This is a genomic window from Hymenobacter artigasi (assembly GCF_012275535.1).
Taxonomy (GTDB): domain Bacteria; phylum Bacteroidota; class Bacteroidia; order Cytophagales; family Hymenobacteraceae; genus Hymenobacter; species Hymenobacter artigasi.
In genome coordinates, this window is record NZ_JAAVTK010000007.1 from 1 (window position 1) to 56382 (window position 56382).

Consider the following 56382-nt stretch of genomic DNA (forward strand, 5'->3'; position numbering starts at 1 on the left):
TTCACCTCTTCCCATTCCGAACAGAGTCGTTAAGCCCCGGTGCGCCTATGGTACTGCCTTCACCGGTGGGAGAGTCGGTCGCCGCCAACCTTACAACAGGAAATCCTCTTGGATGCTTTCACCAGCAGCCAAGAGGATTTTTGCTGTCCGCACGGATGCTAAGTTTATACCAGCGTATTTTTGTCAACTTATCCTTATTTACATTATTTGTGCAAGTTTCTCCCGCACGTTATAGCAGAAGTATTGATTGGGTAACGGTGTTGCTTTATGTGATACTGGTTGGAATCGGTTGGGTTTGTATTTATGCATCGAGTTACTCGCCGGACGCGCCAGCAAATCCTTTAAGCAACATGAGCTTTGATAAGCTGATGGCGTTTAACTGGTTTAAACAACTATTATGGATTGCAACTGGGGTTGTATTGATTGTTGTGCTGCTGGTGGTTGACTATAAGGCGTATGATACTCTGGCGTATGCGTTGTACGCGGGCATGATTGTGCTGCTGCTGGTAACGATGGTGGTAGCTCGGCCGATTGCCGGGTCCCGTTCCTGGTTGGAATTGGGACCGGTAAGATTGCAACCAGCTGAGTTTGCAAAATTTACGACTGCGTTGGCTGCTTCACGCTTTATGGCGAGTATTAACCTGAGGTATCAGGACTGGCGTGACCAGTTAATACTGGCTGGGATTACGCTGTTGCCGCCGTTGCTGATTGTGGCATCGAATGAATCGGGGCAGGCGTTGGTTTTTGGGGCGTTGCTGCTGGCTTATTTCAGGGAGGGGATGTCACCGCTGATATTGCTGTTGCTGGCAGTGGCCGGCGTTGTGTTGATATTGGCTTTAATAGTGCCTAAAGTATGGCTCGTGGCAGCTTTTACGGTGATTTTGCTGGCTGTGCTGGGGATTAACCGGCGAGTGTTGCGGCATCATATGCCGTTGGCGATTGGGGTATGGGTGGCGGTGATTGGAATGGTTGTTGGGGTAGATTTCTTCTATAACCACGTATTGCAGCCCCACCAGCGGCAGCGGATTGAGATATTAATAAACCCTTCTTCGGACCCGTTGGGTAAGGGATGGAATGTGACTCAAAGCAAGATTGCCATTGGGTCGGGGGGATTGTTGGGGAAGGGTTTTCTGCAAGGGACGCAGACTAAATTTGATTTCGTGCCTGAGCAGAGTACTGACTTTATTTTTTGTACGGTAGGAGAGGAATTTGGCTGGATGGGCAGCTTAGTGGTAATTGGACTTTACCTAACGCTGCTGTGGCGCATTATTTATGTGGCGGAGCGGCAAAAATCTGTTTTTGGACGAACGTATGGGTATTGTGTGGCGAGTATTTTGTTTTTCCACATCACTGTGAACATGGGCATGACAATAGGCCTGGCTCCGGTGGTAGGTATTCCGCTACCTTTCTTCAGCTACGGCGGCTCTTCATTATGGTCTTTTACTATTCTGCTATTTAGCCTGCTGGCGTTGGACGCTTACCGAAAGCAGGATTTGGTACGCTAATGGGGAAAGCACAGGTGCCGGGCTGGGTGTGGGCGGTACTAGTGGGCGCACACGTATTGACGTTGGGCTGGGTGCTTCGCCAAGGGAATTGGTCTTTTGCGGATACGGGGCGCTACATTCAGGCGGCTGAGAATCTGTGGCGGTATGGGGAGCTTTATGCCCGGCCCTGGCCTGCGATAGTACCCAGTGGTCAGGCGGTGCAGGAGTTCACGATTCGGCCAGTTGGTTATCCGCTGGCCATACTGGGCTTGGGAGGCGCTACCGGGCACCCGGCAATGCTGCTCGTGGTCCAGAATATGCTTAGTCTGCTGAGCTTGGGAGTTGTATTGAAGTGGTGGGGGCGATGGGCAGACCCTGGTACTTGGGATTGGGCGCTGGCAGTGGGAGCGGTGCTGACCTTTCCAGCTCAGCTAATCTATGCGAGCTCTGTAATGAGTGAAATGCTGCTGCAAACGGCAGTGCTCGGTATCGCTATTTCAGCTTTTGCGTTTATTCATTCTTGCCGACTGCGGTATTTTGCGGCCGGGGTGGCGGCGGTGGTGGCGGCTTTGCTGCTAAAACCAGTTTTTTATCCGTTGGCGTTTGTGGTTGCGGTGCTGGCGGTAGGGGTGGGCTGGCGCTACCGCCGTTTGGCTGTGGCGGCCATTGGCCTGGTGCCTGTGTTGGTGGTGGGGCTGTACATGCAGTGGAACCAGCAGCGGACAGGGTATTTTCATTTTTCGAGTATTGCAGAAATTAATTTGCTGCAGTACAATGCAGCGGGGGTGGTGCGGCAGATTGACGGACCGGAAGTAGAGGAAAAATGGGTGACGCAGGTAATCGAGCGAGCTAATGCGGCGCCGGATTTTGCGACGCGGCAGCATTTTATTCAGGCCCAGGCGGGGGCAATGCTGACGGCTCATCTCGGCTTGTATGCGCGGCAACATGCGCAAGGGATGGTTGCGTTGTTCCTGGACCCTGGCCGTTTCGATTTGAGTCAGCTGCTGGGCTGGCCACCGCCTGCCGGAGGAGGCCTGCTGAATCAGGCGCGGCAGGGCCGGCTTTGGCAGGCTGCTACAAGCCTGCCTTGGGGGCAACTGGCGCTATTGGGGGTAATATTGCTGGCGAACGTAGCCCGATTGGGGTTTGCCGTGCGCGGTTTTTACCGGCTGCAACACGATAGCGATGCGATGCGCTACGGAAGCTGGATGGCAGTGGGGCTGTTGCTGTACGTGGCGGCCCTGACCGGTCCCTTGGGGGCGGCTCGATTTTTGGTGCCGGTGTGGCCACTGCTGCTAGCGTTGGCATTGGTGGGGCTCCGAGGGCCACAGCCGGTGATGCAAAAGCAAGAAGGCTAACCGGGGTACGGTTAGCCTTCTTGCAGAAGAAAATGACTCAAGTAGAAAAAATACCTGCGTGTTGCTAGGCGAATTTGCGCTCAATGAGCTTCAGGAGCTTGTTGACATGCTCTTCCTTGCGGCTCCAATCGTAGCGCTGCGAGAGGTCGGTATTGACGTAGGCACGGGCCTGGTCGATGGCGGGCAGGGAATCGAGGTGCTGAATGGCTGCGTGGTAGTCCATGTTTTCACCGTTGAACAGCTCGTTGATGAAGCTAAAGCGCTGGTTGATGGAAATAGCTTCGCGCAGGGTATCTACTTTGGGGCCGGAGCGCTCGGCCAGCGTAGCGGGAGCCGACGTGGCGCGGAGGGTTTCGGCTAAAGGGGAGGCAGCTTGCTGGCCGGCTTTCAGCTTTTCGTGCAGGGGAACGATGGCGGAATCGACCGTTGGAAGCGGCCGCGTGGGCGGCTCGGCGATTGGCGCAGGCTTAGGCACAATTGGCGGGGGTGGTTCCGGCAACTCTTCCTTGGGGGCCGCAACGAACGTGGGGGGAGCTACAGGAGCCGAAACCGGGGCCGGCTCCTCGACCCGTGGGGGCGTGGGGGCAACGGATACCGGGCCATCCTCGAGCAGGTCGGCGGTGGTGAGGGGCAAAAGCGCGCTGAGCTCGGTGACGAGCCGCTGGATGGGCTGATGGGCCTTGTAGTTAGCGGTGTGGTAAAGCTCGAACCGATGCGCGAGGAAATCGCGGCTGAGGTCGTCGCTAACCGGCAGGCTATCGATAAAGCCCTGGTAAAAAGCTTTGTCGATGTCGATGTAGCGCAGGTTATCGCGCACCAAAGCCAGGGTAGGCTTTTCGGTATTGCCGAGAAGCAGACGTTGGAAGCTGTCCGTAGGGTCGGCCACCATGCCCAGGGCATCGGCGGCGGCCTGGGCCAACAGGGGCTCAAAAGTGGCGCGGTTCAGGCTGATGTGCCGCGAAAGCACATTCATAAACTGGGCCAGCGCGGCCTGCACCGGGGCAGCCTCAAAGTCAAAATAGGTGCTGCGCAGGCGGGCGGTTTCGGCCTGCCATTGGCCCAATAGCTGGCGGATAACCAATAAGTTGAGCTGGCGAACGGGCGTGAACTTGAGCACGGCCGGGCCGTCGAGGGTGGCGGTGGGCTGGGTACCAAAATGCTGGTCGCAGAGCCGGGCGGCCAAGCGGCGGCCATACTGTGCACACTTGGCGAGGCTATATTTGTCGTTCATAAAAAGGCCGGGTTTCGGTGGCCGAAGTTAGGCACAAATGGCCCTGTTGACGATTGAAAACTTGCCCGGCGCGGCCGTGAACGTGCCCGCCGGGGCCACATTGCTGGCAGCTTTGCAAGCTGCGGGCCACGACTGGATGCACGCCTGCGGGGCCAAAGGGCGCTGCACTACCTGCCGCGTCTGGCTGCGGGCGGGCCAGGAAAACCTGAGCCCGCTCACGGCAGCCGAGCTGCGCTACCAGGCGGCCGGCCGCCTCCGGCCCGATGAGCGGCTGACCTGCCAGGCCCAGCTGCCCGCGGGTGATGCCATCGGCCGGGTGCCCGAGGCCACGCAATTGCCCCACGTGCGGTACGGCGAAGGGCCGGCGGCCGATTAACCGAAATATTGGTTGGCCCACGCTGGCAGGGAAAGGCAGGTGGTCAGGGCGTTTGCTGGTTTGGGGGTAGGGGCGGTGCATGTGGCGGGCGTCGCCCTTGGTGGTTCGTCCCTAACTTTAGGATTCAAAACCACCCAAGCCCGTCCGTATTTTGTTTATTGAACCTCGCGTCGGAAACCGCCACAATGCCCCCCGCCGGGGCTGGATTGAAGTGGTGTGTGGCTCCATGTTTTCGGGCAAGACCGAAGAACTGATTCGCCGCCTCACCCGTGCCCGCATTGCCCGGCAGCGGGTCGAAATTTTTAAGCCTGCGATTGATACGCGCTACCACGCCGAAGATGTGGTGAGCCACAACGCTGCCCGCATTCGCTCGACGCCGGTGGCCATTGCCTCGGAAATCCTGCTGCTCGCGGCCGGGTCCGACGTGGTGGGCATCGACGAAGGGCAGTTTTTCGACAGCTCGCTGGTAGACGTGTGCGAGCAGCTGGCTAATAATGGTATCCGCGTTATTGTAGCCGGGCTCGACATGGACTACCTGGGGCGGCCCTTTGGGCCCATGCCGGCCCTGCTGGCCACGGCCGAATACGTGACCAAGGTGCACGCCGTGTGCGTGTGCTGCGGCGAAATTGCTTCGTATTCCTATCGCATCGCGGCCAGTGCCAGCCAGGTGCTATTGGGCGAATCCGACTCGTACGAAGCGCGCTGTCGGCCGTGTTTTCTGGAGGGTATGCAGGCCAAGGAACCCACACCGGAAGCCCGCCCAGCCGCCGCGCACTAAATTTCGGGGTGTAGCGTTGGCAACGGCGGCCCTGCTGCTTTCTATCCTTACTTTGAGCTTTTGCTGAGCGTATGTCCCATTTTTTCCGTTGTTTGCTGGGGTTAACCGGCTTTTTTCTGTGTGCGAGCACCGCTTCTGCCCAAGGCCCGGTTGGCTACGGCGACTGGCAACTGCACCTTCCCACCAACCACCCCCTGGTGCTGGCCGATGCGGGCAACCGGCTGTATGTGGCCACGGAAAACGCTTTTTATTTTCTGGATAAGACCCAGAATACCACTCAGGTTCTTTCGCGCCGCGATGGACTGAATGACGTAGCAGTGACGGCCCTGGCCTACGATTCGGTGACGAAGCAAACTGTGCTGGGGTATCGCAACGCTAATATCGACGTGCTGCGGCCCGATGGTAGCGTGCGCAACATCAACGATGTGCTGCGCAAACTGGGGCAGGGCGGGATTCAGGCCGGCAACAGCCCAATCAACCGGATATCAATCAGCAATGGCAAAGCATACGTTTCGGCTTCTTTCGGCGTGGTGGTCATTGATTTAGTAAAGCTTGAAATAACGGATACGTACAGCAGCATTGGCCCCGGAGGGACAACCGTGAGCGTGTACGATGCCGCTTCGACGGGCACCTACCTGTACCTGGCCACCTCGGCAGGCCTGCTACGCGGGGCGCTAACCACCAACCTACTGGACTACCGCAACTGGACCCTCTCGCTGCCCGTGCCGTTGAACCCCGGCGCGGCGATATACCGGCTATTAGCGGTTTATGACGGGCAGGTGTATGCGGCAATCGACGGCGCGGGCGTCTACAAAGTCGTGGCAAATGCCTGGCAATCGGTGCCTAATACCTACGCGGGGTCGTTTCGCAGCTTACGCACCAGTGGCATTGGCGTGCTGGCTACGGATGACAATGCCGGAGTGCGCCGCATTGACCGCAACGGCGTGGTAACTACCGTGGTGCCCGCCATAACGGGGTATGCGCAAGACGTAGTGCGTGCCCGCGATGGCAGCTACTACGTGGCGAACTACGAAAAAGGCCTGCAACGGGTGCAGGCCGGCACTGGCAGGGTGACCGACTCGTTTGTGGCCAACGGGCCGGCAAGCAGCCTGGCGTTTAGTTTGCTGGCCGATGCCCATGTGAATACGGTCGACGTGTTCACCGGGGGCTACAGTGAGCGTTATACGCCTAACTACTATCAGTCAGGATTTTACGAATACAATGCGGGGCAATGGAGTAATTTTAATCCGCCGAAACTGCCCGGCAATTCAAGTGCAATTCCGTATTTGCTGAGCCCCGTGCGCGGGACCCGCACGCCCGATGGCACCTTATACGTGGGGGCCTATGGCGGGGGGCTGCTGGAATGGAAAGGGCCCGACCAGGTGCGGCATTTTGGGGAAGGCCTCCCGACTGGTAGTCCCCTCATCGGCACTTTTGGGCTGGGCAATAATCGGGTTGAGGTAACGGATGTAGCGGCAACCCCGGAAGGCAAAGTGTGGGTAGTGAACCGGCATTTGCTTCCCGGTAGCTCGGGCTTGTTTATTCTGGACCCTGCTACGACCACCTGGCAAGTTATTCCGTGGGTGCCTCATCTGCAGGAGCTTGAGCGGATTGCCCTCGATGACAACGGCTACGCCTGGGTAACGGTATCACGCAAAACAGACCCCTCCGGCACCGGGCCCGCCATTGGCATTTACGCGGTAGACCCCGCCATTACCCAACCAAATCCACCGCGCCTGTTTACGTCCGCGACCGGCCTGCCCGACAATCAGATTTACGAGCTGGCGAAAGACCGACGCGGGTACATGTGGGCGGCTACCATCAAAGGCGTGGCCGTATTTAATGACCCGAGCGGACCGTTCCTGTCCCCGGCCGGGTTCACGCTGCCGGTGGTGCGGCGCGGGGAAGGCACGGGCTTTCCGGCGCTGTTTAGCGAGGCCGTGCGGACGCTGGCCGTGGACGGTGCCGACCGCAAGTGGTTTGGGACCGATAACGGCCTGTGGCTGTTCAGCCCTGATGCCGACGAGGCCCTGCTGCACTTCACTACGGCCAACAGCCCGCTGCCTTCCAACCGCATTGTGGATGTGAAGGTGAACAACAAGACCGGCGAAGTATGGGTGGCCACCGATGCCGGCGTGGTTGCCTACCGGGGTTCAGCTACCGTGACCGAAGGTGAACCGCACTGCACGGCCGTATTTCCCAATCCCGTACGGCCTGATTTTCAGGGCGTGGTCGGTATCAGCGGTTTGGCCAATAATGCACTGGTGAAAATCACCGACGTGGCGGGCCACCTTGTGTATGCCACTACGGCTACCGGCGGGACCGTTACCTGGAACCTGACCATGCCCGATGGCCAGCGTGTGCGGTCGGGCATCTACCTGGTGCTGTCGTCGGATGCCGATGGCAAAAACGGCTGCGTGAGCAAAGTGGCCGTCCTTAGCAAATGAGTTGAGCGTGTGGGAAATGGGGGAATCTGGAGAACGTGGAAATGTGCCAGTTGCAAGCCAGTTGAAAATCTCCACATTTCCACATTTTCCATGTTTTCACATTGATATAGCATGCTGATTAAAACGCGGGGCATTGTCCTCAGCTACCTCAAATACCGCGAAACGAGCATTATCGCCCGGGTGTATACCGAGCGGCTGGGCGTGCAGACCTACGTGGTGAATGGCGTGCGAAAGGCCAAGCCGCCGGGGCGCATTGCCCTGTTTCAGCCCTTCACGCTGCTGGAGCTGGTGGCCTACGTGGCCCGGGGCAGCAGCGGCCTCACACGGCTCTCGGAGTTCCGGTGTGCCGAGCCCTTCCAGACGCTGCCCTACGACGTGCACAAGAGCAGCGTGGTGCTGTTTCTGTCGGAAGTGCTGGGCCGGGCCGTACGTGAGGAAGAGCAAAACGAAGCCCTGTTTCAGTTCCTGCACGACTCCATCCTGGACTTCGACCGGCAAGCTGCGGGCAGCGAGAATTTTGCGCTGGGGTTTCTGCTGCAGCTGGCGGCTTATTTGGGCTTCGGCATCAGCTCTGGCAATGAGTTGACCGACCAGGTGATTATGGCGGGCCACGCGGCTACCGCTAGGGGCGCAACCGGCCCGGCCACGCTGCGGCTGCACGAGTTCGATGGCTATTTCGACGAGCTGCTGCGCAACCCCGCCACCAGCACCATCCCCAACGGCCGCGTGCGCCACGAACTGCTGAACGTGCTCATCCGCTATTACCAACTGCACGTGGAGCAGCTGGGTGAAATCCGCTCCCTCGAAATTCTATCGCAGGTTCTCAACTAAAAAGGTTGTCCTGTGCTTATCGGGAACCACACGCCTACCGGCATACTGGTTTCTGACAAGCACAGGACAGCTTTTTTTAAGCTTACCGGCTTAATCCGGTTATTTGAAGTCCACCAGCTCCACCTCGAAGCGGAGCACGGCGTTGGCGGGAATGTCGGCGCCGGCACCGCGGGGGCCGTAGGCCAGCGGCGAAGGGATGAGCAATACGGCCTTGCTGCCCTTGTTGAGCATGGCAATGCCCTGGTCCCAGCCCGGAATCACCTGGCCTTGGCCCAGCACGAAGGAAATGGGCTCGTTGCCGTGCTTGGCCGAGGAGTCGAATTCCTGGCCCGTGGCTAGTACCGTGCCCCGGTAGAGCACGCGCACGGTTTGGCCGGTTTTGGGAGGCAGGCCGGTGCCGAGCTTCTTGAGGATGTAATAGGTGCCGCCTACGGTTTTTTTGGCCGTGGCCTTGTTCTTTTTCAGGTAGGCCTGAATGGTGGCTACGTCCTTGGTCATTTGGGCGGCGGCCAGCGCTTTGCCCTGCCGGACGCTTTCTTCCTGCAGTTTCTGCTGGCGGGCCGTCATTTCGGCCATCGTCACCAGCTCGCGGGCGCTGGCCAGCACCACTAGCATGTTGCCGCTCCGGCGCAGAAACGGTGGCACGGGCTGGCGGAAGGTTTTCGCAAACACGGTATCGGCCGGGAAGCGGAAGATGGCGCTGTCGCCGGGCAGCAGCAGGCCCAGGGCTTCCTCCAGGCTGCCGGAGGTGACCTGCGCGGGCAGGGCCACCGGCTGGGGCAGCGGCTGCAGCTGGCGCGAGTTCATGAGCACCGAGTCGCGGCCCGTGCGGAATTCCATGAATACCGTCAGGACCTGGCCGGCCCGGCTGGCATAGGGCGCATCGGTGGGCGCGAGGGCGCGGGGCTGGTAGCGCCCGGCGGCATCTTTGCGGAAGAGGCGGTACTCCGTGCCTGCGGGCAGGCGGGAGAAATCAGTGGCCGGAGCCTGCGCCTGCGCCACCTGGGTTAAGCTAAAAAGGGCCCCTAACGCGGCAAAAAATAGATTTCGCATTGTTCTAAGTAAGGTTCTGGAAGGATGAGCGGCGGCATGATGCCTTACCGGACGCTCATCACCTGCAACTCGAATACCAGGTCAGTATCGGGAGGAATTAGGTAACGGGATTCATCATCGGGGTCGCGCACGCCGGCTGCGCCGTAGGCCAGCGCGGCCGGTATCCAGGCGCGCACCCGGGAGCCCACGGGCAGTAGGGGCAGCAATTCGTCCCAGCCCGCAATAACTTCCTTACGGCCCACTCGAAACCGTACCGGCCCACCCGAGGCGGCCGTGGCGTCAAAAATATGGCCGTCGGGCAGGAAACCGGTGTAGCGCACGGCTACGCGCTGGCCGGGCCGGGCCAGCGCTCCCGTGCCGCGCTCCCGAAACACAAAACGCACCCCGCCCGGCGTAAGCTGCGGAGCGAGGTGCGCGGTATCGGGACTAGCCCCAGTGGCGGAGACAATGGGCGTAGTGGGCACGGCCGGCTTGGGGGCATCCTGGGCCAGGGCTGCCGGGCCACTAAGCAGCAGCAAGGCCAGCAGGCTGCCTATTCCCCGTGTGATGCCCGTGGTGCCGTGCATGATGGATTAAAATACTTCGAGGATTTCTACGTCAAACATCAACGCCGAATCGGCGGGGATGTTGGCTGTCGCGTTGACACCGTAGGCCAGGTAGGAGGGAAGGAGCAGTAGCTTCCGGTCGCCCTGGCGCATCAGCAGCAACCCTTCGTTGAACCCGGGCACTGCCCCGCTGCCCCCTGTGAATACCACACAGCCACACTGGGTGCGGTTCTCGGAGGAGTTATCGAAAATAGTGCCCTGTGGATAGTTAGGGTTGCCATACGAAGCCGGGTAGCCCGTGGAGGCCGGATGCGCGCCGTTGCTCAGAAATCGCCCGATGTACTTCACGCGCACTTGCTTACCCGTGGTAACGGCCGGGCCGGTACCCGCCACGCTGTCCACCACGTAGAGACCGGAAGTGGTGCGGCGGGCTTTGCTCAGCAAACGATTGCGAACCAGGTAGTTGTGAATCGTATCCTCGTCGATGATTTTCAGCTGATTCTGGTGTTCAGCCACCTGCTTCTGGTAGGTCGTTTGCGAGTTGCAGCTCCAGAGGGCCGGAGCGGCTAGCAGCAGGCAGGCACCCAGCACCAGGTGGTGTGCACGGAGCAGAATTTTATTCATGGCGAAGCGGATAAAAAGATTCCGACCAACGGAGCCCGGGCAGCAGTGCCGCGCCGCCCGTTGGCCGGAATCAGTAACAGTAAGAAGGATTATTGAACGTCAACAAGTTCCACTTCAAAGCGCAGAGGCGCATTGGCGGGAATGTCGGCCCCAGCCCCACGCGTGCCATAGGCCAGCGCCGAAGGAATGAGCAAGATGGCGCGGCTGCCCTTGTTGAGCAGGGCAATGCCCTCGTCCCAACCCGGAATCACGGCACCCTGGCCGATGGGGAAGTCAATGGGCTTGCCGGCTTTGTCCGACGAGTCAAACTGCTTGCCGCTGAGCAGCGTGCCGTTGTAGTTCACGCTCACGGTCTGGCCGGCTTTGGGCGTAGCGCCGGTGCCGGGCTTCAGCACCTGGTAGTAGACGCCTGATGGCGTTTTCTGCACGGTGAGGCCGTTTTTCTTGATGTATTCCTGCAGCACGGCATCGTCCTTTTTCAGCTGGGCCTGCACGGCGGGCTCGGCCATGGCCTTCGCCTGGGCGTCTTTCTGGGCCTGCATCTGCTTGGCGTACTCGGGCGAGGCCATGCGCTGCTTCAGCTGGGCGGCCATGGCGCGCTTTTGCAGCTCGGGCTGCATGGCCTGGGCTTCTTCCTGCGTGATGAGCTTGTTGGTGGTCGATACGAACATCTGCACCACGTTGCCGCCACGCTTCAGGAAGGGAGGCACTGGCTGGCCCGACTTGGGCTTGATGAGGGAATCGACCTGGAAGCGGAACACGCCGCTGTCGCCGGGCTGGAGCATGGACAGGGCCTCGTCGGGCATGCCTTTCTGCTTCAGCTCCTGCAGGGGCAGGGGCACGGGCATGCCCACGTCGCGGCGGGTGTTCTGCAGCACCGAGTCCTTGCCGGTGCGGTACTGCATGTTGCCGAGCAGAAACTTGCCCACGCGGTCCTTGTAGGTCGGGTCGCCATCGGGGCCGATTTCGCGCCGCTCGTAGCTGTTGCCGACTTTTTTGAAAATCTTGTACTCGATGCCGGACTTGGTCTTGGCAAACTCACCCCCGTCTTTGTTACAGGCCGTGAGGGAAGCGAAGCTAAGCACGCCGGCCGCCAGGGCCAGCTGCCGCGCAGAGCGGGAGGAAAAACGCATGAAAATTAAAAAAGTGAGGGTCAGATACGGTTCAAAGTTACGCCACTGGCGGCGCTACGGCAGCGGGTACGCCCGTTAATTGTTCCTTGTATTCGGGCAGGATGCTGAGGAAGCGGTCCACGGTTGCATCGAGGGGCAGGTAGCTGATGCCACCGGAGGCATTGTGGTGCCCGCCGCCATCGAAATGCTTGCGCGAAAAGTCGCTGACGGAGAAGCTGCCCACCGAGCGGAAAGAAATTTTGACGGCCACGCCGCGGTCAATGAAAACCGCCGCGAAAAGGATGCCCTCAATGCTCAGGGCGTAGTTTACCAGGCCTTCGGTGTCGCCGGTTTTGCTCTGGTACTGGCGTAGCTCGTCCTGCGTGATGGCGATGTAGGCCGTGTTGAACTCGCGGTTTACCACCAGCTTATCCTTCAGCACGAAGCCCAGAAAGCGGAGACGAATTTCCGAGTGCGAGTCGTAGATGCGGCGGTGCACCGACGATAGGTCGATGTTCACCTTGAGCAGCTCGGCGATAATCAGATGCACGTTGCGCGAGGTGCTGGGGTGGCGGAACGAGCCCGTATCGGTCATGATGCCCGCGTACAGCGCCTCGCCCATGCCCTTGGTGATGAGGTCCTGGTGGCCCAGGTCGCGGATGATTTCAAAAATCAGCTCGGCCGTGGCGGCCGCCGTGGGCACCGAGAACGTGATGTCGGCAAAGTCCTCGGGCTCCTGGTGGTGGTCTACCAGCACCTTGGTGGCGCTGGCCTGACGGATGTACTCGCCCAACTCGTTGATGCGGCCCAGGCAGCTAAAATCGAGGCAGCAGATAACTTCAGCGCGGGCAATGAGGTCGCGCACCTGTCGGTCGTTCTGGCGCTTGTCATACACCACCACTTCGTCGTTGCCCTCCATCCAGTTGAGGAAGGCTGGGTAATCGGACGGCGTGACCACCGTGACGTGGTGGCCCTGCTGCTTCAGATACCCGGCCCAGGCCAGTGACGAACCCAGCGCGTCGGCATCGGGCTTGTGATGGGTGGTAATAACAATTTGTTTGGGCTGCGCCAGCAAGGCTTGCAGCGCGGAAATGGAACTAGACATCGACAACGTGAATGGCCCTGAAACGGAACTGAGGGCCGGTGGCTTACGAATAATTGGGGCGGCAAAAGTCGGCATAAATCCGTTCCCAACAACGCACTGCCTCCGGAAGGTTCTCTTCAAGTATCTCAAAGGCGGGCCAAACCCGGCCAAAGCAACCCGTGTGCTTTGTTGCTACTTTTGTAGCTCAATACTTTTTTTAACCCCCACTCTCCCCCGACCAACGCAATGGCCACCAACCGCACATTCACGATGATTAAGCCCGATGCCGTTCAGGAAAACCACATTGGTGGCATCCTGAGCATGATTGAGGCCGGCGGCTTCCGTATCGTGGAACTCCAGAAACTCAACCTCAGCGCCGAGCGCGCCGGCCAATTCTACGCTGTGCACGCCGAGCGTCCGTTCTACAACGACCTCGTGAAATACATGTCGAGCGGCCCCATCGTGGCGGCTATTCTCGAAAAAGAAAATGCTGTAGCTGACTTCCGCACCCTCATCGGCGCTACCAACCCGGCCAACGCCGAGGACGGCACCATCCGGAAGAAGTACGCCAAGAGCATCGAAGCCAACGCCGTGCACGGCTCGGATTCGGACGAAAATGCTCAGATTGAAGGCGAATTCTACTTCGGCAACAAGTAATTCCAGCCGCCGCATGGCAGCAAAAAGCCCGTTCTGCGCATGCAGAGCGGGCTTTTTATTTATACCAAAAGCAGACTGTTTTTATACTAATCTTGTATTGTTGAGCTTTTTTTAGCGGCTGAAGCCAATGCGTTTGCCATTGGCCTCCAGCTCGGTAAAGGTATTGGGCTCGCGGTTGTAGAGCTCGGCCAGGGAAGTTGGCTCCGTAATGGGGTCGGTCAGGCCCAGCGTGGTGCCCAGGGCCTGGGCCTTGTCGGCCGCCAGGGGGCCAAAATGGTAGGCCGCAATCAGCCGGCCCTTGCGCAGCAGGGCTTTGTCGATGCGCGAAAGCTCGGTGTTGAACGTGCAGATAATCTGAATGTGGAAGCCGTCAGACAGCAGGCCGTCGGACAGGTTCAGCAGGTTGCTCACGGCGTTGCCGCCGGGCCCATCGCGCTTGGTGAGCAGCTCCTCAGCATCCTCAATCAGCAGGATGGAATTGGTGTTGTCGTGGAGCTGGTTGATGAATTCAGGGTCGGCGATTCGGGCGGCCAGGTTGGGCGGGATGAACAGCTTGGGCTTATCGGTGAGGCCGCAGAGGTGGCGGATGTAGCTGGTTTTACCGTTGCCGGGCGGGCCGTAAAGGATGATGATGCCCTTGTCGTTGGGTTTCTGCAGGCGCTGCACAATGGTTTCGTGGGCGGGCAGCAGGTCGTCGTTGTAGTGCGTGGCCAGGTTCAGCGCCGGAATGGTGATGGGCAGGGGGCTGAACTCCAGGTCGCCGGTGCTGAGGCGCAGCACCTGAATGCGCTTGCGCTCGACTTTGCCGGTTTCGAGGTGGGCTGTGAGCAGGGCGCGCAGCTGCGCCAGCAGGGCCGGGTCGGTGTGGGGCGAATAGTAGAGCTGGGCCGCCTGGTCGCCGTAAATGCCGCGGTCGTAAAACCACAACAGCACGTGCGGGGCCAGCGTCAGGGCCTGGTACTGCAGCTCGGGAGCCTTGCCTACTTCCTCCACGTACACCGATTGCATCACGGTGGCGCGGTCCAGGTCGTGGGTTTCGGCCAGGCTGGTGAGCACGGCCTGCCGGGCCTCGGTGGAGGCCAGCTGATAGATTTCACGGCGCGGCAACGCGCCGAAAGTGGCATAAAACCACGCCACGGGCTGGAATCCCTGGTGGGTGTAGCTCAGCGACAGGTCGGGGGTAGGAGGGGGAAGCGGGGGCGTCATGCCAGATGCAAATGCTTGAAAAAGGCCGGCCGGCTAGGCTTGCTCAACGGAGAGCAACGGCGCGACGTGCGAGGAATCTTCGACCGGCTGGGTGGTGTGCTTATGCTTGAAAATAAGTACGAACAGCACCGCGATAACCAGCGAGTAGCCCGCAAACGTGAGCCAGATGCTGTGCCAGTCCTTCACGCCATTGGCATCGGTGAAATAGTGCTGGATGATGAGGCCGCTGAGCGAGCTGCCCAGCACGGCCCCGAAGCCATTGGTCATCATCATAAACAGGCCCTGCGCGCTGGCCCGGATGCTGGGCTGGGTCTGGGTTTCGACGAACAGCGAGCCCGAAATGTTGAAGAAATCGAAGGCCATGCCGTACACGATGCACGAGAGGATAATCATCCAGAGGCCCTGGCCGGGGTTGCCGTAGGCAAACAGGCCGAAACGCAGCACCCAGGCAATCATGCTGAAAAGCATCACCTGCTTGATGCCGAAGCGGCGCAGGAAGAAGGGAATGGCCAGGATGAACAGGGTTTCGGAAATCTGCGAGATGGACATGATGATGGCCGGGTACTTCACCGTCAGGGTATCCTTGTAGGCCGCATTCTGGTCGAAATCGTGCAGGAAGGTGTCGCCGTAGGCATTGGTAAGCTGGAGGGCGGCACCCAGCAGCAGGGCAAACATAAAGAAGGTTAACATCTTCCGGTCGCGCAGAATAGCGAACGATTTAAGCCCCAGAATTTCTGCCAGGCTCTGGCTCGAAGAATTGGCCGACTGCGGCGGGCACTTGGGCAGCGTGAAGGAATAGAGGCCCAGCGCGAAAGCCGCAGCGGCGGCCACGTAGAACTGGCTGGCCGATTTTTCGAAACCCAGCAGGCTCACCGTCCACATGGCCACGATGAAGCCGATGGTGCCCCAGACACGGATGGGCGGGTAGTCCTTCACCACGTCGAGCCCTTCGGTTTTCAGCACCGAAAACGACACGGCGATGGACAGCGACAGCGTGGGCATGTAGAAAATCATGTTCAGCAGGATAACCCAGAAGAACGTGCCGGGGTCCGTCACCATCGGGATGGTGCAAAGCGTGAGGCCCCCCAGAATGTGCAGGATGCCGTAGAGCTTTTCGGCGTTCACGTACTTATCGGCCACAATGCCCATAAGCGAGGGCATGAAGATGGAAGCAATGCCCATGGTCGAGAAAATGGCCCCAAATTGGGCACCAGACCATTGCTTCGTTTGAAACCAATAAGCGCCAATGGTAATCAGCCACGAGCCCCAGATAAAAAACTGGAGGAAACTCAGGACAGTAAGGCGCAGCTTCGTATTCATGCGGGAACGGGGCAAAAGGGGTGGGATAAGACGAATGCAGGGGTGGCGCGGGGGCCACGACCGTCAAAGATAAATAAAAAAGCCCCTGCGAAGCGCCCGGTTGGGGGCGAGCTTCGCAGGGGCCTGCATTAGCCGTTGGGGGCAGTTTTACGCCTCGTAGGTGGGCGAGAACGTGCCGGCGGGCTGGCCGTCGGCCGTGGGGTAGTCGGTGTAGCCGTCGGCGAAACCGTTGGGGCCGGGGGCGTAGTAAGTGGCCTGGTCGCTTTCGGCCAGGGGCTGGCCAGCTTTCAGGCGCTCCACGAGGTCGGGGTTGCCGATGTAGGCGATGCCGTAGGAGATGAAATCGGCACGGCCGGCGAGGTCGGCTTCGGCGCGGGCCAGGTCGCGGTAGCCCCCGTTGTAGATAACGGGGCCGGTGTAGGCGGCGTGGATGCTGTCCAGCACGTCGGCCGGAATGTTGCCCGAGCCCACGAGGTGCACGTACACCACGCCGATTTTTTGCAGCTCGGCGGCCAGGTAGGCGTAGGTTTCGGCCATTTCGGGGTAGGCCCCCATGTCGTTGAAATTGCTGCCCGGCGAGAGGCGCACCCCGGTGCGGTCAGCCCCGATTTCGGCGGCCACGGCGCGGGTCACGTCGAGCACGAAGCGGGCGCGGTTCTGCACGCTGCCGCCATATTCGTCGGTGCGCTGGTTGGTGTTCGGGTTTAGGAACTGCTCGGGCAGGTAGCCGTTGGCACCGTGAACTTCTACGCCATCAAAGCCGGCTTCCAGGGCCAGCTTGGCGCTTTGGGCGTACTGCTGCACTACTTCGGCCACTTCTTCGGTGGTGAGGGCGCGGGGCGCGGGCTGGTCCTGCATCTGCTGCTGGTCGGTCCACATCTGGCCTTTGGCTGCAATGGCTGAGGGAGCTACACCTTCCGCACCTTCGGGCAGGTTGAGCGGGTGAAATACGCGGCCGGCATGCATGAGCTGAATGAAAATGTGACCGCCGTGGTGGTGCACGGTTTCCGTCACGCGCTGCCAGTTATTGGCCTGCTCCGGCGTGAACAGGCCGGGAATGCGGGCGTAGCCCAGGCCATCGGCCGAGGGCGAAACGCCTTCTGAGATGATGAGGCCGGCAGTGGCGCGCTGGCGGTAGTATTCGGCCATCAGCTCATTGGCCTCGTTGCCCAGGGCGCGGCTGCGCGTCATGGGAGCCATTACGAGGCGGTTGGTAAGGGTGAGCGGGCCGAGTTGGGCGGGCTCAAAAGCTTTGCTTGACATAAGTTCGATTGAATTGGAGGGGCGCGCAAGCCGCCGGGTAAATAAGGCGCGGTGATAAAGCAGGTACGTACACGAATTGTTTTCGGCTGAGTTTCGCCCCAACAAAATGCCGGTTCTGGGGAGCTAGGCCGCTTCCGAAACTTGCCGCCAGCAGGTGCTTCAGGCGCTTAGGTTGGGGAAGGAGTTTCCGGGACTCAAGCAGTCACATCAGGCGGCTTGAGCAGCTTTAGAAGCGGGTTTGGGCGGGTGTCTAAAAAGAAAAATGGACGTTTCGCAAGGCACCTGGTTTCTGTTATCGTTCGTTTCTTCGTGTGCTTTATGAAATCAATGAATAATGAAATATATATACCCTTTTACCTGGTTTTCAGGGCTTCTTTGTTGCGTAGCTAGTTGTGAGCCTACTCCTATTCCTCCCCCTCCTTCATCTCATGTGTACGACTATTATGTGAGCGTGGAAGACACTAACCCAATGGTTGGAGCAGTAGCACAATTAGTCGTGCAAACTGGCGGGTACACGCGCGTTAAGCGGTCCGAAGTCGCGCCTCCATCTGCGCACTTATTTGCCTATTCTAGCTTTCACTGGATAGCACAACCTGCAAAAGGAAACCGTCCAGATTCTAGTTGGGTGCCTCGGGATACTGTGTCCCTGCCCCTTACACGGCCCCAACTTGATACCATTTACCACCTTACCCGGCAAGTATTTCAACTCGCGGCTTATCCACCGTCGCGTAATAATACCGAACCCCCTCCACCCCCTTCGGCGCACGACTTAGACAATTTCTTGGCAGTGACGTTCCGATATAATAACTATTCCGGCCCGTCCTTCTATTGCGAGGGATATGAAGAACGTAATGCGGCCTCCTACACCTTGCGAGGCTACCTGAAGGCGTTGCAAGCACGGGCTTTAAAGAAGCGTCCGTAACAGTAAGTCACTTGTTTTTACCCCTTTTTCAGCCTGTAAGTGGCTAAACACACCACCAAAAAAGGCCCGCTTCCTACCGGAAACGGACCTTTCGGGCAACAGCGTAAGAAACGCGGCCGCAACTACGCGGCGTAAGCGGCGGCAAAGCGCTTGTTCACTTCATCCCAGTTGATGAGGTTGAAGAAGGCGGCGATGTAATCGGGCCGGCGGTTCTGGTATTTCAGGTAGTAGGCGTGCTCCCACACATCGAGGCCGAGGATGGGCATGCCCTTGCAGCCCGACTCAGGCATCAGCGGGTTGTCCTGGTTCGGGGTCGAACAGATTTGTACCGAGCCGTCGGGCTGCTTGCACAGCCACGCCCAGCCCGAGCCGAAGCGCGTAGCCCCGGCTTTGCTGAACTCTTCCTTGAACTTATCAAATGTGCCAAATGCCGTGGTGATGGCTTCGCCCACCGCACCGGTGGGCTGCCCGCCGCCGTTGGGCGAGAGGATGGTCCAGAACAGCGAGTGGTTGTAGTGGCCGCCGCCGTTGTTGCGCACAGCCACCGGGGCCTTGGCAATGTTGTGCATAATTTCCTCGATGGACTGGTTCTCCATTTCCGTGCCCGCGATGGCCGCGTTCAGGTTGGTCACGTAAGCCTGGTGGTGCTTGCTGTGGTGGATTTCCATGGTCTGCGCGTCAAACGTGGGTTCGAGCGCGTCGTAGGCGTACGGGAGTTTGGGAAGTTCGAAAGCCATAACTGAAAAAGGGTTTGGGTTAGTAAAGAGAGAAGGAAAGGGTGGTTTTTAAACCGGCGGCTGCCCGCATAGTTGCGTTGGCCGTTGGTCAGGCTTCAAAAGTAGATTATTTCCGCTTCATACTGAAAAACTGCTGCATCAATTTGGCGCAGGCATCGGCCTGCACACCGCCACGCAGCTGCGTGCGTCGATGCAAAAGGGCCCCGTGCCGCCGAAAACCCACTTTGGGCTCTTCCGCGCCAAACACTACGGCTTTTAATTGGGCCCAGTAGCTGGCCCCGGCACACATCACGCAGGGCTCGATGGTGACGTAGAGCGTGCAGTCGGCCAGGTATTTATTGCCGAGGTAATTGGCAGCGGCCGTGATGGCCAGCATTTCGGCGTGGGCGGTCACATCGCGCAGGCGCTCGGTCTGGTTGTAGCCGCGCCCAATTATTTGGTTTTCAAACACTACAACGGCTCCAATGGGAATCTCGTCGGCAGCCAGGGCTTTTTCGGCTTCGGCCAGTGCCTTGGCCATAAAGTAGTTGTCGGAGGCCGGCACAGCTTATTTCTTCATTGCAATGGCTCCCATCACAGCCTGGGCCGTGGGCTGCCACTGGGCCTGCTCCTCGGCCGGGGCCACAAAGGTGAACACGTAGAGCTGCGTGCCCTCAATGGCGTACTGCACGGCCTGGTAGCGCTTGATGGGGGCCAGCTGGCCGCCGGTGCGCCGGCTGTCGGCCACGGTCGAAACGAATTCGAAGTAGATGAAATCGCGCCCGTTTACGGTTCGGATGTCTTCCTTGATAAAATCAACCTTGGTGTAAAGGCGCTGAATACTGGACTTATAAATCTTAATCAGGACGCCATAATCGAAGCTTTCGAAGGTGGTGGGGCGCACGGCCACACTAAAATCCACGCGCCCGCTGGGGTTGGAAAACACGGCCAGCGGCTTGCGAGGCGACGGATATTTCACGGCAATGCCGTCGTCGGGCATCGGTGCGAAGCCAACTGGTACGCCCACGCTAAGCGTCGAAGCCAGCTTCACAGTGGTGAGCTTGGGCGCGGGGCCGAAAGCCGTGAGACCAAAAAACAATAGCAGTAGCGAAGCGAATTCCATAGCAGACAGGAAATGGTAACAATACAAAAGAACGTCATACAAAGAAAGAACGTCATGCCGAGCGCAGCCGAGGCATCTCGCGTGCAGTAGTAACCAAACAGTTGAGTTACTAACACCAGCGAGATGCCTCAGCTACGCTCGGTATGACGTCCTGAAGTATTTCAAACTCCGCTTAGCGGCGAACGGTGGGGTACTTGATGCGGACCTTCTTCCAGTACACGTAGTTGCCGGTTTTGGCTTCCACCAAGTAGGTGCCGGCCGGAATCTTGCCCAGGTTCACGGGCGCGCCGGTGTTGTTGGCGGGGTCCAGGTCGGTCTGGTACATCACCTTGTTCTTGTAATCGGTCATCACCAGCGTGCCGGCCTTGGTGAATTGCTGGGTGAAGCTCAGCAGAATATCGGTCGAGTTCGGCTTGGGGAAAACATCGATGCCCGACAGCGTTTCGATGCGCTTAATAGGGCCATCAAGCGTCACGGCATCGCCCGTAGACTTTGATTTGATGACAGTGCCGGAGGCATCCGACTTGCTCTTGGTCTTGATTTTGGTCTGGGCCTGCGCGGAGCCGGCTACTAAAAGGGCGGCGGCCAGAGCGAGAGCGGGAAGAAATTTCATGGGTATTTGAAGGGATTGAGAAGACAAAGGAACGCAGCTACAGTCTGCCTTTGCATACTCCGTACCAAAGTTTGGGTTTCGCCCCGGCGGCCTAGTGGCTACCTTCGCAAAAAAAGCGGAATCACAATAATCCGTTTTAATCAGTTAGAATCCGTTAAATCTGCGGTCCATGCTACGTACTCACACCTGCGGCGAGCTCCGCGCCGAACACATTGGTCAAACCGTCACGCTTTGCGGCTGGGTGCAGCGCACCCGCGACAAAGGCGCCATTCTCTGGATTGACCTACGCGACCGGTACGGTCTCACCCAAATTACCCTCGAAGAAGGCGTAGAGGCCGAAGCCGTGCGCGAAACCGCCCGCCACCTCGGCCGCGAGTTTGTGCTGAGCGTGACCGGCACGGTGGCCGAGCGCTACTCCAAAAACGACAAAATCCCGACCGGCGGCATCGAAATCCGCCCCGAGAAAGTTGAGATTCTGAACCCCGCCAAGCTGCCGCCCTTCCTCATCGAAGACGACACCGACGGCGGCGACGACCTGCGGATGAAGTACCGCTACCTCGACCTGCGCCGCACCCCGGTGCGCAACAACCTGATGCTGCGCCACAAAATGGCCCAGGCCGTGCGCCGCTACCTCGATGGCCAGGAGTTCATCGAAGTCGAAACGCCCGTCCTCATCAAGTCCACGCCCGAAGGTGCGCGCGATTTCGTGGTGCCCTCCCGCATGAACCCCGGCGAATTCTACGCCCTGCCGCAGTCGCCCCAGACGTTTAAGCAGCTGCTCATGGTGTCGGGCTTCGACCGCTACTTCCAGATTGTGAAGTGCTTCCGCGACGAAGACCTGCGTGCCGACCGCCAGCCCGAGTTCACGCAGATTGACTGCGAAATGGCCTTCGTGACCCAGGAAGACATCCTCGATATGTTTGAAGGCCTGGTGCGCTACCTGTTCAAGGAAATCAAAAACCTCGATTTCCCCACCGTGCCCCGCATGACCTACGCCGACGCCATGCGCGACTACGGCAACGACAAGCCCGACACCCGCTTCGAAATGAAGTTCGTGGACCTCACCGAAACCGTGAAAGGCCAGGGTTTCCCCGTGTTCGATAACGCCGAGCTGGTGCTGGGCATCAACGCCGCCACCTGCGCCGCCTACACCCGCAAGCAGCTCGACGAACTGACCGACTTCGTGAAGCGCCCGCAAATCGGCGCTACCGGCCTCATCTACGCCCGCGTAGAGGCCGATGGCGTGGTGAAATCATCGGTCGATAAGTTCTACTCGCAGGAAGAATTGCAGAAGTGGAGCGCCGCATTCCACGCCAACCCCGGCGACCTGCTGCTCCTGCTGGCCGGTTCCGAGGCCAAGACCCGCAAGGCCATGAGCGAGCTGCGCCTCGAAATGGGCCAGCGCCTCGGCCTGCGCAACAAGGAGGAGTTTTCGCCGCTGTGGGTGGTCGATTTCCCTCTGCTCGAATACAGCGAGGAGGAAAACCGCTACTTCGCCATGCACCACCCCTTCACCTCGCCCAAGCCCGAGGACCTGGCCCTGCTCGACTCGCCCACAACCATCGGGCAGGTTCGCGCCAATGCCTACGACCTCGTGATAAACGGCGTGGAAGTGGGCGGCGGCTCCATTCGCATCCACGACCGCGCCGTGCAGGCCCGCATGTTCTCGCTGCTCGGTTTCACGCCCGAAGAAGCCCAGGCCCAGTTCGGCTTCCTGCTCGATGCCTTCGAGTACGGCGCACCGCCCCACGGCGGCCTCGCCTTCGGCTTCGACCGCCTGTGCAGCCTCTTCGGCGGCTCCGACAGCATCCGCGACTTCATCGCGTTTCCGAAGAACAACTCCGGCCGCGACGTGATGATTGACTCGCCCTCACCCATTGCCGATGCGCAACTGAAGGAGTTGAGCATCAAGACAGATGTGGTGGCGAAGTAGCCAATGAAGCAAAAGCCTCGCTTTAGCAAAAAGCAGATTAATTACGAACACGAAATTGGCTATTCGCAAAGTGCGATGCTGTTCAATTTTGTGTTCGGAGTGCCGCTGCTATTTGGAGGCGTGATTTTAGCTTTATGGTGGAAGGAATGGCCCCTGGTATTTCTTCCGGCGCTTGGGCTCCTTATGGTATGGCAGGCGGTAAAAATGCTCCTTAACCCAGGCCCGCAACTCAGGATTGGCTATCAGGGAATATGGACGGTAAAATCAGGTCATTTGCCTTGGACTCGGGTAATGGCCGTAATCAAGCAAAGCACTGGATTTCGCGGCGGTATGACAGAGCATCTGGCAATTGTCAATCGATTCAATCCCCACTTTGATATTGAACAAATCTGGATTGACCAGTTGGATGTCGATATTCGTTCGCTTCGCGTGTATTTGAAAAAATGCGCGTCAGGCCAGACGTAAGAATCATTCCAATGCACATCAGCGACTGATATTTCAGTCGCTGATGTGCATTGGAAGAGAATATGCACTAATACGGACTTGGTAGCGAAGTAGAACCCTTCTATATTTTGCATCGTTTTCTGGTCAGCACCAATCAAATCTATCTTATGGCACTACGCAAGAAAGAAGAGCTATCGGGCCGGGCAATGAAGCGGGTATTGAAGCGCGCCGCTGAGGCTGTGGTGGCGGAAAACACCCAGAAGGGCTTTTCGATTACCGTGCTGGAAAACGGGCAGATTATTGAAATTGACCCTGACGGTACCAAGCGGGTTATTCGGGAAAACGCGCCACGGGTAGTACAGGTTAGCACCGAACCTTTTACCCTTGAGTAAGCCGACGGAAATTTATCGCCTGCGAATGCTTGCCGGGCCCAATGGGTCCGGCAAGTCATTTTTGGTGCCCTTGCTGGCGGAAGAAGTGAATTTAGGCGTCATCGTGAATGCCGATGAGATTGAGGCGACACTGAGAAAACAGCCCCCGGCCTCCCGATTGCTGAATCTGGGCAATTGGAATGTGCAGCTTACAGATGCCGAATTGCAGGAATTTGCGGCGCGCCCCGGCTCGCAACGCTTGCCCATAGAGCAAGCCAGCCAACTCCGCATCGAGCAAAATGTCCTCCTGCTGGGCCACGCGCACCTCGATTCCTATCTGGCCGCCTGGATAGCCGAACTATTGCGGTTTCATCTGTTGGCCATCCGACAGCCGCTGACGTTTGAGACAGTGATGTCGCATCCCTCGAAGCTGGATTTTCTGCGCGAAGCGCGTGAGGCTGGCTATCGCACTTACCTGTATTTTGTAGCTACGGCCGACCCAGCCATTAATATTGCCCGTGTGGCCGTGCGCGTAGCCAAAGGCGGCCATCCCGTGGCGAAAGATAAAATTGTAGAACGTTACCGCCGGTCGCTGGCCCTGTTGCGGCCCGCCCTCAAACTCACCGACCGTGCCTACATTTTCGATAATTCAGGTACTGAGCCTGTACTGGTAGCAGAAGTGATGAATGGCAAAGAAGTGACTTACAAAACGACCCAACTCTTGAGTTGGGTCGACGATGCTATCGGTTAAACCAGCTATGGTAGAAATAGCAGCGACGACTGATACTTCAGTCGCCGCTTTTTATTTGGAGGCTGTAGCCAGAACCGAAAATCGATTTTGTAACACTCACCTCCCGGATTCCTGCGTTCACCGGGCAACGCCCAGGGTTGAACGAAGCGCAAAATCCGACCGTGCCCCGGTCTAGTAGGTTTGTATCAGTTAACCACTACACCACTCGCATCCATGTCTAAGCTGTACATCTTCGCCGCCGTTTTCCTGTTCTGGAGTGCCCTTGCTGCCTCGCTTATGCAGGTGCAACTGGTGGTTTCTCCGATGCACAAGCTGCGGGTGCCTACCTACCGTTCCATGCCCATCCGCTCGACGGTAATCGCGCAGGTGCAGGGCATTTCGACTACCGCTACTTATAATTAATACCAGTCTGGCCGGGATATTCGGCCCGGTTAGGTGATTATTCAGGTGAATGCTATTTATTGGAGTGCTAGGATTTTAAAAATTATCTATAAAAAAGCGCCGTCTCCTCACTGGGGGCGGCGCTTTTGCATTGCGGCAAATATGCGCCAAAAGGCGCTGCGCTGCAGGAGGGCAGAGCACGGAACCAGCCACGTTGCTCCGGGGTACTTATGTTTGCGGCCCCCGACTGTCAGTCACGCTAAAGGCTATGTTTACGGAAGCAGATTTGGAGGCGCTGGTGCCGCAGAAGATTTTCGAGCGGGGCAGTGCCTATTATTACGAAGACAACGCCGTGGGCCGCATTAGCCGCACCGGCGACACCTTCAAGGCCAGGGTGGAAGGCACCGAATCCTACCGTGTCGAGCTGACCATGCGCTCCGGTAAGCCGCCGAAAATCTATTGCGACTGCCCCTACGACTACGGCGACGTGTGCAAGCACGGTATCGCCCTGGGCCTGGCCGTACTCGATTGGTTTAGCGGCGGCGACGAACCCAAACCAGTCCCCGAACCCGCCCCGCTGACTAAAAAAGCCCGCCGCGCTCACCTGCTATCCGCCGCCTGGACCCGTACCAGCGACCGGGAGCGGCTGGCGTTTCTACAGCAACTCCTGTTGCAAAAGCCCAAGGTGCTGCGTCGGTTTCTGAAGGCTTTCGAGTTCGATGAAAAAGCGCTGACGGCCTTGCCGACTCCGGTAGTTTACGTTGCCAAGCCGCGCCAGCCGTTGCCAGCGTGGCGGCCATCTTCCCGCCGGACGCTCACCCTCACCGAGCAAGCCCAGCAGCTAATTGACCAGCAGCGCGGTCCCGAGCTACTACCGCTTGTGCTGTCGCTGCACTGGCTCCAGAATCCGCCCGCGCACGACTCCCACACCTTGCCTCATCTGCTGCACGAGGCTGCCCGCTTCCAACCCGAAGCCACCTTTGATGCTGCAATGGAGCGGTTTGAAACCCTGCTGGAGGACAAAGCCCTACGGACGCATCTGCTCTACAACCGCCTCACCACCTGTCTGAAATCACTGGCCACGCTGCCGGCCCTCACGCAGCAAGTGCACCAATTCGCCTCCGAACTGATGCAACAATACAGCCGTCTCTCTGCCCTGAAAAACGCCCTGCGGGCTGTCGGTTTTGCCCCACTTCCTAACGAGCGGGACACCGGCCTGCCACCCAAAAAGCGCGGCCGTCAGCCCAAAAACCCTGCGCGCTAAAAAGCAAAAAGAGCGTCCGGCCGGACGCTCTTTTTGTTTTCTGAATTGCTTCGGAAAAGCTAGAAATTCCGCTCGCCGGTCTCGCGCTTGCCCAGCATCACCGAGCCCACCATGGCTGCCAGCAGCAGAATAGACGCCAGTTCGAACGGCAGCGCGTAGTCGCGGAACAGCACCATACCCAGCTTATCCACCATGCCGATCTGCGAGTCGAACGTAGCCGCGTCGTAGCCGGCAGGGCTGATGTTACGCATAGCAGCCACCAGAATCAGCAGTAGCGAGCCACCGGCGATGGCGGCCGCAAACTTGGCCAGTGCCGGCTTGTGCGGCTCAGTGTCCTCGTTCAGGTTCAGGAACATAATCACGAACAGGAACAGCACCATGATGGCCCCGGCGTATACAATAATGTTCACCACGGCCAGGAACTGCGCGTTCAGCAGCAGGTAGTGGCCCGAAAGGGTGAAGAACGTGAGGATGAGGAACAGGACGCTGTGCACCGGGTTTTTGGCCAGTACTACGCCCAATGCACTCAGCAGGGCCACGAACGAAATAAAGAGGAAGAGGGACATTGATTGTGAGGTAAGCTTTAGCTTGCCGTTCGTTAAGAGGTCAGGTTTGAAGACGGCAAGCTAAAGCTTACCGCACGAAGCTACGCCAGCTGCGTGCGCAGCTTGTCGGCCTGCTCGGGCGTGAGCTGAATGCCGCGCTTCGAGCGATTATCCGGCGTCACAGGTTCCACCAGCCGGTCCTTGCCGTAGATGAACTCGTCGCGCTCGAAGCGTGGCGGGGCCATTTTATCAGCTTGCAGGTACACGGCGGCTTTGGGGCAGGCTTCTTCGCACAGGCCGCAGAAGATGCAGCGCAGCATGTTGATTTCGTAGCTCACCGCGTACTTCTCCTCGCGGTAGAGGCCTTCCTCGCCTTTTTTGCGCTCGCCGGCCACCATCGTAATGGCTTCAGCGGGGCAGGCCACGGCACAGAGGCCGCAGGCCGTGCAGCGCTCGCGGCCGGCTTCGTCGCGCTTCAGCACGTGCAGGCCCCGGAAAACAGGGGAGAAGGGGCGCGTTTCTTCGGGGTAGCGAATGGTGACCTGCTTTTTGGTGGCAGCCCGGAAAAAGTGCTGCATCGTAATCGACAAGCCCTGGAAAATAGCCGGCAGGTAGGCCCGCTCGGCCAGGGTCATTGGCTTCTTTTCGAGAACTTTGGCGCGTTTGCTTAAGGATTCCATAGAGTTTCTGTCATGCTGAGCCTGCGAAGCATCTTATCACGTTCGCGTGGCCGTAGGGGTAACTAATTCTGACGAAGGCAGCCGTGATAAGATGCTTCCTGCGTCAGCATGACAAATAAAATTATTTAATTACGCCGAACGTAATCAGGCCGCCCGTGAGCAGGATGTTGAAGATAGCCAGCGGGATGAGGATGGTCCAGCCCAGGCGCATCAGCTGGTCGTAGCGGAAGCGCGGCAGCGTCCAGCGCACCCACATGAAGAAGAAGATGAAGGCGAAAATTTTGCCGAACAGGCCCAGCAGGCCCACAATGGTAATGATGTTTTGGGCCGTGACCAGCTCCAGGCCTTGGGCCGATACCAGCCAGTCACGCATTTCGTACTGGAAGGGGAAGTTGAAGCCACCGAAGTACAGCACGCTCATCACGGCCGAGGCCACGAACACGTTGATGTACTCGGCAAACAGGTACAGGCCCATTTTCATGGAGCTATACTCGGTGTGGTAGCCGCCGATGAGCTCGGTTTCGCACTCGGGCAGGTCGAAGGGCGTGCGGTTGGTTTCGGCAAACGCGCACACAATGAAGATGAGGAAGCCCAGGGGCTGCTTCATGATGTTCCAGTTGAAGATGTCGTGCCACACAAACGGCGCGGCCGACGACTGCTGCAAGGTGATTTCGCGCAGCGACAGGGTGCCCGAAATCATGAGCACGGCAATCAGCGCCAGGCCCATGGCCAGCTCATAGCTGATGTTTTGCGAAGCCGCCCGGATGGCGCCCAGCAGCGAAAACTTGTTGTTGGAAGCCCAGCCGCCAATCATGATGCCATACACGCCCAGCGACACCATGCCGAACACATACAGCATGCCCACGTTGATTTCAATCCCTTGCAGATGCACGATGGTATCGCCGAACTGCAGGAAGTTGCCGAATGGAATCACCGCCGACGACATCAGGGCCGTGACCATGGCCAGGCAGGGCCCAAACACGAACAGCGCCCGGTTGGCCCCGGCCGGGAAGAATTCTTCCTTTGTGAAGAGCTTCACGGCATCGGCCAGCGGCTGCAGTAAGCCAAACGGACCGGCGCGGTCCGGGCCCACGCGGTCCTGCAGAAACGCGGCGATAACGCGCTCGGCGTAGGTGGAGTAGGTGGCAATCAGCAGCGAAACGCCGAATACCACCAGAACAACGAGGCCTTGCCAGCCCAGAGCGGGGAGAGTCATAGTGTAATTGTCATGCTGAGCGCAGCGAAGCATCTTATCACGTCCGCGCAGCTATTGAGTTAGTGTATCTGACGAAGGCAGCGGTGATAAGATGCTTTCTTCGTCAGCATGACAGACGATTATTAATTATTCAACCCACCCAGCCGCAACGGCGGGTTGCGTTCCAGCTCCCGCGTCGTGCTTTCGGGCAGGTCCTGAATCACCTGCGGGTTCACCACCGGCAATTCGTAGTGGTTCTGGGCAATCACGGAGGCACGGTTGATGTGCGCCGGGCCTTCGAGGGTCCAGTCGGAAGTTTCCTTTTTATCGAAGCGGCAGGTGTTGCAAATCCACTCTTTCACTTCGCCGTACTCGTCCTTGCGGGCGGTTACGCGGAGTACGTCTTTGCCTTTGTACCAGAGCGTTACGCGGCCTTCGCACTTGTCGGTTTCGCAGTTGCGGTGGGCGTTCACGGGTTTCGTGAACCACACGCGCTGCTTGAAGCGGAAGGTTTTATCGGTCAGCGCGCCCACCGGGCACACGTCGATAACGTTGCCGCTGAACTCGTTGTCGATGATGTTCTCGATATAGGTGCCGATTTCCGAAGCATCGCCGCGGCCCAGCACGCCGTGCACACGCTCGGGGGTGAGCTGGTCGGCGGTGTACACGCAACGGTAGCATAGGATGCAGCGCGTCATGTGCAGCTGGATGAGCGGGCCGATGTCGATTTTCTCGAAGGTGCGGCGCTCTTCCTCGTAGCGGGTGGTGCTCAGGCCATGCTCGAAGGCAAAGTCCTGCAGGCTGCACTCGCCGGCCTGGTCGCACACCGGGCAATCGAGCGGGTGGTTGATGAGCAGCATCTCCACGATGCCCTTGCGCACGTCCATCACCTGCTCGTTGATGGTGTTTTCCACCACCATGCCGTCCTGCACCGTCGTGATGCACGAGGCGACCAGCTTAGGCATGGGGCGCGGGTCTTTGGCCGAGCCGGCTGACACCTTCACCAGGCAGGCGCGGCACTTGCCGCCTGAACCCTTCAGCGGGGTGTAGTAGCACATGGCGGGCGGCACGATGCTGCCGCCAATCTGGCGAGCCGCGTTCATGATAGTGGTGCCATCAGCAACCTCTATTTCAATGCCGTCGAACGTTATTTTAGCCATTGGTTTCTATTTTGTCATCCTGAGCGCAGCGAAGGACCTTATCACGTCCGCGCCGCCGGTTGTATCTATAAATTCTGGCGAAAGCAGCGGGGAGAAGATGCTTCCTTCGTCAGCATGACAGGCGTTACGCCAGCACTGCTGCGCCGCGATAGGCTGCGCCGGGAGCAGTAGCTTCTTTTGGATTGGTCACGTGCCACTCAAACTCGTGGCGGAAGTGGCGCACGGCGGCAGCCACCGGCCACGCGGCCGCTTCGCCCAGCGGGCAAATGGTGTTGCCTTCAATCTGCTTGGCCACGCTCACCAACAGGTCGATGTCGTGCATCGAGCCGTGACCGTGCTCTAGGCGGTGCAGCACTTTTTCCATCCAGCCGGTGCCCTCGCGGCAGGGCGAGCACTGCCCGCACGACTCGTGGTGGTAGAAGCGCGAGAAGTTCCAGGTGTTCTTCACGATGCACGTCGTTTCGTCCATCGCGATGAAGCCGCCCGAGCCGAGCATGGTGCCCGTCACGAAGCCGCCGTCGCTCAGCGACTCGTAGGTCATCAGGCGGTTTTCACCAGCGGCGGTTTTCAGGATAAGCTCTTTGGGCAGAATCGGCACGGACGAGCCGCCTGCTACTACCGCTTTCAGGTCGCGGCCTTTCCAAATGCCGCCGCAGTACTCGTCAGAGTAGATGAATTCCTCCACCGGCAGGCCCAACTCGATTTCGTAGATGCCGGGCTTGTTGAGGTGGCCGCAGGCGGAAATTAGCTTGGTGCCCGTGCTCCGGCCGATACCGATTTTGGCGTACTCGTCGCCGCCTTCGTTCACGATAACCGGCACAGCCGCAATGGTTTCCACATTGTTCACCACCGTAGGGCGGGCGTACAGTCCCTGCACGGCCGGGAATGGCGGCTTGTTGCGCGGGTTGCCGCGCTTGCCTTCCAACGATTCCAGCAAGGCCGTTTCCTCGCCGCAGATGTAGGCGCCGGCGCCGGGGTGCACGTGCAAATCGAGCGAGTAGCCCGAGCCGAGAATGTTCTCGCCCAGGAAACCCGCCGCGTAAGCCTCCGCAATGGCCTTTTCCAGGATGCGCAGCACGTACAACAGCTCGCCGCGAATGTAGATGTAGCTGGTGCGCGCGCCCAGGGCATAGCTGCCCGTAATCATGCCCTCAATGAGCAGGTGGGGCAGTTTCGTCATTAGCTGCCGGTCCTTGAAGGTACCGGGCTCCGATTCGTCGGCGTTGCAGACGAGGTAGCGCGGCACACCTTCCGGCTTGGCCAGAAAGCCCCACTTCATGCCGGCCGGGAAGCCCGCACCGCCACGCCCGCGCAGGCCCGACTTCTTCACTTCCTCCGTCACTTCGTCGGGGGTCATGGTTTTGAGCGCCTTCTCCACGGAGCGGTAGCCGCCGTGCTTGCGGTACACCTCGAAAGTGTTGATGCCTTCGACGTTGATATGTTCGGTTAATAGCTTGCGTCCCATCTACTTGTTTTCTAAACCTGCGAGCCGATTCTCAATTTTGTCAAGCCGTTGACGCGTTGCGCCAGCCTCTTCGCGGAAAGCTGTAATAAGCATCGTCGTATTGGCGCGGTCGGCTTCCATCAGCATGTCGAAACGCTTGTTGGTTTCTTGCTGCTGTGAAAGCATAACTTCAGCCATGCGCGTGATGGCGCGTTCCATTCTGTTTAATGAGCCTTCCACGTTATCCATACGGTTATTGAGGCCATGCATTTCAATTAAAATCTCTGACACGACGAGCGGCAAATCCTGATTCTGTTCGGCCATAATCCTAGTTGTTTTTGAGCGAATTAGGCAGGTCGTTTTCCTCCCACGACAGGATGGGCCGATGAATCTGGCCGCGCAGGTCGTTGAGCATGGCATCCACCGCTTCGGGCGTGTCGAGCTTTTCGTAATACTGCTCGCGCACCTGCACCACGGGGGCAAACCCGCAGGCAGCCAGGCATTCCACTTCTTTCAGGGTGAAGTTGCCGTCGGGCGAAGTACCACCTACTTTGGCCCCGGTGATGCGCTCCAGATTGGCAGTCAGCTCGTCGGAGCCGCGCAGCATGCAGGGGCCCGTGCGGCAGATTTCCAGCACGTGCTTGCCCACCAGCTTGAGGTTGTACATGGTGTAGAATGACGACACCTCGTATACTTCAATCGGCTTGATACCCAGGGTTTCGGCCACCAGGTCCTGCACCTCGGGGCTCACCCAGCCGCCGAACTCGGCCTGCGCAATGTGCAGAATCGGTAACAGGGCCGACTTGCTCTTATCGGCCGGATAGTGCGTGAGCAGTCGCTTGATTTCCGCCTGAGCGGCGGCAGAGAAGGTCGGTTTAGCGGGCGCGGTGGTCGGCTCCATATAGCAATAGCAAAAACTAGGCGTCCAGCTCGCCGGCGATGACGTTCATGGACGAGAGAATAACAATGGCGTCGGAGAGCGTGGTGCCCACGGCCATTTCGGGGTATGCCTGGTAGTAGATGAAGCAGGGCCGGCGGAAGTGCAGGCGGTAGGGCGTGCGGCCGCCGTCCGAAACCAGGTAAAAACCCAGCTCGCCGTTGCCGCCTTCCACCGCGTGGTACACCTCACCCACGGGCGCATCAATCTCGCCCATCACGATTTTGAAGTGATAAATCAGGGCCTCCATGCTCTTGTACACTTCCGGCTTGGTGGGCAGGTAGTAGTGTGGAGCATCGGCGTGGTAGGGGCCTTCGGGCAGGCGGTCGAGGGCCTGGTTGATGATGCGCAGGCTCTGCCAGATTTCCTCGTTGCGCACGATGAACCGGTCGTAGGTGTCACCGTTAGTGCCCACCGGAATGTCGAACTCGAAGTCCTCGTAAGAAGAATAAGGGTTCATGGCGCGCACATCGTAGTCGACGCCGGCCGCCCGCAGGTTGGGACCGGTGAAACCGTAGCTCAATGCTTTTTCCGCCGAAATCGGGCCCACGTTCACCACGCGGTCCATGAAAATGCGGTTGCGGTTGAACATCGACTCAAACTCCTTCATCACCACCGGGAAGCTTTTCAGCCAGGCGCGGAGCTTGTCGATGGCCACGGGACTCAGGTCGCGCTCCATGCCGCCCACGCGGCCCATGTTGGTGGTGAGACGGGCGCCGCACACCTCCTCGTAGATTTCGTAAATCTTCTCGCGCTCCTGGAATACGTACAGGAAGCCGGTGAAAGCCCCCGTGTCCACGCCCAGAATCGAGTTGCAGATAAGGTGGTCGGCAATGCGAGCCAGCTCCATCATAATCACCCGGATGTACTGGGCGCGCTTAGGCACGGTCACGCCGAGCAGCTTCTCCACCGTCATGTGCCAGCCCAGGTTGTTGATGGGCGACGAACAGTAGTTCATCCGGTCGGTGAGGGTGGTAATCTGGTAGAACGGCTTGCGTTCGGCCAGCTTCTCGAAGGCGCGGTGGATGTAGCCGATGGTGGGCACGCCGGACACGATGCGCTCGCCATCCATTTGCAGGATGTTCTGGAAAATGCCGTGTGTGGCGGGGTGCGTCGGACCCAGGTTCAGCGTCGTCAGCTCCTGGCTGAAGTCGTTGAGAATGGGCATCAGCTGGCCGGGTCGCTGGGCAGCGGCCTCTTCCTGAATCTTGTGGGTGCCTGCCAGGGCGTCGTTTACTGCCATCTTAATTGGTGCCTGGTGCTTGGTTTTTGGTGCTTGGTTTAGGATAACTCGTGCTTGCTGGTCGGTTTAAATGTGGCTTGTGCCAAGCACCAAGCACCAACAACTAAGCACCAAATAATTATCGTCCGAAAAACAGGTCGGTTTTGTCTTCGCGGGTACCGTCTTCTACCGGGTACTGCTTGCGCATCGGGAAGTAGTCCATGTCCTCCACGTTGAGGATGCGAAGGAGGTTGGGGTGGCCGGTGAAGATGACGCCGTAGAAATCGTAGGCTTCGCGCTCCATCCAATTGGCCGCGTTGTAGAGGTCGGTGAGGGTGGGTACCACCGGTTCGGCAACGGGGAAGAAGATTTTCAGGCGCAGCCGGATGTTCTTCGTCAGGCTGTGCAGGTGGTAAATCATGCCCAGCTCCTGGCCCGGGTTTTCGGGGTAGTTGATGCCGCACATCGTGGTCAGGAAGTGGAACTTCAACTCCTGGTCCTGCTGCAGGCCGGCAATGATTTCGTGGATGCGTTCGCGCGTGGTGGTCGCCGTGAGCAGGCCATAAGGCTCGTGCACATCGGTAAAGGTGTCCGCGCCGAACAGGCGGGTGAGCAAGGCAAGCACTTGCGCATTCTGGGCCTTTATCGGGTCTTCGGCAACGGGCGCTTCGGGCGCGACGGCAGCATCTTGAGGAGTCATTCTTGAGAGCTTAGAGCGTAGAACTCAGAGCTTAGATGGGTAAAGCGCTTAACTGAAGGCTCGGTGGCACTACTCTAAGCTCTTGGTTCTAAGTTCTTGGTTCTAAATAATCTACTTGATGTTGTAGGATTCCAGCAGGGCCTGATACTCAGGGGCGTTGCGGCGGCGGATGGATTCGTTGCGGGCGAGGTCCTGCACACGCATCAGGCCGTCGATTACCTGCTCGGGGCGGGGCGGGCAGCCGGGCACGTACACATCAACCGGAATGATGCGGTCGATGCCCTGCAGCACCGAGTAGGAGTCGAAAATGCCGCCCGAGCAGGCGCAGGCACCCATGGCCAGCACCCAGCGGGGCTCGGCCATTTGCTCGTACACCTGCTTCACGATGGGGGCCATTTTCTTGGCGATGGTGCCCATCACCATCAGCAAATCGGCCTGACGGGGCGAGAAGCTGGGGCGCTCGGAGCCAAACCGGGAGATGTCGTAGTGCGAGCCCATGGTGGCCATGAACTCGATGCCGCAGCAGGACGTGGCGAAGGGCAGGGGCCAGAGCGAGTTGGCGCGGGCCATGCCCACCACTTTCTCCAGCGAGGTAGCAAAGAAGCCGGCGCCTTCCACGCCCTCGGGCGCTTCAACGGATTTAATTTCAGGAACTCGGTTATCAGCCATAGTTATAAGAGACAAGCAGATTAGGCGGCTTTCGACACTTGGGCGGGCCGGTTTTCTAACACCGGCGTAGCGGCGAAAGTTTGGGCCATTGGTGCTTCGTTCCAGCGCAAAATGCCCTTTTTGATGATGTAGAAGAAGCCGGCCAGCAGCAGCGCCATAAATATCAGCATCTCGATGAAGCCGGCACGGCCCAGGGCGCGGAAATTCACGGCCCACGGATACATGAAGATAACCTCGACGTCGAACAGCACAAACACAATGGCTGTCAGGAAGTACTTCACCGAAATAGGCGTGCGGGCGTTGCCCACCGACTCGATGCCGCACTCAAAGGAAGCGTCCTTCACGGTGCTGTGGCGCTTGGGGCCTACCAGGTGCGAGACAATCATGGCGAAGGCCACAAAAGCCAGCGCCAGGCCAAATTGAATGAGTATCGGCAGGTAGTCGGACGGCTGGTAACCGTTGACGGGCAGGGCTAGGTACATAGCGGTCAATTATATAGCAAGCAGGCCTCACGGGCGCTGAAGGGCAAAGGTAGCGCCCACGGGGTTGGGGCGCAATGTTGAGGCGACAACCGCTGCGGGGACGGCCGGTTTGGGGCGGCGATGGCGGCCCGTTGGGGTTGCACCGGTCGGAAATATTCGGCGCATTACTGGCTTTTGTTTGGATTGAATGTGCTTCCTTTAGGGGCAAGCTGGGCACTATCCTTCCTCCTTATGTATAATCCTGCTGATACTTCGGGCAACTTTGTGGCGGCCAATAAGGCCCTGGCAAAACGAGAGCACCAGCTTTCGGTCCTTTTCGATACCATTGCCGATGTCACGTTTGTGCTGAACGTGGAAGGCGAGGGGCGCTACCGGTTTGTATTCGCTAATAAAGCGTTTGAGAAAACGACCGGCCTGCCGGTAGAGCAGGTGGTGGGCCGCTACGTGGAGGATATTATTCCGGAACCCTCGCTCAGCCTGGTGCTTACCAAGTACCGCGAGGCCATTTCCAGCATGGAGCGCGTGATTTGGCAGGAAACCACCGACTACCCCACCGGCCAGGTGACGGGCGAAGTGAGCGTGACCCCGGTGCCCGACGAACACGGCCGCTGCTGCCAGCTGGTGGGTGTGGTGCACGACCTCACCAAAGAAAAACAGGTGGAGAAGGCGCTGCGCATCAGCAACGAGCGGTTGGCCTACGCCCTGAAAGCCACCACTGATGCCATTTATGACTGGACCATCAGTGACGACTCGCTGTATTGGGGTGAGGGGTTTGAAGATTTATTCGGCTATCAGCTAGCGCAGAATCCCACGCCCTTCAGCGAGTGGGCCGACTATGTGCATCCCGACGACAGCCCGCGCGTGGTGGCCGGCCTGCGGCATGCGGCTTTCGAAACCACAAATCTGTTTTGGCAGGAGGAATACCGGTTTCGGCGGGCCAATGGCACCTGGGCCGAGGTATTTGACCGGGGCTACCTGCTACGCGACGCGGTGGGCCGGGCCGTGCGCATGATGGGGGCCATGCAGGACATCACATCCCGCAAGCAGGCTGAACGGCAGCGGCAGCAGCTGACCGAGAAATTAATCAGCCAGAATGCCGACTTGTACCAGTTTGCCTACATCGTATCGCACAACCTGCGGGCTCCGCTGGCCAATGCATTGGGCTTCAGCGACCTGCTGACTCGTGTGGACAAGGAGTCGGTGGTGTTCGGCGCGTCGCTGCAAAAGCTGCAAACCAGCCTGCGGCTATTCGATGAGGTGCTGACCGATGTGAACGAAATCCTGCTGGTGCGCGACGAGCAGGCCGGCTACCGGCCCGAGCCCGTGCCGCTGGCCGCCGTGTGCCAGCAGGCGCTGCAGGGCTTGCACGAAGCGCTGCAAGCAGCAGGCGGCCAGCTCCATATTATGATTCCGGCCGACCTGCGCGTAGCTGGCAGCCGGGCGTATTTTCACAGCATCTTTCACAACCTGATTTCGAACGCCATTAAATACCGGGCCGAGTCACGGCCGTTGCGCATTAATATTGTGTCTACTACGGCTGCGGCGCAGGGGCTTGCCATCACGGTGCGCGACAATGGCTCGGGCTTCGATAGGGAGCGGGCCGGCGACAATGTTTTTCAACTTTATCGGCGCTTTCATGTGGGGCAGTCCGGGCGCGGCATTGGCCTGTACCTGGTGCGGGCCCACGTAGAAGCCATGGGCGGGCAGGTTACGGTGGCCAGCCGCCCCAATGAAGGAACCGAATTTACCCTCTACTTCAGGCCCTATGCGGATGAAAACCTACCTCATTGATGACGACGACCTCGCCATCTACCTCACCGAGCAACTGTTGCGGGCCGAAGGGTTTTCCAATTGCATCTGCACGTTTCAGTCGGCCCAGGAGGCGCTGGACAAGCTGGTGAGCAAAAAGCAGCGCGTGCCTCAGATAATATTCCTGGACCTGAACATGCCGATGATGGACGGCTGGCAGTTTCTGGATGCCCTGGCACCCTACCAGGATGCCCTGCGCGGGACCTGCCACATCTATATTCTTACCTCGTCGCTGGCCCTGAAGGACCTGGAGAAATCCAGGCATTACGACCTGGTGGCCGGCCTGATTCATAAGCCGGTGGACAGCAAAGAAATCCGGGCCATTCAGTCGCTTTTTGAGTATGATGAGATTGTTGGTGATGAGCCCTGCGACTGCTGAATGAGCGTTGAAAGGTATTTTAAAACACGAAAGCCGCTTCTGGTGCAGAAGCGGCTTTCGTGTTTTAAAATATGCGAGGAAACTGCTTCAAGATAAAAAAACAGTTCCGGTGGCCAGCTACTACAAACCCTTGTCGCGGTTCAAATCCTCCTTGGGCTCCGAGCCCAGGAAGGGGTAGCGGTAGTCCGTCACGGGCACGAAGGTTTCCTTGATGGCGCGGGGCGACACCCAGCGCAGCAGGTTCAGGATGGAGCCGGCCTTGTCGTTGGTGCCGGAGGCGCGAGCGCCGCCGAAGGGCTGCTGGCCGACCACGGCGCCGGTGGGCTTGTCGTTGATGTAGAAGTTGCCGGCAGCGTGGATGAGCTTCTTCGAGGCCAGGTCGATGGCGTACCGGTCCTGCGAGAAGATGGCGCCGGTGAGGGCGTAGGGCGAGGTCGAATCAACCAGCTCCAGCGCTTCTTCGAATTTGTCGGCGTCGTAGACGTACACCGTTACCACGGGGCCGAACAACTCGTCGCACATCGTGATGTATTTCGGGTCTTTGGCCACGATGACGGTGGGCTCGATGAAGTAACCTTTCGACTTGTCGTAGCCGCCGCCGGCGATGATTTCGGCGTTCGGGTCGGCTTTGGCACCGTCGAGGTATTTGGCGAGCTTATCGAAGGAACGTTCGTCGATAACGGCGTTGATGAAGTTGCCGAAGTCTTCCACGTCGCCCATTTTGAAGGAGGCGAGGTCTTCCTTCACGTAGCCGAGGATTTCATCGGCCAAGTTGCTGGGGAGGTACACGCGGGAGGCGGCAGAGCATTTCTGGCCCTGGTACTCGAACGCGCCGCGCGAGATGCCTACGGCCACGGCTTTGGCGTGGGCCGAGGGGTGAGCGAGGATGAAATCTTTGCCGCCGGTTTCGCCCACAATGCGGGGGTAGGACTTGTAGCTGGCAATGTTCTGGCCGATTTCCTGCCAGATGGTCTGGAACACCTTGGTAGAGCCGGTGAAGTGGATGCCGGCGAAGTCGCGGTGCTTGAACACCACATCGCCCACCACGGGGCCATCGGCGTAAATCAGGTTGATGACGCCGACGGGCACGCCGGCTTCCTCGAATAGCTCCATCAGCACCTGTGCTGAATAAACCTGGGTATCGGCTGGTTTCCAGACCACCACGTTGCCCATCATGGCCACCGACGAGGGCAGGTTGGCGGCGATGGACGTGAAGTTGAACGGCGTGAGGGCGAACACGAAGCCCTCCAAGGGGCGCTGCTCCAGGCGGTTCCACATGCCGGGCAGGCTTTCGGGCTGCTGCTCGTACACCTGCCGCATGAAGTGCACGTTGAAGCGGAAAAAGTCAATCAGCTCGCAGGCGGCGTCGATTTCGGCCTGGAAGGCATTCTTGCTCTGGGCCAGCATAGTGGCCGCGTTGATGCGGGCACGGTAGGGACCGGCCAGCAAATCGGCCGCTTTCAGGAAGATGGCGGCGCGGTGCTCCCAGGGCATTTCGGCCCAGGCGGTGCGGGCGGCCAGGGCGGCGTCGATGGCCTGCGTAACGTGGCTGGCATCGCCGTAGTGGAAATGGCCCAGGGTGCGCTGGTGGTCGTGCGGCGGGCTGATGCGCTTGAGGTTGCTGGTACGCACTTCCTCGCCGCCGATGTGCATGGGAATATCCAGCTCCAGCTTCTTCAGGCGCTGCAGCTCCTGCTGCAGCTCCAGCTTCTCTTTCGAGCCGGGCGCGTAGCCTTTGACGGGTTCATTAATCGGGACGGGAACGTTGAAAAAGCCGTTGGCCATAGTCGAATGAATTTTGAGGTGGGAGTAGGGCAAAGGTAAGGGGGCGGATTTCCCGCCGTGTTTCGCCGTGTTTTAATGGAACTGCTATTTTAACAATAATGCGAAAAGGCGCGAAAAATGCTTCTATAGCCGTTTCAGTAGCTCACGCACCTGCCGCGTGAGGTCGTCGCGGGAACCGGTGTTGTGCAGGGTCGCGGCAAAGTTTGGGTAGTCGTCCATCGCAATTTCGCTGGGATGGTTGTCGTCGCGGGTGCCGTCGCCGCGCTGCTGGAGCGGGTCGCCTTCCACGCGCAGCATGAGGCCGCCACGGGCGCGGATGGGGTCGGCCTCGTTGGCGAAGCGGATGTCGGGTACGAGTATGAAGGCATCGGGCGGCAAGGCAGCAAAGAAAGCATCGACCCACACCAGCGGCTCCCAGTCGCGCAGGGCCTGGCCTACTTGCTGGAGCATTTCGCCCCGCGTGCGGTGGAAGGTGGGCACCAGCTCGGCCTTGCCTTTCTGGGAATAATAGGGGGCCACAGCTTCGCCCGAAAGGGCGGCGCAGACGGCTTTAATGGAATCGCCGAAGGAGCGGATTTGCCAGTTGCGCTCGGGCTGGAGCTGCTGAATGAGGCGGGCCACGGTGTCTTTGCCGCTGCCCCGGCGGCCGGAGAGGCCAATGAGGTGTATCATTTTGGTGCTTGGTTGTTGGTGCCTGGTGCTTGGTGAAAAGCACTAGGCTCAATTACTGCTGTTTACAGAAAAGAGCCAAGCACCAAGCACCATCAACCAAGCACCAATTACAAAAACGTCTTCAGTTCGCTCAAACAGCTAATTTCGTGCGTTATCGTATTGAAATGCCGCCGTTTATCAGGGTTGAAATACACCTGGTCGATGCCGGCGTTGTGGGCGCCCAGCACGTCGCATTCCAGGTTGTCGCCAATCATAAGACTTTCGGCGGCGGTGGCGCCGGTGCGCTCCAAGGCGTGCGCAAACATGCGCGGGTCGGGCTTGAGGTGGCCGCTGTGCTCGGACGTGATGAGCTCCTGGAAGTAGTGCGTGAGGTTGGACGAATCCAGCTTGAGGGCCTGCACATCGTTGAAACCGTTGGTGACGAGGTGCAGGTGGTACTTGGGTTTGAGGTAGTCCAGCACCTCGTGGGTGTAGGGAAATACCGCCGATTTCAGGGGCAGCAGGTCCGTAAACTCATCCGAAATATTGGTCGGGATGTCAGCTTCGGCCACGCCCAGCTTCGTCAGCGTCCGCACGAAGCGGGTTTCGCGCAGCTGCTTCTGCGTGATTTTATTGTTCTGGTACATGCGCCACAGCGCGTGGTTGATGTCGCTGTACACGCTGATAAACTGCTCCACCGCAAAAGTGCTGTAGCGGGCGAAATCGTGCCGCTCATACAGCGTGTGCAGGGTTTCGTTGGCGTTTTTCTCGAAGTCCCAAAGGGTGTGGTCGAGGTCGAAGAAGAGGTGACGGTATTTCGATTTCATTTTACAGTTATCAATTAACATTTAACACCCCACGACGTCAGGCTGAGCGCAGTCGAAGCAGCTCTACTACGGTAGTAATTACTGACCTAAACAACGAAGCGGTAGAGAAGCTTCGGCTGCGCTCAGCCTGACTATTCTTTTCGTATTGTTCTTGCATCACAGCGAGCCCGCCAGGGCCATGCTCAGCACGCCCGCCAGCATAATGCCCTTACAGAACGTGCTGAGGTGGCGGAAGTGCCGTCGCCGGTCGGCCCGAATGAGCAGGCGCGTCAGCTGGGCCATGGGCAGCAGCACCAGCAGCAGCAGCCACAGCGCCAGCGGCCAGTGCCCGCTCACCAGCAGCTGGCCCGTAGCGCCCAGCGTGAGCAGCGCCAGGCAGGCCAGGAAAAAGCCCGCCACCCACTTGGTGCGCGCCACGCCCCACACCAGCGGCACCGTGCGGCAGCCGTGCTGGGCATCGCCGCGCATGTCTTCCACATCTTTCACAATTTCGCGCACCATGGTGAGCAGGAACGCGGCCAGCGCGTAGGGCCACACCACGCTGTTGTTGTCGTGGCGCTGCAGCTGCAATTGCAGCTCGGGCAGCAGCACCAGCGCCGCCGTGAGGGTGGCAATGCTGAGGTTGCCCACCAGCGCCATGCGCTTGAAGCGGGCCGAGTAGCCCCACAGCAGCAGCGCCGCGCCCAGCGTGACGGCCCCCAGCACGGGGTGCAGCCAGCCGGCCACCAGCACGCCCACGCCGCTGAGCACCATGTGGGCCAGCATGGCCATGCGCCGGTTCACCACGCGGCCAATCACCAGCCGGTCGGGCCGGTTGATGGCGTCGATTTTTACGTCGTAATAGTCGTTGATGATGTAGCCCGCCGCCGCTACCAGCAGCGCTGCCCACACCAGCAGGCCGAAGCGCGGGGCCAGCAGCGACTGCCGCAGCGGCAGCTCAGGCAGCAGCAGGCCGGCCCGCACCAGCGCCAGGCACAGCAGCATAATCAGCAGGTTGGGCCAGCGCACCAGCGTGGGCAGGGCCGTGCGCAGCCCCCCGGTGGGGTGCGGCGTGGGCAGGGCAGGGGCAGGCGGCTTGGGGGGCAGCGGGTTCATCGGCAGAGCGCGGGGCGAAGTGCAAAGGTCGGCGAAAGTGGCGGGCTGTTGGTGGGCGGTGGGGGCGTGCCGGGCACAAAAAAGCCTCTCCGTGGCGGGAGAGGCTTCAGTGATGGCGCGGGGGCAGCCATCAGGGAGTTTTCAAGCTCAGATTTTGCGCACGTTCACGGCATTGATGCCTTTGCGGCCTTCCTGGGTTTCAAATTCCACCCGGTCGTTTTGTTGCACTGTGGTCCCGTTCAGGCCCGTTACGTGTACGAAAAAGTCTTCTTTCGTTTGGTCGTCGGTCACGAAGCCATAGCCTTTGGCTTCGTTAAAAAATTTGATGATGCCGGTTTTCATGCAAAAAACAAAAAGGAAAAGAAAAACCGCCCGGGTAAAGGCTGCGGAAAGGCCTGAAACGGCACCAATAATGCTGTTTCAAACCCGCTTACGCGGGAAGCCAACGCGGGGTTGGCCGGCCGGCGGTTCAGGCTCGTCCGTTATTCTGCTATTGGTTGTCGCGCCACTCATATACCCACTTGGCCTGAATTTGCTCCAGGTGGCCTTCGGTCGATTGCTCGCGGGTACCATCGAAGTTATCCAGGGCCAGTATCCACTCAATCAGTTCGGTGAAGCGGATGCGGTAGATTTTGGCTTCCGTGAAGTCGTCGCCGAACTTCTCGTAGAGGGCCATGGCAATATCCTCGTGGTCGGCCCAGTGCATGGGCGGCTCAAAGTGGTTCATTTCAGGAGTGTTGAATGTTGAGGGTTGAAGGTTGAATGAAAAGTTTGGGAAGTTGAACAGGCTGTTTTCTGATACAGAAACAGTATTCAACCCCCAACTCTTAAAACTCAACACTTCGAAATTAGTGTCCCAGGAAGTGCTGGGGCGGAATGGTGACGACGAGCTGCATATCGGCCTCTACCACGCACTGGCAGGCCAGGCGGGAGTTGATGCGCGGGTTCTCGGCGCGGTCGATGAAGTCCTCTTCTTTATCGGAAATCTCGGGCAGGTCATCGCCGCCGGAGTTGATGTAGACGTGGCAGGTGCTGCAGCCGCACACGCCGCCGCAGTTGTGCTGCAGCTGAATGCCGTTGTTCAGGGCCACGTCGAGCACCGACTCGCCAGAGGCCGCCACGTGGGTCTGGGCCGGCTGGCCGTCGTTGAACTGGAAGGTGATGGTGGTGGCGGAAGCGGACAAAACGAGAAGCGTATAAGACGAATAATAGACGGCATTTGCCGCCGCAAAGGTACTGCCCCCGGTCCCGGCATCAAAGCTGGGCCTGGATGCTGGCCGTGAGCTGCGCGTAGAGCGCCTGCCAGGCCGGGTGGGCCGCCAGGGCGGCGTGGTGAGCGGCCAGCGTGGGCGAATCGTGCCGCACGGCCGGCCCGGTTTGCACGCCGAACGGCGGGTTGGCCAGGGCTTTTGCCACGGTTTCGCGCACCAGCGGGGCCAGCAGCTCGGCGGGCAGGGCGGCCTCGGCCAGCAGGGCATCGGCAATGCCCAACAGGTGGTTGGTGAAATTGTTGGCAAATACGGCGGCCACGTGCAGCTTCAGGCGCTGGGCCGAGTCGAGCTGCCGCACGTGCCGGCTGAGGCTGCCGGCCAGCGCCAGCAGCGTGGCTTCGGCCCGGGCATCGGCCGCCTCAATGCACAGCGGCACCGTGGGCCAGTCGATGGCGCGGCCGGGGCTGAAAGTCTGAAGCGGGTAGAACACGCCGCCGCGCACGGCTGGCTGCACTTCGAAAACGGACAGGGGCAGGGCCCCGGCCAAATGGGCCACCAGTGCCCCGGAGGGCCAGGTGGTGCCGGCCAGCAGCGGGGCTACGGCGGCATCGGGCACGGCCAGCAGGTACACATCGGCGGGGGGCAGGGGCGGGGCCAGGGTAGTCAGGGCGGGCGTGCCGGGCAGCGTGGCCGCCAGGGCTTCGGCGGCCGTGGCCGTGCGGCTCCACACGAAGGCCAGCTGGTGGCCGGCGGCTATCAGCGCCGGCGCCAGCTGGCTGGCCACACGGCCCGCGCCAAACAGGCCAATTCGTAGGGAATCAGGACGATTAATTATCATTAATTAATGATATAATATAAAATTTATAAACAGGATAAACGCTTGACTACGTTATTGCCGCCAGTGCAATGGTTGAGGTCGCTGCAAAAAGGCGCGGGTTCACTGATTTGTGACCAAAGTTTAGCAACTTGTAGCCCCAAAGCTACCGGCTAACCTGTAAGTTAGCTGGCACAGCGGCTGGTTACACTCATTCGCTCAACCCCATAATTCTCCTTATTCACCCATTTTACACCCTCTTTTCAATGAACCACCACTACAATCGTTCGGGGCCAAATGCGCGCTTGCGGCATGCTGCCCTGGCCGCGCTATTCGCGCTGGGCGCTGTGGGCACTGCCCACGCGCAGCTGCCGTACTCGGCAGGTAATACCGCGAATGCCCCGGGTACTTACACTGACCTGGGTACTACTGGCACCGCCATTGCCACGGCCAATACCGATGATGCCAACTCGGCGGCCACGCCCATTGGTTTCACGTTTACCTACAACGGCACAGCCTTCACGGATTTCGTGCTGAACACGAACGGGTTCATCAAGCTCGGAACCACGGCGCCTACCGGCGCGCAGTACACCGATGGTGGCCAAAGCAACGTCAATGGCCCGATAGATGGCGCGGATACGAACCTACTGCTGGCCTTCAACCAGGACCTGACCGCTGGTTCGGCTGGGGGAACCGAGTACCGGGTATCCACTACGGGCACGGCCCCCAACCGGGTGTGCACCATTCAGTGGAAAAACGTGTCGGATAAGGCCCGAGCGGCTTCTGCCTCGTCGGCAGCAGTGGGCACGCAGTACGCCAACTTCTCCTTCCAGGCGAAGCTGTACGAAACCAGCAACCAGATTGACTTCGTGTACGGCACGGCCACGGCCGGAGCCATCGGTGTCGACCTCGCCAAGTTTGGCATCGTGGGCCTGAAAGGCACCAACACCGCTTCGGCTATTCTGGGCGTGAAGTCCTCGGGTACACCGTGGTCAGGCACAACATTTATCACCGGTCCTTACACGGCCAACGGCCATAACTTCCGCGGGACCGTACTGCCCGACCCGGGCCGTACGTACCGCTACACCATTCAGGTGGCCAATGATGCGGCGGCGGCCAATGTTCAGGGCTACGGCTCGCTCCCCGTGCCGGTGGGCAACCCGTTCTCGCTGCGTGGCTTGGTTCGCAATGCCGGCAACACGGCCCTCGGCGCTACTGCCGTGACGCTGACTATCAGCGGGGCCAATACGTACACCCAAACAGCTAACGTGGCCGCACTGGCGGTGGGCGCTTCGGGCGTGGCAACCTTCCCGGGCATCTCGCTACCCAACGTGGGCAGCAACACGGTGACCATTTCGGTGCCGAGCGATGGGAACAATACCAACAACTCCTTCTCGCAGACGATGGTGACGAGCGCCACGGACTTCTCGTTCATCGCGCCGGGCATTCCGCAGACCAGCAGCTACGGCTTCACGCCGAATGCGACGGGCTTCACCAGCGCCTTCTGCGGCAAGTTTACGGTGAGCGCGGCCCGGGCCGTGACCACGGTGCGCGCCGTGATTGGGGCCGATGCCAACCTGGTGCCCAACACCGCCAATGGCCAGCGCAGCACGACCGTATTTGGCGTGGTAATCAACGCCACGACGGGTGCGCTGCTGGGCCGCTCGCCCGATTATGTGCTGACCTCGGCCGACCTCGGCCAACTGCACAGCTTCACGCTGTCGGCCCCGGTGACGGTGCCCGCCGGCGATTTCCTCGTCGGACTGGCCCAGGTGACGGTTGCCAACGGCTTCCAGGTATTCCCGATGGCCTACCAGGCCGAAGACCCTGCCCGTCCGGGTCTGTTCTTCAGCTCCGGCGTTTCGACGACAGGAACTCCGACTGATGCCACCGCCAACAACGCCCGCTACATGCTGGAAGCCGTAACGGCTGCTCCTTCTACCAACGATGTGGCCGTGAACGAAATTCAGGGCTACGGCTCGGTGGCCGTGCCGGTGGGCAACCCCTTCGGCCTGCGTGCCGCCGTGAGCAACGGCGGTGCCGCCGCTCTGACCAACGTGGTAGTGACGCTGAACATTACCGGTGCCAACACCTTCACTCAAACCCAGACGCTGACTTCGGTGGCCGTGGGAGCCTCGGCCCAGGTGAGCTTCATCAACATCACACTGCCCAACGTGGGGGCCAACACCGTAACCGTAACGGTGCCCAACGACGACAACAACACCAACAACTTGGCCACCCAGACGATGGCTACCAGCGCTACCCGTTTCTCGTTTATCACGCCGGGCGTAGCTCAGACCAGTAGCTTTGGCTTCGCCTCGACTGCTGCTGCCCGCACGCTGGCCTTCTGCGGTAAATTCACCGTGAACGCCGCCCGCGACGTAACGGCCGTGCGTGCCGTGATTGGCAACGACCCCAACCTAGTATCCACGCCCAGCACGGTATACGGGGTGGTGGTGAACGCCACGACCGGAGCCGTAATTGCTCGTTCGGCCGATTACCTGATTACCACGGCCGACCTGGGCCAGCTGCATACCTTCAGCCTGACAGGCAACGTGCCCGCCGGCGATTTCCTCGTGGGCCTGGCGCAGGTGCTGCCGGCCGGCACTACCTCGACCCAGGTATTCCCAATGGCCTATCAGGCCGAAACGCCTGCCCGCCCCGGCACCTTCTTCACGGCAAATATCACGGCCCCTGCTGCTCCGGTTGATGCTGCCGCTAACAACTCTCGCTTCATGCTGGAGGCCGAGTTGGCTACTCCTAATACGTGCCCTACGCCTACGGCCCTGGCCATCACGGGCAGCACGGCTACGTCGGCTTCGTTCTCGTTCACGGCTGCTGCCGGTGCTACGGGCTATCAGATTGTGTACGGCGCGCAGGGCTTCACGCCCGGCGGTGCCGGCAGCACTACCTCGGCCACCTTCACCGGTACCACCTACACGCTGACTGGCCTGTCGGCCAGCACGACCTACGATTTCTACATCCAGACCATTTGCAGCGCCACGTCGCAAAGCGGCTTTGGCGGCCCGGTACGGGTGACCACGGCCTGCACGCCGCCCACCATCGCCGCCTTCCCCTACGCCCAGAACTTCGACGTAGTAGCGGCCAACCAGGCATTGCCCTGCGGCATCACGGTAACCGATGTGAACAACGACGGCTTCACTTGGCGCGCCACCAGCACCGTGGTAGACCCCGCCGCCACCAACGTGGCCCGCTCGGCTCCCAATGCCATGGTGTACTCCTACAACAACCAGGGCCCAACCCCCACGGTAGCGGCCAACGACTGGTTCTTCACCCCGGCCTTGAGCCTGGTGACCACGCAGCGCTACCGCGTGTCGTTCTACTACCGTGTAGCCACCGGTGGCTACACCGAAGGCCTGGAAGTGAAGTACGGCACCGCCGCTACGCCTACTGGCCAGACCAACCTGCTCTACACCAACACGGCCATGACCAGCGCTGCGTACCTGCTGGCCAGCAACGCCACTACCCCAGCTGTGCTCGACATCACGCCCGCCACGTCGGCCAACTACTACGTGGGCTTCCATGCCATCAGCTTGGCCAACCAGGGCTTCCTGGCCGTGGATGACCTCTCCATCACGGCCGGCCCGCTGGCTACTTCGGAGGCGCTGAAGCGCGCCGTGAGCGTGTTCCCGAACCCTTCGAACACGGGCGTGTTCAACCTCGAAATTCACGGGGCCAACGCCAAGCAGGCCATGAGCGTGGAAGTAACCAACATGCTCGGTCAGCGCGTGTACACGGGCTCGGCCAAGGACAATTTCAGCAACAGCGTGAATCTGTCGTCGCTCGCTTCGGGCATCTACTCCATCAAAGTCCGTAACGGCGAGGAGTACACCCAGCAGCAGATTTCGATTGTCAAGTAAGCTTCGGCTTCGCTTGACTTCGGCAAAAGGGCCGCCCATTGGGCGGCCCTTTTTGCGTCTGCGTCAGTAAGTTAATGCCGGGTTTGAAAACCTGATTCGTACTCTAGTAAAGAAGGTTACATGCCTGATATACTCGTCTCGAATGAGATTGCGAAACGGAGGTAGGGTGCGGAGCTTGCCCCCGCCCGTCGTTGAACGGCTACAACCGCCTCGTTCAATGACGGGCGGGGGCAAGCCCCGCACCCTACTTCGCAATAATTCTAACTCAATTACCCGCTTTAGAAGCATGATTGCCAGAGCTATTGGCTAGTATGCCAGCATAACAAAAAGGCCATTTCTGCGCGCAGAAATGGCCTTTTTGTTTCTTATTGAGCGGTTTACCCTACTGGCTGGGGCCGAACTGCCCGCCCGCTGGACTCGGCCGGCGCTTCGGCTTCGGCCGATGTATCGGCCAGCACGCCCTTGCCGCCGCGCTGCCGCACGCTCAGGCCGAAGCCGAGGGCCATGAGCAGCGTGCCGCTCCAGAGCAGGTTGATGAAGGGTTTTTCCATTGCCTTCAGAATCACGTAGTCCTTTTGGGTGGTGCTCACGCCGAAGGTGAACTTGCCCTTGGCCGGGTCCACGGCGTTGAAGGTGATGCGGACGCCGAGGTCTTCGGCCTCGTCGGGCAGGCTGCCCACCATGCGGTTGCGCACCACAAACACCGGGTGCACGTGGTACTGACGCTTTTCGCCGTACACAATCATGTCGGCCTGCAGGGCGAGGTCGCCTTTTTGCAGGTTGAGGCCGGCGGTTTCGTGCGCCGCCTCCACGGCCCGGAATACGGCAAAGTAGTCGTTCAGGAAAATGGTGTCGCCCACGCTCAGCACCGACTCTTTGGCCTCGCTCCAGGGTTTCTCCTTGCGGGGGTCGAGCACCGAGCTGATGTGCGTATAGATGTCGTGGCCCGCGAACTTCTTGATGGCGGGCGAGGCCAGCAGGCCACCCATTTCCTCGTTTACCTGGGCCCGGGGGTAAAGCGTGAACTGCTCGCCCGACTTCTGGTCCTTGTAATTGATGCGATAATAGGTGTTTTCGGGCAGGATTTCAACTGTATCGCCGGTGGTGTAGTAAGTTTTACCATCAACGGCAATGGGCGTGCGGGCCACGGCCTTGTAGTCGTCGTCGGTGCGGTACAGAAACTGCTTATCCACGTAGCCGGGCACACCGGGCACCTCAAAGAACTGGCCCGTGTAGGTGAGCTGGTAGCCGTGCATGGGCGCGGTTTCGTTGCGCCACAGCAGCACGTTGTCGCGGTTCAGGTCTTCGGTAAACTCCCGCGAATACAGCAGGCCCGACACGTTGCGCGAAATAATGCTGGAGTAGCCCGACGAGGCCAGAATACCCAGCAGCATCAGTGCAATGCCCAGGTGAGCTACCGCGCCACCCGACAGCCGCACCCCGCGTCGCAGCAGCGTGAAGATGGTGCCGAAGTTGGCCAGCACCCCAAACAGGCCCGCCAGCGTGAGCACCACGTAGGCCGGCGAAATCGTGAGGTCGTTGTAGCGCACCAGCAGCACCACCAGCGCCGTGCCCAACAGCGCCAGCAGCGTGGGCGCGGTGAGGGAGTTGATGAGGGTTTCCTTGGTATTGCGCTGCCACCACATCACCTGCGCGATGCCCGAAAGCAGCGCCACGCCCACGCCCATCCAAAGCTGCAGCTTGGAGTAGTGGGCAATCTGGTCGGCGGGCAGGGCCACGTTGGTCTTGATGCCAATCAGGCCCATGAAGGAGTTGTAGACCGGAATACTGGTGGTGAACAGCACCTGGAACGCGCCCAGGCACAGCACCGTGGCCCCCACAAACACCCACAGCTCGGGGTTGTAGGCGTTCAGCTCTTTGGCCGAAATGGGAATCTCTTTCCAGCGCCAAATCAGCAGGGCCACGGCCAGCACCGTGAAGAAAGCCAGGTAGAGGAACAGTTGGCCCGACAGGCCCAAATCGGTGAACGAGTGCACCGAGGCATTGCCCAGCACGCCGCTACGGGTGAGGAAGGTGGCGTAGAGGATGAGGATGAACGTGGCCACCACCAGCGCAAACGCGGTGCGCAGGCCGGTGCGGCGCTTCTGCCACAGCACCATGCCGTGCAACGAGGCCACCAGCACCAGCCACGGAATGTACACGGCGTTTTCGACCGGGTCCCAGTTCCAGTAGCCGCCGAAGTTCAGCGTTTCGTAGGCCCAGTAAGCACCCATTACCACGCCCACGCCCAGCACGCCGCCGCCGATGAGCGTCCAGGGCAAAGCGGGTTTCACCCAGGCCGTGAGCTCCTTTTTCCACAGGGCGGCGATGGCGAAGGCAAACGGTACCAGCGTGAGTGCAAAGCCCAGGAACAGCGTGGGCGGGTGAATCACCATCCAGTAGTTCTGGAGCAGGGCATTGAGGCCGGTGCCGTCTTTGGGCACGAAGTTGGGGTTCATCTTCCACACCGGCAGGTCTGTCAGGAACTCGCGCAGTAGGATAAAGGGCGACGAGCCAATTTTCACCCCGCCGAGTACCACGCCGACAATCATGCTCACCAGAAACACCTGCACGCCGCTGAACACGGCCATTACGGGTGCTTCCCACTTCTTATTGTAGCGCATGATGAACAGGCCGATAATCACATGCCAGAAAATCCAGAGCAGGAATGAGCCCTCCTGACCTTCCCAGAAACAGGAAATCATGTACTGCACCGGCAGGTGGTTCGAGCTGTGGCTCCAGGCGTAGTAATACTCGTAGCGGTGCGCGTGAATGATGTTGAACAAGCACACAATCACGGAGATAATGGCGATGGCGTGCACGAAAAACGCGCCGCGCCCCAGCCGCAGCCAGCTGGCATCTTCCTCGCCCAGCGCCCGGCCCCGCGAGGCCTGGAAATAGCTATACGCCGCCACCAGCGCCGCCGCGAAGGCGAGAATGACGCTGAGGTGGCCGATTTGTCCTACTAATAAGTTCATAAGCAACAAGTAAAATCAGGCGGGTACCGCTGGTGCGGGCGCGCCGGGGCGCACCACTTCATAGCGGGCTAAAATGCGGGGGTGGAAGCTGGCCGGGAGTGTGGCCCAGTCGTGCGTATCCACAAAAATCGGGAGGTTGCTGTCGGTAAGGGCTTCGCGAAACTTGCTGAGCAGGCGGCCGGGCAGGGCCGTAAGGTCGGGGGTGCGCAGCACCAAGTCGAGGTCGCTGCCCTCGTGGTTGTTGCCGTTCACGCGGCTGCCGTAGGCCCACACGGCTACCTCGGCCGGCAGGTGCCGGGCCATCAGGTCGTGGAGCATGGCCACGTAGCGAGGATTAAGGTCAAGCATGGTTAGTCGATGGGTTTGCCGTGCAGCAGCTGCGATAATGCAGTAGCATCAGTCACGAACCGGGGTAGGAGGGTAACAGCAGCCTCCGCAAACCCGGCTCCGTAATCGTGGGCTGTATTGTTGCGGCTGTCGCGGTAGGTAAGCCACCGTTCCGCCTCAAGCGTCGAAAGCAAACCGTATTGCGCCGCCGCGCGAAAAATGTCTTTATACACCAGTGCCTCAGCTTGGCGGTGAGAAGCGTAGTAGGGCCGCAAAGCTTTTTTAAGCAGCTTGCCCGCCAACTCAATGATAATTTCAAACTCTTTCACGCAGGCCGACCGGTACAATTCGTAGAGCACCGAACCGGGCGCGCTCTGCTGCAACAGCAGCAGCGCTTGTTCGAGCGCCTGCGAGCAGCGCAATAGCATAGAAGAGTCAAGGGTTCTCATCGAAAAGGCAAATTTACGGCCGCGCCGCCAGAGCCGGGAGCTTCAATAACAATCGACTGATGAAAAAGTAGTCGCGAAAGAGTTTAGATAGGAACTCAATAATTCAAAAAACCAGGCGGTGCCGGCAACGAAGAGTCGTTGCCGGCACCGCCTGGTTTTTCGGTCAGTAACTAATCAATGCTTAGTTCACCGAAGCCGTTGCGCCCTTCAAATCCTTCTTCACGTATTTGCTGGGGCATTTCAGCAGAATCTGGTCGGCCATGAACACATCGCCCTTCATGCAGCCGGTGATAACAACCTGCTCGGAAGCGTCGAAATCCTGGGGCTTGGGGTTGTTGTATACCACGCGCTGGGCCAAGTGTGTGGTATCGACCAGCGTGAAGGCGAAGTAGTTGGGGTCTGCTACCGGGTCATACTCCAGGCCCATGGGCTTCTTCTGGGAATCGCGGGGCAGCTTGCCTACTACGTGCACTTTAGTGGTGTTGCCCTCGGCGGCACGGGTGCGGGCCTCGCCGAAGCCCACGTAGACGCTGGCATCGGCCGTGGTGCTGAGAATGATGGCGGCAGCGACCGCGATAATGGCAACGATGAACAGATGCGTCTTCTTCATAGACCACGGATTAGCACGGATTTAAGCGGATTTCACGGATTTCGTGGATGGCGCTGGCTCCGGGCGGTTTTTTAATGGGAACAATTGCGAGGTGATAACAAGTCTGGCCGGACTTGGGTGCCCGGCCGGGGCGTTAGGACTTCATTTCTTTTTCGAGGCGGCTCACTTTGCGGTCGAGGCTGATGAGGTAGGCCAACAGGCCCGCCACGATGATGGCCACCACGGCCACCACCACGTAGATTTTGCCGCTGGCGCGCAGGTCATCGGCCATCACCGGGGCCACCTCGGCCGTTTGGGCAAAAGCCAGCGAAGTGAGTAGCAACAGTGGCAGCAGCAGTTGGCAAACGCGCCCTAATGGATGCAGGAAAAGCTTATTGTTCATTGTGTTTCAGTTTCAGAAAAACGTAGCGGCTGCTCACCTGGGCCACCCAGAAGGCAAACAAAATCCAGCCGATAACGGCCGGGTAAAACACCTTGCGCATGGTGTTGTCGAGGTCGTACTGGTTGAAGCCCGGGTTGCCGGTCTGGCCCGGGTGCAGCGAGGGGCCGCTGAGGCGGGGCAGCACAAACAGCAGCGGAATGACTGCCGCAAATGCAAAAATGTTGTAGATGGCCGACACCCGCGCCCGCTGCTGCTCGTCCTGAAACGAACCGCGCAGCACCAGGTAGGCTCCGTAGATGAGCATGGCCACGGCCGCGCCGTTCAGGCGGGGGTCGGGCGTCCACCACGCGCCCCAGGTGAAGCGGGCCCACAGGCTGCCGGTGGCCAAGCCCAGCAGGCCCAGCACAATGCCGGTTTTGGCCGACTCATGGGCCAGTACATCGAGCCGGGCCGAGGGCTCGCGCAGGTAGCGGATGGAATACCACACCGATACGAGTAATACCATCATCATGGCAAACCACATCGGCACATGGAAGAACAGGTTGCGGATGCTCTCGTTCACAATGGGCAGGGCCGGTACCGGGGCCAGAAAGCCGGCTACCGTCGCGCCCACAATCAGCAGCACGGCCAGGCCTTTCCAGAGTGCGCCGCCGCCACGCTGCTCTACCAGACGCTGCCCGCCCCACACGCCGCCCACCGTCATCACGAGGCCCGATACACTGCCAATAATTGCCGCTGTAGTCATAGGTAATTAATTAAAAATCAACCGCGCCACAAAAAAGGAAACAACAGATACGAAGTTGCGCCCACTATCATGTTCAGGGCCAGCAGCGTGAGTAGCGACTGGTGGCTCAGGCCCCGGTCCAGCCCATCGAGCGCATTCTTGCTCACCTTGATGAGCAGCAGCAGCATGGGCACCATCAGCGGGAAGCCCAGGATGGCCATGAGCGTGGCCCCGTTGCCGCCTGCCTTCGCCGCAATGCCCGACACCAGCGTGAGCGTAGTGGCAAAGCCCACGGCCCCCAGCAGCAGGTTGGCCACAAACAGCGGTGCATCCTGAATCGGGTTGCCCAGAAACACCGTATAAAGAAACAGTCCCAGCAAGGCCACTGCCGTTAGCAGTAGCGTGTTATACAGCATTTTGGCCAGAATCACGGCCTGAGGCCGCACCAGCGTGTAGTAGTACAACCGCTGGCCCGGGCTTTCCTGCATAAAGCCTTTGGCCACCGCGTTCAGGGCCGCAAAGAGCAGAATAACCCACAGCAGCGCGTTCCAGGCCGGCGGGGGCGGGGTGCCGCCGCGCAGGCTGAAGCTCAGGAAGCACACAAACACCGTGCTGCCCACGTACAGCAGCAACCCGCCCAGCGCCGCCCGCTGCCGCCATTCGAGGCGGAAGTCTTTGGCTAACAAGGTGGAGATTTCGCGGAGCAGCACTGGCAGGGGTTCAGTTTCGGGCTGCAAAGATAGACCACAGATTGAACGGATTTTAACGAATCGAACGGATTACCTGTGGTCCAGCCCGTTGGTATTGTCCGGGTAGAACCACAAATAATCCGTTCAGTTCGTTGAAATCCGCAGAATCTGTGGTTAAAAGTCGTAGCCCAGCGTGAAGTAGAATTTCGGGCCGTGCGTCACGTAGTCCTTCTGGCCCCAGGCCACATCCACTTTGCCATAAAAGCCCAGCAGCGTGGTGCGGGCACCCACCCCGTAGCCGATGAGCAACGGGTTGCTGAAATTGGTGACCGTAGCCCCAAAATACTGGTTGTACTGCTTGATTACGGTATTGGCCGAGTTGTCGGTGCCAAAGGGGTTGGTGCCCGAATAAGCGGTGCCGGCATCGGTGAAACCTACCAGCTGCAGGTTGCGGAAGAAGCCCGAATAGATGGGCCGGTGCGCGAAATACTGCACAATAGGGATGCGCAGCTCGCTGTTGAACAGCACGTAGCGCGGGCCGCTGCGGGCGCTGTAGTCGAAACCGCGCAGGTTGGTCACAAACTCTTGGTTGAACACTTGGTCGGGGGCCGTGTAGCCGTTCAGGAAGCGGGCATCGGTATAGCCGGCGTTCAGCCAGTCGTCCATGCCGCCAATGCGGAATACCTGCGGCCGGGGACCAAAAAACTGCCCGTAGCTGGCCCGGTTGGCCCACACAATGGAGCGGCTGATTTTCTGGTAGTGGCGCAAATCGACAACGAACTTGCCGAAGCTCAGGCCTTTATCACTCAGGTTGCTCAGGTTCAACACACTGGCCTTCAGACGGGTGCCACTCACCATGTTCACGCCGGTATTGATGCTGTTATCAAATACCAGCTCACCGTTGTAGCCCAGGTAGTTATAGCTCTGGTCGGTTTCCGTGGATACATCGCCCAGCCGGGTGCGCGAGATGCTCACGAAGCGGGGCCCGCCGCGCACGCTCAGGTTGTGGGTGAGCGGGTAGGCAATGGTGGGGGCTATTTCGTGGCGGCCATAGCGGTAGCGGCCATCATCGAGGTCGAAGAAGTAGGCTTGTTTCTGGTAGGCAATTCCCCAGTCATAACGCTTGGTCAGGTTGGTGTATGATGCCCGGATGTTGCTGGTGCGCAGGTCGAACAAGCCGAATAGGCTGGCGTCGATGCGCTGATTTTCGAGCACATCGGTCAGGGCTGCTCTAAACTGCAGGCCGAGGCCCAGCAGCGGGTCCATGTACAGCGAAGTCGACACGTTATCGGCCATAAAGCGCGTATCGTAGCGGAAGGGGCCCGTGATGGCCGGGGCGTCCGCCTGCGCCTTGGCCGTGGCCGCCGCTGCCGTAGAGGCGGCGGTAGGCGTGAGGCGCCGCCGCTTGGCTGCCGCCGCCTGCACGGGTTCGTCTTCCTCAAACTGATAGTCGCTGGTGTTCACCGCTTCGGTGGCCTTGCGGCGCTCGCGGCGGGTAGCCGGCTGGTTATCCGCCGAGTCGGCGGGTTGCGCTGCGGGGGCCGCTGCCCGCGTAACTGCGGGCGCGGCGGGCTTGGGCGCCGCCGCACGCGGGGCCGCCGACCGTTCTTCCAGCGTTTGCTGGCGGGCGGTTTTGGTGAGGGGCACCGAGGCTGGCAGCGGGAACTCGGGGTACACGTACAGGATGTCGCGGGATTGCGCCGGGGCCACAAACACCAGCGCCGAAGTCAGGGGGCTGTAATCAAAGTCCTGGGTGTTGGGCAGCCAGTTGGTCAGCAGCGCGTGCTGCTTGCTTTTCAGCGAATACCGGTACAGGGCGCGCACGCCGCTTTCCTCGCCGAGGTACAGAATTTCATCGTCGGAAATGGCGCGGGGTCGGGTTTCGTTCGAAATCGTGCTCACCAGCGTTTCCACCGGCACGGGGCGGCCATCGAGGTGGTATTGGAACAAATCGTAGTTGTTCACCACGTTCTGGAACGTGGCTGGCCGGGCACGGCCCATCGAATCGAGGTAGCGGTTGGAGCTGAACACCAGCGCCTGCCCGCCGGGCAGGAACACCGGCTGCACGTCGTCGAACAAGTCGTCGGTGAGCTGCTCTACCTTGCGGCTACCGGCGCGCAGCAGGTAAATATCGTTCTGCCCATTGCGCACGGCACTAAATGCCAGCGCCTTGCCATCGGGCGAGTAGCTCATGCTCAGTATCTGGTCGTAGGCGGCGAACAGCGAGGCCGGCCGCGAGAATCGGATGGCCTCGCGCACCCGGCGCACCAGGCCCCGGCCGTCGGCGTCGCGCAGGTGCAGCGCCATTTCTCCCCGGCTCATTTCGGCTACCGCTACCTGGGAGTTGCCGCGCCAGGCCAGCACGGGCAGGCGGGTTTCCACCTGCTGGTCGGGGGTGTGGTAGCCGCCGCGGCTCAGGGTGCGGCGGTGGCGGCCGTCGCGGTCCACCACCATCACGCGGTAGCGGCCGCCTTCGTTCTGGGCGTAAGCTATTTGCTGGCCGTTGGGGCTCACAATGGGCTGCGAGAATACATCGGAATGGCGGTTGCGGCCACTCTGTCGGAATTTCTTGTCGGGCTCGACCAGCGTGGCCACGGGCTGGCCGTTGAGCTCGCGGTAATACGTCAGCCAGTCTTTCAGAAACACCTTAAACGGCACGTTCAGCGACGAGCTGATGCCTACTTCCACATCGCGGGTAATACGCGTCAGGTTCAGGATGTTTTGAATGGTGGTGTAGCCGTAGCGCTCGGCCACGTAGTTCCAGATGCTCTGGCCGGCCAGCTTGGAGTTGCGCAGGAAAAACGGGGCCGTGCGGTTGCCGGTGGGGTACTGCTTGGTCATGTCGCGCAT

At 59.7% G+C, this 56382-nt stretch carries 55 protein-coding genes, 1 rRNA gene and 1 pseudogene (1 of these 57 only partly in view); 17 read left to right on the plus strand and 40 right to left on the minus strand.

Annotated elements, in window-relative coordinates; all coding sequences use genetic code 11:
• The 3 genes from rrf to HBN54_RS12305 all read left to right on the plus strand — a co-directional run.
• Positions 1-90, plus strand: a 5S ribosomal RNA gene (gene rrf / locus HBN54_RS24180); the annotation flags it as partial.
• Between the two features lie 65 nt (positions 91-155).
• Positions 156-1505: a rod shape-determining protein RodA gene (gene rodA, locus HBN54_RS12300; RefSeq protein WP_168673746.1), complete on the plus strand. Its 1350-nt coding sequence runs from the start codon at positions 156-158 to the stop codon at positions 1503-1505.
• Positions 1506-1801: 296 nt separating this feature from the next.
• Complete coding sequence (locus HBN54_RS12305; RefSeq protein WP_210428049.1) at positions 1802-2842, plus strand: hypothetical protein; 1041 nt, start codon at positions 1802-1804, stop codon at positions 2840-2842.
• 64 nt (positions 2843-2906) lie between these two features.
• Here the strand turns inward: HBN54_RS12305 and HBN54_RS12310 are convergent, their stop codons facing one another.
• Positions 2907-4073 carry a hypothetical protein gene (locus HBN54_RS12310; protein WP_168673516.1) on the minus strand — a complete coding sequence of 389 codons (1167 nt, stop codon included), beginning with the start codon at positions 4071-4073 and terminating at the stop codon, positions 2907-2909.
• A 37-nt stretch (positions 4074-4110) separates the two neighbouring features.
• Here HBN54_RS12310 and HBN54_RS12315 point away from each other — a divergent pair, with 37 nt between their 5' ends.
• The 4 genes from HBN54_RS12315 to recO all read left to right on the plus strand — a co-directional run bounded on the left by HBN54_RS12315 (position 4111) and on the right by recO (position 8505).
• Positions 4111-4449: a 2Fe-2S iron-sulfur cluster-binding protein gene (locus HBN54_RS12315; protein WP_168673517.1), complete on the plus strand. Its 339-nt coding sequence runs from the start codon at positions 4111-4113 to the stop codon at positions 4447-4449.
• Positions 4450-4600: 151 nt separating this feature from the next.
• A complete protein-coding gene (locus tag HBN54_RS12320; RefSeq protein WP_168673518.1) occupies positions 4601-5227 on the plus strand; it encodes a thymidine kinase in 627 nt (208 codons plus the stop codon).
• Between the two features lie 71 nt (positions 5228-5298).
• The gene (gene porZ / locus HBN54_RS12325) at positions 5299-7674 is read left to right on the plus strand and encodes a type IX secretion system anionic LPS delivery protein PorZ (protein WP_168673519.1); all 2376 of its coding nucleotides are present in this window, start codon (positions 5299-5301) and stop codon (positions 7672-7674) included.
• Between the two features lie 111 nt (positions 7675-7785).
• Positions 7786-8505 carry a DNA repair protein RecO gene (recO, locus tag HBN54_RS12330; protein WP_168673520.1) on the plus strand — a complete coding sequence of 240 codons (720 nt, stop codon included), beginning with the start codon at positions 7786-7788 and terminating at the stop codon, positions 8503-8505.
• 99 nt (positions 8506-8604) lie between these two features.
• On the opposite strand, the gene HBN54_RS12335 is transcribed toward recO, so the two are convergent.
• The 5 genes from HBN54_RS12335 to HBN54_RS12355 form a co-directional block, all read right to left on the minus strand.
• Positions 8605-9558, minus strand: coding sequence for an FKBP-type peptidyl-prolyl cis-trans isomerase (locus HBN54_RS12335; protein WP_168673521.1), 954 nt, complete (start codon positions 9556-9558; stop codon positions 8605-8607).
• A gap of 44 nt (positions 9559-9602) precedes the next feature.
• The gene (locus HBN54_RS12340; protein ID WP_168673522.1) at positions 9603-10124 is read right to left on the minus strand and encodes an FKBP-type peptidyl-prolyl cis-trans isomerase; all 522 of its coding nucleotides are present in this window, start codon (positions 10122-10124) and stop codon (positions 9603-9605) included.
• A 6-nt stretch (positions 10125-10130) separates the two neighbouring features.
• Positions 10131-10727, minus strand: a complete 597-nt coding sequence (locus HBN54_RS12345; RefSeq protein WP_168673523.1) for an FKBP-type peptidyl-prolyl cis-trans isomerase — start codon at positions 10725-10727, stop codon at positions 10131-10133.
• Positions 10728-10816: 89 nt separating this feature from the next.
• Entirely contained in the window at positions 10817-11860 is a 1044-nt protein-coding gene (locus HBN54_RS12350; RefSeq protein ID WP_168673524.1) for an FKBP-type peptidyl-prolyl cis-trans isomerase, read from the minus strand.
• Positions 11861-11897: 37 nt separating this feature from the next.
• Positions 11898-12944, minus strand: a complete 1047-nt coding sequence (locus tag HBN54_RS12355) for a DHH family phosphoesterase (protein WP_168673525.1) — start codon at positions 12942-12944, stop codon at positions 11898-11900.
• A 225-nt stretch (positions 12945-13169) separates the two neighbouring features.
• On the opposite strand from HBN54_RS12355, the gene HBN54_RS12360 reads away from it, so the two are divergent.
• Entirely contained in the window at positions 13170-13580 is a 411-nt protein-coding gene (locus tag HBN54_RS12360) for a nucleoside-diphosphate kinase (RefSeq protein WP_168673526.1), read from the plus strand.
• Between the two features lie 111 nt (positions 13581-13691).
• Here HBN54_RS12360 and HBN54_RS12365 read toward each other — a convergent pair whose 3' ends face one another.
• From HBN54_RS12365 to HBN54_RS12395, 7 genes are all read right to left on the minus strand, one after another.
• Positions 13692-14786, minus strand: coding sequence for an AAA family ATPase (locus HBN54_RS12365; RefSeq protein WP_168673527.1), 1095 nt, complete (start codon positions 14784-14786; stop codon positions 13692-13694).
• Between the two features lie 33 nt (positions 14787-14819).
• Positions 14820-16106 carry a nucleoside permease gene (locus tag HBN54_RS12370; protein ID WP_168673528.1) on the minus strand — a complete coding sequence of 429 codons (1287 nt, stop codon included), beginning with the start codon at positions 16104-16106 and terminating at the stop codon, positions 14820-14822.
• Positions 16107-16253: 147 nt separating this feature from the next.
• On the minus strand, positions 16254-17369 hold the full coding sequence (locus tag HBN54_RS12375; protein WP_168673529.1) for an alkene reductase: 1116 nt from the start codon (positions 17367-17369) through the stop codon (positions 16254-16256).
• Between the two features lie 1044 nt (positions 17370-18413).
• Complete coding sequence (locus HBN54_RS12380; RefSeq protein WP_168673530.1) at positions 18414-19028, minus strand: superoxide dismutase; 615 nt, start codon at positions 19026-19028, stop codon at positions 18414-18416.
• A gap of 106 nt (positions 19029-19134) precedes the next feature.
• Positions 19135-19572: a nucleoside deaminase gene (locus HBN54_RS12385; RefSeq protein ID WP_317170215.1), complete on the minus strand. Its 438-nt coding sequence runs from the start codon at positions 19570-19572 to the stop codon at positions 19135-19137.
• 3 nt (positions 19573-19575) lie between these two features.
• Positions 19576-20130 (minus strand): hypothetical protein, encoded by a 555-nt coding sequence (locus tag HBN54_RS12390; RefSeq protein ID WP_168673532.1) that lies wholly within the window; start codon positions 20128-20130, stop codon positions 19576-19578.
• A 172-nt stretch (positions 20131-20302) separates the two neighbouring features.
• The gene (locus tag HBN54_RS12395; protein WP_168673533.1) at positions 20303-20743 is read right to left on the minus strand and encodes a T9SS type A sorting domain-containing protein; all 441 of its coding nucleotides are present in this window, start codon (positions 20741-20743) and stop codon (positions 20303-20305) included.
• A gap of 169 nt (positions 20744-20912) precedes the next feature.
• Here HBN54_RS12395 and aspS point away from each other — a divergent pair, with 169 nt between their 5' ends.
• The 6 genes from aspS (at position 20913) to HBN54_RS12425 (ending at position 25887) form a co-directional block, all read left to right on the plus strand.
• Positions 20913-22676, plus strand: a complete 1764-nt coding sequence (gene aspS, locus HBN54_RS12400) for an aspartate--tRNA ligase (protein WP_168673534.1) — start codon at positions 20913-20915, stop codon at positions 22674-22676.
• Between the two features lie 3 nt (positions 22677-22679).
• On the plus strand, positions 22680-23141 hold the full coding sequence (locus HBN54_RS12405; protein WP_168673535.1) for a hypothetical protein: 462 nt from the start codon (positions 22680-22682) through the stop codon (positions 23139-23141).
• Between the two features lie 107 nt (positions 23142-23248).
• Positions 23249-23512 carry a hypothetical protein gene (locus tag HBN54_RS12410; RefSeq protein ID WP_168673536.1) on the plus strand — a complete coding sequence of 88 codons (264 nt, stop codon included), beginning with the start codon at positions 23249-23251 and terminating at the stop codon, positions 23510-23512.
• Entirely contained in the window at positions 23505-24242 is a 738-nt protein-coding gene (locus HBN54_RS12415; protein ID WP_210428050.1) for a zeta toxin family protein, read from the plus strand. The genes HBN54_RS12410 and HBN54_RS12415 overlap by 8 nt, the downstream gene beginning before the upstream one ends.
• A 213-nt stretch (positions 24243-24455) precedes the next feature.
• On the plus strand, positions 24456-24644 hold the full coding sequence (locus tag HBN54_RS12420) for a hypothetical protein (RefSeq protein ID WP_168673537.1): 189 nt from the start codon (positions 24456-24458) through the stop codon (positions 24642-24644).
• Positions 24645-24891: 247 nt separating this feature from the next.
• Positions 24892-25887 (plus strand): SWIM zinc finger family protein, encoded by a 996-nt coding sequence (locus tag HBN54_RS12425; RefSeq protein ID WP_168673538.1) that lies wholly within the window; start codon positions 24892-24894, stop codon positions 25885-25887.
• Positions 25888-25946: 59 nt separating this feature from the next.
• Here the strand turns inward: HBN54_RS12425 and HBN54_RS12430 are convergent, their stop codons facing one another.
• From HBN54_RS12430 to HBN54_RS12480, 11 genes and pseudogenes are all read right to left on the minus strand, one after another.
• Entirely contained in the window at positions 25947-26453 is a 507-nt protein-coding gene (locus tag HBN54_RS12430) for an NADH-quinone oxidoreductase subunit J family protein (protein ID WP_168673539.1), read from the minus strand.
• Between the two features lie 80 nt (positions 26454-26533).
• Entirely contained in the window at positions 26534-27112 is a 579-nt protein-coding gene (locus HBN54_RS12435) for a NuoI/complex I 23 kDa subunit family protein (protein ID WP_168673540.1), read from the minus strand.
• Between the two features lie 121 nt (positions 27113-27233).
• On the minus strand, positions 27234-28328 hold the full coding sequence (nuoH, locus tag HBN54_RS12440) for an NADH-quinone oxidoreductase subunit NuoH (protein ID WP_168673541.1): 1095 nt from the start codon (positions 28326-28328) through the stop codon (positions 27234-27236).
• 122 nt (positions 28329-28450) lie between these two features.
• Positions 28451-29467, minus strand: a complete 1017-nt coding sequence (locus HBN54_RS12445; RefSeq protein WP_168673542.1) for a 2Fe-2S iron-sulfur cluster-binding protein — start codon at positions 29465-29467, stop codon at positions 28451-28453.
• A 124-nt stretch (positions 29468-29591) separates the two neighbouring features.
• Positions 29592-30932, minus strand: a complete 1341-nt coding sequence (gene nuoF / locus HBN54_RS12450; RefSeq protein WP_168673543.1) for an NADH-quinone oxidoreductase subunit NuoF — start codon at positions 30930-30932, stop codon at positions 29592-29594.
• Positions 30933-31235, minus strand: a complete 303-nt coding sequence (locus tag HBN54_RS12455) for a hypothetical protein (protein WP_168673544.1) — start codon at positions 31233-31235, stop codon at positions 30933-30935. It abuts the gene before it with no gap.
• A gap of 4 nt (positions 31236-31239) precedes the next feature.
• The gene (locus HBN54_RS12460) at positions 31240-31812 is read right to left on the minus strand and encodes an NADH-quinone oxidoreductase subunit NuoE family protein (RefSeq protein WP_168673545.1); all 573 of its coding nucleotides are present in this window, start codon (positions 31810-31812) and stop codon (positions 31240-31242) included.
• Between the two features lie 16 nt (positions 31813-31828).
• Positions 31829-33016: an NADH-quinone oxidoreductase subunit D gene (locus HBN54_RS12465; protein ID WP_235955524.1), complete on the minus strand. Its 1188-nt coding sequence runs from the start codon at positions 33014-33016 to the stop codon at positions 31829-31831.
• Positions 33017-33209: 193 nt separating this feature from the next.
• On the minus strand, positions 33210-33770 hold the full coding sequence (locus HBN54_RS12470; protein WP_168673547.1) for an NADH-quinone oxidoreductase subunit C: 561 nt from the start codon (positions 33768-33770) through the stop codon (positions 33210-33212).
• Between the two features lie 111 nt (positions 33771-33881).
• On the minus strand, positions 33882-34439 hold the full coding sequence (locus HBN54_RS12475; protein WP_210428051.1) for an NADH-quinone oxidoreductase subunit B: 558 nt from the start codon (positions 34437-34439) through the stop codon (positions 33882-33884).
• Between the two features lie 101 nt (positions 34440-34540).
• Positions 34541-34921, minus strand: a pseudogene (locus tag HBN54_RS12480) (NADH-quinone oxidoreductase subunit A); the annotation flags it as partial.
• Positions 34922-35152: 231 nt separating this feature from the next.
• Between HBN54_RS12480 and HBN54_RS12485 the strand changes: the two are divergent.
• Positions 35153-36712 (plus strand): sensor histidine kinase, encoded by a 1560-nt coding sequence (locus tag HBN54_RS12485; RefSeq protein ID WP_168673549.1) that lies wholly within the window; start codon positions 35153-35155, stop codon positions 36710-36712.
• Positions 36693-37109 (plus strand): response regulator, encoded by a 417-nt coding sequence (locus tag HBN54_RS12490; protein ID WP_168673550.1) that lies wholly within the window; start codon positions 36693-36695, stop codon positions 37107-37109. Before HBN54_RS12485 ends, HBN54_RS12490 begins: the two co-directional genes overlap by 20 nt.
• Positions 37110-37229: 120 nt before the next feature.
• Here the strand turns inward: HBN54_RS12490 and pruA are convergent, their stop codons facing one another.
• The 8 genes from pruA to HBN54_RS12530 form a co-directional block, all read right to left on the minus strand.
• Positions 37230-38894 carry an L-glutamate gamma-semialdehyde dehydrogenase gene (gene pruA / locus HBN54_RS12495; RefSeq protein WP_168673551.1) on the minus strand — a complete coding sequence of 555 codons (1665 nt, stop codon included), beginning with the start codon at positions 38892-38894 and terminating at the stop codon, positions 37230-37232.
• 123 nt (positions 38895-39017) lie between these two features.
• Positions 39018-39566, minus strand: a complete 549-nt coding sequence (locus HBN54_RS12500) for a hypothetical protein (RefSeq protein ID WP_168673552.1) — start codon at positions 39564-39566, stop codon at positions 39018-39020.
• Between the two features lie 107 nt (positions 39567-39673).
• Positions 39674-40372: a YjjG family noncanonical pyrimidine nucleotidase gene (locus HBN54_RS12505; protein ID WP_168673553.1), complete on the minus strand. Its 699-nt coding sequence runs from the start codon at positions 40370-40372 to the stop codon at positions 39674-39676.
• A gap of 156 nt (positions 40373-40528) precedes the next feature.
• The gene (locus tag HBN54_RS12510; RefSeq protein WP_168673554.1) at positions 40529-41467 is read right to left on the minus strand and encodes a geranylgeranylglycerol-phosphate geranylgeranyltransferase; all 939 of its coding nucleotides are present in this window, start codon (positions 41465-41467) and stop codon (positions 40529-40531) included.
• A gap of 147 nt (positions 41468-41614) precedes the next feature.
• Entirely contained in the window at positions 41615-41809 is a 195-nt protein-coding gene (locus HBN54_RS12515) for a cold-shock protein (RefSeq protein WP_168673555.1), read from the minus strand.
• Positions 41810-41957: 148 nt separating this feature from the next.
• A complete protein-coding gene (iscX, locus tag HBN54_RS12520; protein WP_168673556.1) occupies positions 41958-42194 on the minus strand; it encodes a Fe-S cluster assembly protein IscX in 237 nt (78 codons plus the stop codon).
• 121 nt (positions 42195-42315) lie between these two features.
• Positions 42316-42651 carry a 2Fe-2S iron-sulfur cluster-binding protein gene (locus HBN54_RS12525; protein WP_210428052.1) on the minus strand — a complete coding sequence of 112 codons (336 nt, stop codon included), beginning with the start codon at positions 42649-42651 and terminating at the stop codon, positions 42316-42318.
• Between the two features lie 70 nt (positions 42652-42721).
• The gene (locus HBN54_RS12530; protein ID WP_168673557.1) at positions 42722-43516 is read right to left on the minus strand and encodes a Rossmann-like and DUF2520 domain-containing protein; all 795 of its coding nucleotides are present in this window, start codon (positions 43514-43516) and stop codon (positions 42722-42724) included.
• Positions 43517-43758: 242 nt separating this feature from the next.
• Here HBN54_RS12530 and HBN54_RS12535 point away from each other — a divergent pair, with 242 nt between their 5' ends.
• Positions 43759-47373, plus strand: a complete 3615-nt coding sequence (locus HBN54_RS12535; protein ID WP_168673558.1) for a T9SS type A sorting domain-containing protein — start codon at positions 43759-43761, stop codon at positions 47371-47373.
• A 377-nt stretch (positions 47374-47750) separates the two neighbouring features.
• On the opposite strand, the gene ccsA is transcribed toward HBN54_RS12535, so the two are convergent.
• The 8 genes from ccsA to HBN54_RS12575 form a co-directional block, all read right to left on the minus strand.
• Positions 47751-50351 carry a cytochrome c biogenesis protein CcsA gene (gene ccsA, locus HBN54_RS12540; protein ID WP_168673559.1) on the minus strand — a complete coding sequence of 867 codons (2601 nt, stop codon included), beginning with the start codon at positions 50349-50351 and terminating at the stop codon, positions 47751-47753.
• A gap of 15 nt (positions 50352-50366) precedes the next feature.
• On the minus strand, positions 50367-50699 hold the full coding sequence (locus HBN54_RS12545) for a nucleotidyltransferase family protein (RefSeq protein ID WP_168673560.1): 333 nt from the start codon (positions 50697-50699) through the stop codon (positions 50367-50369).
• A gap of 2 nt (positions 50700-50701) precedes the next feature.
• Positions 50702-51100, minus strand: coding sequence for a nucleotidyltransferase substrate binding protein (locus tag HBN54_RS12550; protein ID WP_210428053.1), 399 nt, complete (start codon positions 51098-51100; stop codon positions 50702-50704).
• 208 nt (positions 51101-51308) lie between these two features.
• The gene (locus HBN54_RS12555; protein WP_168673561.1) at positions 51309-51737 is read right to left on the minus strand and encodes a cytochrome c maturation protein CcmE domain-containing protein; all 429 of its coding nucleotides are present in this window, start codon (positions 51735-51737) and stop codon (positions 51309-51311) included.
• Between the two features lie 133 nt (positions 51738-51870).
• On the minus strand, positions 51871-52119 hold the full coding sequence (locus HBN54_RS12560) for a CcmD family protein (RefSeq protein ID WP_168673562.1): 249 nt from the start codon (positions 52117-52119) through the stop codon (positions 51871-51873).
• On the minus strand, positions 52109-52864 hold the full coding sequence (locus HBN54_RS12565; RefSeq protein ID WP_235955516.1) for a cytochrome c biogenesis protein: 756 nt from the start codon (positions 52862-52864) through the stop codon (positions 52109-52111). Before HBN54_RS12565 ends, HBN54_RS12560 begins: the two co-directional genes overlap by 11 nt.
• A 17-nt stretch (positions 52865-52881) precedes the next feature.
• A complete protein-coding gene (locus HBN54_RS12570; RefSeq protein WP_235955517.1) occupies positions 52882-53580 on the minus strand; it encodes a heme exporter protein CcmB in 699 nt (232 codons plus the stop codon).
• A gap of 126 nt (positions 53581-53706) precedes the next feature.
• Positions 53707-56382, minus strand: the 3' portion of a protein-coding gene (locus tag HBN54_RS12575) for a PD40 domain-containing protein (protein ID WP_168673563.1). It continues 603 nt past the right edge of the window; the window shows 2676 of its 3279 coding nt (coding positions 604-3279); the start codon falls outside the window, past its right edge — the gene reads right to left on this strand; its stop codon occupies positions 53707-53709.

Bases quoted from the DNA above. Each gene is read 5' to 3' on its own strand.
- HBN54_RS12430 (WP_168673539.1), bottom strand. From the start codon at position 26,453: ATGTCCCTCTTCCTCTTTATTTCGTTCGTGGCCCTGCTGAGTGCATTG.
- HBN54_RS12435 (WP_168673540.1), bottom strand. From the start codon at position 27,112: ATGGAATCCTTAAGCAAACGCGCCAAAGTTCTCGAAAAGAAGCCAATG.
- HBN54_RS12565 (WP_235955516.1), bottom strand. From the start codon at position 52,864: ATGACTACAGCGGCAATTATTGGCAGTGTATCGGGCCTCGTGATGACG.
- HBN54_RS12340 (WP_168673522.1), bottom strand. From the start codon at position 10,124: ATGCACGGCACCACGGGCATCACACGGGGAATAGGCAGCCTGCTGGCC.
- HBN54_RS12405 (WP_168673535.1), top strand. From the start codon at position 22,680: ATGAAGCAAAAGCCTCGCTTTAGCAAAAAGCAGATTAATTACGAACAC.
- HBN54_RS12310 (WP_168673516.1), bottom strand. From the start codon at position 4,073: ATGAACGACAAATATAGCCTCGCCAAGTGTGCACAGTATGGCCGCCGC.
- HBN54_RS12360 (WP_168673526.1), top strand. From the start codon at position 13,170: ATGGCCACCAACCGCACATTCACGATGATTAAGCCCGATGCCGTTCAG.
- HBN54_RS12530 (WP_168673557.1), bottom strand. From the start codon at position 43,516: ATGATAATTAATCGTCCTGATTCCCTACGAATTGGCCTGTTTGGCGCG.
- HBN54_RS12490 (WP_168673550.1), top strand. From the start codon at position 36,693: ATGAAAACCTACCTCATTGATGACGACGACCTCGCCATCTACCTCACC.
- HBN54_RS12370 (WP_168673528.1), bottom strand. From the start codon at position 16,106: ATGAATACGAAGCTGCGCCTTACTGTCCTGAGTTTCCTCCAGTTTTTT.
- HBN54_RS12305 (WP_210428049.1), top strand. From the start codon at position 1,802: ATGCTTAGTCTGCTGAGCTTGGGAGTTGTATTGAAGTGGTGGGGGCGA.
- ccsA (WP_168673559.1), bottom strand. From the start codon at position 50,351: ATGAACTTATTAGTAGGACAAATCGGCCACCTCAGCGTCATTCTCGCC.
- HBN54_RS12315 (WP_168673517.1), top strand. From the start codon at position 4,111: ATGGCCCTGTTGACGATTGAAAACTTGCCCGGCGCGGCCGTGAACGTG.
- HBN54_RS12455 (WP_168673544.1), bottom strand. From the start codon at position 31,235: ATGGCCGAACAGAATCAGGATTTGCCGCTCGTCGTGTCAGAGATTTTA.
- HBN54_RS12535 (WP_168673558.1), top strand. From the start codon at position 43,759: ATGAACCACCACTACAATCGTTCGGGGCCAAATGCGCGCTTGCGGCAT.
- aspS (WP_168673534.1), top strand. From the start codon at position 20,913: ATGCTACGTACTCACACCTGCGGCGAGCTCCGCGCCGAACACATTGGT.
- porZ (WP_168673519.1), top strand. From the start codon at position 5,299: ATGTCCCATTTTTTCCGTTGTTTGCTGGGGTTAACCGGCTTTTTTCTG.
- HBN54_RS12375 (WP_168673529.1), bottom strand. From the start codon at position 17,369: ATGTCAAGCAAAGCTTTTGAGCCCGCCCAACTCGGCCCGCTCACCCTT.
- iscX (WP_168673556.1), bottom strand. From the start codon at position 42,194: ATGAACCACTTTGAGCCGCCCATGCACTGGGCCGACCACGAGGATATT.
- HBN54_RS12420 (WP_168673537.1), top strand. From the start codon at position 24,456: ATGTCTAAGCTGTACATCTTCGCCGCCGTTTTCCTGTTCTGGAGTGCC.
- HBN54_RS12510 (WP_168673554.1), bottom strand. From the start codon at position 41,467: ATGAACCCGCTGCCCCCCAAGCCGCCTGCCCCTGCCCTGCCCACGCCG.
- HBN54_RS12545 (WP_168673560.1), bottom strand. From the start codon at position 50,699: ATGCTTGACCTTAATCCTCGCTACGTGGCCATGCTCCACGACCTGATG.
- HBN54_RS12465 (WP_235955524.1), bottom strand. From the start codon at position 33,016: ATGCCCATTCTCAACGACTTCAGCCAGGAGCTGACGACGCTGAACCTG.
- HBN54_RS12555 (WP_168673561.1), bottom strand. From the start codon at position 51,737: ATGAAGAAGACGCATCTGTTCATCGTTGCCATTATCGCGGTCGCTGCC.
- rodA (WP_168673746.1), top strand. From the start codon at position 156: ATGCTAAGTTTATACCAGCGTATTTTTGTCAACTTATCCTTATTTACA.
- HBN54_RS12380 (WP_168673530.1), bottom strand. From the start codon at position 19,028: ATGGCTTTCGAACTTCCCAAACTCCCGTACGCCTACGACGCGCTCGAA.
- HBN54_RS12460 (WP_168673545.1), bottom strand. From the start codon at position 31,812: ATGGAGCCGACCACCGCGCCCGCTAAACCGACCTTCTCTGCCGCCGCT.
- HBN54_RS12515 (WP_168673555.1), bottom strand. From the start codon at position 41,809: ATGAAAACCGGCATCATCAAATTTTTTAACGAAGCCAAAGGCTATGGC.
- HBN54_RS12470 (WP_168673547.1), bottom strand. From the start codon at position 33,770: ATGACTCCTCAAGATGCTGCCGTCGCGCCCGAAGCGCCCGTTGCCGAA.
- HBN54_RS12475 (WP_210428051.1), bottom strand. From the start codon at position 34,439: ATGGCTGATAACCGAGTTCCTGAAATTAAATCCGTTGAAGCGCCCGAG.
- HBN54_RS12445 (WP_168673542.1), bottom strand. From the start codon at position 29,467: ATGGCTAAAATAACGTTCGACGGCATTGAAATAGAGGTTGCTGATGGC.
- pruA (WP_168673551.1), bottom strand. From the start codon at position 38,894: ATGGCCAACGGCTTTTTCAACGTTCCCGTCCCGATTAATGAACCCGTC.
- HBN54_RS12560 (WP_168673562.1), bottom strand. From the start codon at position 52,119: ATGAACAATAAGCTTTTCCTGCATCCATTAGGGCGCGTTTGCCAACTG.
- HBN54_RS12505 (WP_168673553.1), bottom strand. From the start codon at position 40,372: ATGAAATCGAAATACCGTCACCTCTTCTTCGACCTCGACCACACCCTT.
- HBN54_RS12345 (WP_168673523.1), bottom strand. From the start codon at position 10,727: ATGAATAAAATTCTGCTCCGTGCACACCACCTGGTGCTGGGTGCCTGC.
- HBN54_RS12500 (WP_168673552.1), bottom strand. From the start codon at position 39,566: ATGATACACCTCATTGGCCTCTCCGGCCGCCGGGGCAGCGGCAAAGAC.
- HBN54_RS12365 (WP_168673527.1), bottom strand. From the start codon at position 14,786: ATGACGCCCCCGCTTCCCCCTCCTACCCCCGACCTGTCGCTGAGCTAC.
- HBN54_RS12395 (WP_168673533.1), bottom strand. From the start codon at position 20,743: ATGAAATTTCTTCCCGCTCTCGCTCTGGCCGCCGCCCTTTTAGTAGCC.
- HBN54_RS12355 (WP_168673525.1), bottom strand. From the start codon at position 12,944: ATGTCTAGTTCCATTTCCGCGCTGCAAGCCTTGCTGGCGCAGCCCAAA.
- HBN54_RS12390 (WP_168673532.1), bottom strand. From the start codon at position 20,130: ATGGAATTCGCTTCGCTACTGCTATTGTTTTTTGGTCTCACGGCTTTC.
- HBN54_RS12350 (WP_168673524.1), bottom strand. From the start codon at position 11,860: ATGCGTTTTTCCTCCCGCTCTGCGCGGCAGCTGGCCCTGGCGGCCGGC.
- HBN54_RS12335 (WP_168673521.1), bottom strand. From the start codon at position 9,558: ATGCGAAATCTATTTTTTGCCGCGTTAGGGGCCCTTTTTAGCTTAACC.
- recO (WP_168673520.1), top strand. From the start codon at position 7,786: ATGCTGATTAAAACGCGGGGCATTGTCCTCAGCTACCTCAAATACCGC.
- HBN54_RS12425 (WP_168673538.1), top strand. From the start codon at position 24,892: ATGTTTACGGAAGCAGATTTGGAGGCGCTGGTGCCGCAGAAGATTTTC.
- nuoH (WP_168673541.1), bottom strand. From the start codon at position 28,328: ATGACTCTCCCCGCTCTGGGCTGGCAAGGCCTCGTTGTTCTGGTGGTA.
- HBN54_RS12485 (WP_168673549.1), top strand. From the start codon at position 35,153: ATGTATAATCCTGCTGATACTTCGGGCAACTTTGTGGCGGCCAATAAG.
- nuoF (WP_168673543.1), bottom strand. From the start codon at position 30,932: ATGGGACGCAAGCTATTAACCGAACATATCAACGTCGAAGGCATCAAC.